Origin of the sequence: uncultured Microbacterium sp., from assembly GCF_937927635.1 — a bacterium.
Classification (GTDB): Bacteria; Actinomycetota; Actinomycetes; order Actinomycetales; family Microbacteriaceae; genus Microbacterium.
The window spans coordinates 54,023-107,599 of record NZ_CALBRW010000024.1; the positions used below are offsets into that span (position 1 = coordinate 54,023).

58 protein-coding genes and 1 tRNA gene (1 of these 59 running past the window's edge) are annotated in these 53,577 nt (G+C 68.3%); 49 read left to right on the forward strand and 10 right to left on the reverse strand.

Annotated features, from left to right (window positions below; translation table 11 throughout):
* From Q0568_RS11875 to Q0568_RS11930, 12 genes are all read left to right on the forward strand, one after another.
* Nucleotides 1-324: the 3' portion of a CpaF family protein gene (locus Q0568_RS11875; RefSeq protein ID WP_298866753.1), read on the forward strand. Its footprint begins 1,272 nt before the window's first position; only the last 324 of its 1,596 coding nucleotides appear in the window; its start codon lies beyond the left edge, outside the window; the stop codon is at nt 322-324.
* Entirely contained in the window at nt 321-1,199 is an 879-nt protein-coding gene (locus tag Q0568_RS11880; RefSeq protein ID WP_298866755.1) for a type II secretion system F family protein, read from the forward strand. The genes Q0568_RS11875 and Q0568_RS11880 overlap by 4 nt, the downstream gene beginning before the upstream one ends.
* On the forward strand, nt 1,196-2,080 hold the full coding sequence (locus Q0568_RS11885) for a type II secretion system F family protein (RefSeq protein ID WP_298866756.1): 885 nt from the start codon (nt 1,196-1,198) through the stop codon (nt 2,078-2,080). Before Q0568_RS11880 ends, Q0568_RS11885 begins: the two co-directional genes overlap by 4 nt.
* A gap of 60 nt (nt 2,081-2,140) precedes the next feature.
* A complete protein-coding gene (locus tag Q0568_RS11890) occupies nt 2,141-2,332 on the forward strand; it encodes a hypothetical protein (RefSeq protein WP_270367069.1) in 192 nt (63 codons plus the stop codon).
* 77 nt (nt 2,333-2,409) lie between these two features.
* Entirely contained in the window at nt 2,410-2,748 is a 339-nt protein-coding gene (locus Q0568_RS11895) for a TadE/TadG family type IV pilus assembly protein (RefSeq protein ID WP_298866762.1), read from the forward strand.
* A complete protein-coding gene (locus Q0568_RS11900) occupies nt 2,745-3,203 on the forward strand; it encodes a TadE family protein (protein ID WP_298866764.1) in 459 nt (152 codons plus the stop codon). Before Q0568_RS11895 ends, Q0568_RS11900 begins: the two co-directional genes overlap by 4 nt.
* Nucleotides 3,200-3,628: a pilus assembly protein TadG-related protein gene (locus Q0568_RS11905; RefSeq protein ID WP_298866766.1), complete on the forward strand. Its 429-nt coding sequence runs from the start codon at nt 3,200-3,202 to the stop codon at nt 3,626-3,628. Before Q0568_RS11900 ends, Q0568_RS11905 begins: the two co-directional genes overlap by 4 nt.
* A 9-nt stretch (nt 3,629-3,637) precedes the next feature.
* Entirely contained in the window at nt 3,638-4,258 is a 621-nt protein-coding gene (locus tag Q0568_RS11910) for a hypothetical protein (protein ID WP_298866768.1), read from the forward strand.
* Nucleotides 4,252-5,283: a hypothetical protein gene (locus Q0568_RS11915; RefSeq protein WP_298866770.1), complete on the forward strand. Its 1,032-nt coding sequence runs from the start codon at nt 4,252-4,254 to the stop codon at nt 5,281-5,283. The genes Q0568_RS11910 and Q0568_RS11915 overlap by 7 nt, the downstream gene beginning before the upstream one ends.
* A gap of 11 nt (nt 5,284-5,294) precedes the next feature.
* Nucleotides 5,295-8,597: a LysM peptidoglycan-binding domain-containing protein gene (locus Q0568_RS11920; RefSeq protein ID WP_298866772.1), complete on the forward strand. Its 3,303-nt coding sequence runs from the start codon at nt 5,295-5,297 to the stop codon at nt 8,595-8,597.
* A 17-nt stretch (nt 8,598-8,614) separates the two neighbouring features.
* The gene (locus tag Q0568_RS11925; protein ID WP_298866774.1) at nt 8,615-8,884 is read left to right on the forward strand and encodes a hypothetical protein; all 270 of its coding nucleotides are present in this window, start codon (nt 8,615-8,617) and stop codon (nt 8,882-8,884) included.
* Complete coding sequence (locus Q0568_RS11930; RefSeq protein ID WP_298866776.1) at nt 8,884-9,480, forward strand: A24 family peptidase; 597 nt, start codon at nt 8,884-8,886, stop codon at nt 9,478-9,480. Before Q0568_RS11925 ends, Q0568_RS11930 begins: the two co-directional genes overlap by 1 nt.
* A gap of 113 nt (nt 9,481-9,593) precedes the next feature.
* On the opposite strand, the gene Q0568_RS11935 is transcribed toward Q0568_RS11930, so the two are convergent.
* Nucleotides 9,594-10,199 carry a TetR/AcrR family transcriptional regulator gene (locus Q0568_RS11935; RefSeq protein ID WP_298866779.1) on the reverse strand — a complete coding sequence of 202 codons (606 nt, stop codon included), beginning with the start codon at nt 10,197-10,199 and terminating at the stop codon, nt 9,594-9,596.
* Between the two features lie 211 nt (nt 10,200-10,410).
* Here Q0568_RS11935 and Q0568_RS11940 point away from each other — a divergent pair, with 211 nt between their 5' ends.
* The 16 genes from Q0568_RS11940 (at nt 10,411) to Q0568_RS12015 (ending at nt 25,331) form a co-directional block, all read left to right on the forward strand.
* Nucleotides 10,411-11,172, forward strand: a complete 762-nt coding sequence (locus Q0568_RS11940; protein ID WP_298866781.1) for a hypothetical protein — start codon at nt 10,411-10,413, stop codon at nt 11,170-11,172.
* Between the two features lie 165 nt (nt 11,173-11,337).
* The gene (locus tag Q0568_RS11945) at nt 11,338-11,547 is read left to right on the forward strand and encodes a heavy-metal-associated domain-containing protein (RefSeq protein ID WP_298866783.1); all 210 of its coding nucleotides are present in this window, start codon (nt 11,338-11,340) and stop codon (nt 11,545-11,547) included.
* Nucleotides 11,547-12,509: a heavy-metal-associated domain-containing protein gene (locus tag Q0568_RS11950; RefSeq protein WP_298866785.1), complete on the forward strand. Its 963-nt coding sequence runs from the start codon at nt 11,547-11,549 to the stop codon at nt 12,507-12,509. The genes Q0568_RS11945 and Q0568_RS11950 overlap by 1 nt, the downstream gene beginning before the upstream one ends.
* 35 nt (nt 12,510-12,544) lie before the next feature.
* The gene (locus Q0568_RS11955; protein WP_298866787.1) at nt 12,545-14,821 is read left to right on the forward strand and encodes a cation-translocating P-type ATPase; all 2,277 of its coding nucleotides are present in this window, start codon (nt 12,545-12,547) and stop codon (nt 14,819-14,821) included.
* Between the two features lie 52 nt (nt 14,822-14,873).
* Nucleotides 14,874-15,116, forward strand: a complete 243-nt coding sequence (locus Q0568_RS11960; RefSeq protein ID WP_298866789.1) for a YHS domain-containing protein — start codon at nt 14,874-14,876, stop codon at nt 15,114-15,116.
* A 55-nt stretch (nt 15,117-15,171) separates the two neighbouring features.
* Entirely contained in the window at nt 15,172-15,462 is a 291-nt protein-coding gene (locus Q0568_RS11965; RefSeq protein ID WP_298866791.1) for a metal-sensitive transcriptional regulator, read from the forward strand.
* A 59-nt stretch (nt 15,463-15,521) separates the two neighbouring features.
* Nucleotides 15,522-16,667: an NAD(P)/FAD-dependent oxidoreductase gene (locus tag Q0568_RS11970; protein ID WP_298866793.1), complete on the forward strand. Its 1,146-nt coding sequence runs from the start codon at nt 15,522-15,524 to the stop codon at nt 16,665-16,667.
* A complete protein-coding gene (locus Q0568_RS11975) occupies nt 16,664-17,911 on the forward strand; it encodes an MFS transporter (RefSeq protein WP_298866795.1) in 1,248 nt (415 codons plus the stop codon). Before Q0568_RS11970 ends, Q0568_RS11975 begins: the two co-directional genes overlap by 4 nt.
* Nucleotides 17,908-19,428 (forward strand): multicopper oxidase family protein, encoded by a 1,521-nt coding sequence (locus Q0568_RS11980; RefSeq protein ID WP_298866797.1) that lies wholly within the window; start codon nt 17,908-17,910, stop codon nt 19,426-19,428. Before Q0568_RS11975 ends, Q0568_RS11980 begins: the two co-directional genes overlap by 4 nt.
* A gap of 141 nt (nt 19,429-19,569) precedes the next feature.
* Nucleotides 19,570-19,782 carry a YHS domain-containing protein gene (locus Q0568_RS11985; RefSeq protein ID WP_298866799.1) on the forward strand — a complete coding sequence of 71 codons (213 nt, stop codon included), beginning with the start codon at nt 19,570-19,572 and terminating at the stop codon, nt 19,780-19,782.
* 68 nt (nt 19,783-19,850) lie between these two features.
* Nucleotides 19,851-21,059 (forward strand): NAD(P)/FAD-dependent oxidoreductase, encoded by a 1,209-nt coding sequence (locus Q0568_RS11990; protein WP_298866801.1) that lies wholly within the window; start codon nt 19,851-19,853, stop codon nt 21,057-21,059.
* Nucleotides 21,060-21,062: 3 nt separating this feature from the next.
* The gene (locus tag Q0568_RS11995) at nt 21,063-21,458 is read left to right on the forward strand and encodes an XRE family transcriptional regulator (RefSeq protein ID WP_298866803.1); all 396 of its coding nucleotides are present in this window, start codon (nt 21,063-21,065) and stop codon (nt 21,456-21,458) included.
* A gap of 281 nt (nt 21,459-21,739) precedes the next feature.
* Nucleotides 21,740-23,755, forward strand: coding sequence for a heavy metal translocating P-type ATPase (locus Q0568_RS12000; RefSeq protein ID WP_298866805.1), 2,016 nt, complete (start codon nt 21,740-21,742; stop codon nt 23,753-23,755).
* Between the two features lie 15 nt (nt 23,756-23,770).
* The gene (locus Q0568_RS12005) at nt 23,771-24,085 is read left to right on the forward strand and encodes a metal-sensitive transcriptional regulator (protein ID WP_061018364.1); all 315 of its coding nucleotides are present in this window, start codon (nt 23,771-23,773) and stop codon (nt 24,083-24,085) included.
* 56 nt (nt 24,086-24,141) lie between these two features.
* Nucleotides 24,142-24,212 (forward strand) — tRNA-Cys (locus Q0568_RS12010).
* Between the two features lie 168 nt (nt 24,213-24,380).
* Nucleotides 24,381-25,331 carry a type II glyceraldehyde-3-phosphate dehydrogenase gene (locus Q0568_RS12015; protein WP_298866808.1) on the forward strand — a complete coding sequence of 317 codons (951 nt, stop codon included), beginning with the start codon at nt 24,381-24,383 and terminating at the stop codon, nt 25,329-25,331.
* 12 nt (nt 25,332-25,343) lie between these two features.
* On the opposite strand, the gene Q0568_RS12020 is transcribed toward Q0568_RS12015, so the two are convergent.
* From Q0568_RS12020 to Q0568_RS12050, 7 genes are all read right to left on the reverse strand, one after another.
* Nucleotides 25,344-26,198, reverse strand: coding sequence for a F510_1955 family glycosylhydrolase (locus Q0568_RS12020; RefSeq protein ID WP_298866810.1), 855 nt, complete (start codon nt 26,196-26,198; stop codon nt 25,344-25,346).
* Nucleotides 26,199-26,260: 62 nt separating this feature from the next.
* The gene (locus Q0568_RS12025) at nt 26,261-26,881 is read right to left on the reverse strand and encodes a DUF305 domain-containing protein (RefSeq protein ID WP_366941409.1); all 621 of its coding nucleotides are present in this window, start codon (nt 26,879-26,881) and stop codon (nt 26,261-26,263) included.
* An 85-nt stretch (nt 26,882-26,966) separates the two neighbouring features.
* Nucleotides 26,967-27,416, reverse strand: coding sequence for a DUF6153 family protein (locus Q0568_RS12030; RefSeq protein ID WP_298866812.1), 450 nt, complete (start codon nt 27,414-27,416; stop codon nt 26,967-26,969).
* Between the two features lie 24 nt (nt 27,417-27,440).
* Nucleotides 27,441-29,108, reverse strand: a complete 1,668-nt coding sequence (gene lnt / locus Q0568_RS12035) for an apolipoprotein N-acyltransferase (RefSeq protein WP_298866814.1) — start codon at nt 29,106-29,108, stop codon at nt 27,441-27,443.
* A gap of 56 nt (nt 29,109-29,164) precedes the next feature.
* Nucleotides 29,165-30,040 carry a prolipoprotein diacylglyceryl transferase gene (lgt, locus tag Q0568_RS12040; protein WP_298866816.1) on the reverse strand — a complete coding sequence of 292 codons (876 nt, stop codon included), beginning with the start codon at nt 30,038-30,040 and terminating at the stop codon, nt 29,165-29,167.
* 63 nt (nt 30,041-30,103) lie between these two features.
* The gene (locus tag Q0568_RS12045; RefSeq protein WP_298866818.1) at nt 30,104-31,132 is read right to left on the reverse strand and encodes an NAD(P)/FAD-dependent oxidoreductase; all 1,029 of its coding nucleotides are present in this window, start codon (nt 31,130-31,132) and stop codon (nt 30,104-30,106) included.
* A gap of 192 nt (nt 31,133-31,324) precedes the next feature.
* The gene (locus Q0568_RS12050; protein WP_298866820.1) at nt 31,325-31,759 is read right to left on the reverse strand and encodes a hypothetical protein; all 435 of its coding nucleotides are present in this window, start codon (nt 31,757-31,759) and stop codon (nt 31,325-31,327) included.
* Between the two features lie 200 nt (nt 31,760-31,959).
* On the opposite strand from Q0568_RS12050, the gene Q0568_RS12055 reads away from it, so the two are divergent.
* The 9 genes from Q0568_RS12055 (at nt 31,960) to Q0568_RS12095 (ending at nt 40,440) form a co-directional block, all read left to right on the forward strand.
* On the forward strand, nt 31,960-32,358 hold the full coding sequence (locus Q0568_RS12055) for a hypothetical protein (RefSeq protein ID WP_298866822.1): 399 nt from the start codon (nt 31,960-31,962) through the stop codon (nt 32,356-32,358).
* Between the two features lie 158 nt (nt 32,359-32,516).
* Nucleotides 32,517-33,116 carry a TlpA disulfide reductase family protein gene (locus tag Q0568_RS12060; protein ID WP_298866824.1) on the forward strand — a complete coding sequence of 200 codons (600 nt, stop codon included), beginning with the start codon at nt 32,517-32,519 and terminating at the stop codon, nt 33,114-33,116.
* Nucleotides 33,117-33,132: 16 nt separating this feature from the next.
* A complete protein-coding gene (locus Q0568_RS12065) occupies nt 33,133-34,740 on the forward strand; it encodes a cytochrome c biogenesis protein ResB (protein WP_298866826.1) in 1,608 nt (535 codons plus the stop codon).
* A complete protein-coding gene (gene ccsB, locus Q0568_RS12070; protein ID WP_298866828.1) occupies nt 34,737-35,684 on the forward strand; it encodes a c-type cytochrome biogenesis protein CcsB in 948 nt (315 codons plus the stop codon). Before Q0568_RS12065 ends, ccsB begins: the two co-directional genes overlap by 4 nt.
* A 38-nt stretch (nt 35,685-35,722) precedes the next feature.
* Nucleotides 35,723-36,007 carry a hypothetical protein gene (locus Q0568_RS12075; RefSeq protein ID WP_298866830.1) on the forward strand — a complete coding sequence of 95 codons (285 nt, stop codon included), beginning with the start codon at nt 35,723-35,725 and terminating at the stop codon, nt 36,005-36,007.
* Nucleotides 36,004-36,726 carry a cytochrome c biogenesis protein CcdA gene (locus Q0568_RS12080; protein ID WP_298866831.1) on the forward strand — a complete coding sequence of 241 codons (723 nt, stop codon included), beginning with the start codon at nt 36,004-36,006 and terminating at the stop codon, nt 36,724-36,726. The genes Q0568_RS12075 and Q0568_RS12080 overlap by 4 nt, the downstream gene beginning before the upstream one ends.
* Nucleotides 36,727-37,289: 563 nt before the next feature.
* Nucleotides 37,290-39,188, forward strand: a complete 1,899-nt coding sequence (locus Q0568_RS12085; RefSeq protein WP_298866833.1) for a DUF4396 domain-containing protein — start codon at nt 37,290-37,292, stop codon at nt 39,186-39,188.
* A 7-nt stretch (nt 39,189-39,195) separates the two neighbouring features.
* Nucleotides 39,196-39,528 carry a ferredoxin gene (gene fdxA, locus Q0568_RS12090; RefSeq protein ID WP_298866835.1) on the forward strand — a complete coding sequence of 111 codons (333 nt, stop codon included), beginning with the start codon at nt 39,196-39,198 and terminating at the stop codon, nt 39,526-39,528.
* Between the two features lie 30 nt (nt 39,529-39,558).
* On the forward strand, nt 39,559-40,440 hold the full coding sequence (locus tag Q0568_RS12095; RefSeq protein WP_298866837.1) for an NAD-dependent epimerase/dehydratase family protein: 882 nt from the start codon (nt 39,559-39,561) through the stop codon (nt 40,438-40,440).
* Nucleotides 40,441-40,464: 24 nt separating this feature from the next.
* On the opposite strand, the gene Q0568_RS12100 is transcribed toward Q0568_RS12095, so the two are convergent.
* Complete coding sequence (locus Q0568_RS12100) at nt 40,465-41,505, reverse strand: putative sulfate exporter family transporter (protein WP_298866839.1); 1,041 nt, start codon at nt 41,503-41,505, stop codon at nt 40,465-40,467.
* 70 nt (nt 41,506-41,575) lie between these two features.
* Between Q0568_RS12100 and Q0568_RS12105 the strand changes: the two genes are divergently transcribed.
* Nucleotides 41,576-42,490: a LysR family transcriptional regulator gene (locus Q0568_RS12105; protein ID WP_298866841.1), complete on the forward strand. Its 915-nt coding sequence runs from the start codon at nt 41,576-41,578 to the stop codon at nt 42,488-42,490.
* 24 nt (nt 42,491-42,514) lie between these two features.
* On the opposite strand, the gene Q0568_RS12110 is transcribed toward Q0568_RS12105, so the two are convergent.
* Complete coding sequence (locus Q0568_RS12110) at nt 42,515-43,456, reverse strand: cation diffusion facilitator family transporter (RefSeq protein WP_298866842.1); 942 nt, start codon at nt 43,454-43,456, stop codon at nt 42,515-42,517.
* 93 nt (nt 43,457-43,549) lie between these two features.
* Between Q0568_RS12110 and Q0568_RS12115 the strand changes: the two genes are divergently transcribed.
* The 11 genes from Q0568_RS12115 (at nt 43,550) to Q0568_RS12165 (ending at nt 53,180) form a co-directional block, all read left to right on the forward strand.
* Complete coding sequence (locus tag Q0568_RS12115; protein ID WP_298866844.1) at nt 43,550-44,155, forward strand: TetR/AcrR family transcriptional regulator C-terminal domain-containing protein; 606 nt, start codon at nt 43,550-43,552, stop codon at nt 44,153-44,155.
* A gap of 49 nt (nt 44,156-44,204) precedes the next feature.
* Complete coding sequence (locus Q0568_RS12120; RefSeq protein ID WP_298866846.1) at nt 44,205-44,585, forward strand: metalloregulator ArsR/SmtB family transcription factor; 381 nt, start codon at nt 44,205-44,207, stop codon at nt 44,583-44,585.
* Nucleotides 44,582-45,844: an MFS transporter gene (locus tag Q0568_RS12125; RefSeq protein ID WP_298866848.1), complete on the forward strand. Its 1,263-nt coding sequence runs from the start codon at nt 44,582-44,584 to the stop codon at nt 45,842-45,844. The genes Q0568_RS12120 and Q0568_RS12125 overlap by 4 nt, the downstream gene beginning before the upstream one ends.
* Nucleotides 45,845-45,854: 10 nt before the next feature.
* The gene (locus Q0568_RS12130; RefSeq protein WP_298866850.1) at nt 45,855-46,292 is read left to right on the forward strand and encodes a hypothetical protein; all 438 of its coding nucleotides are present in this window, start codon (nt 45,855-45,857) and stop codon (nt 46,290-46,292) included.
* Between the two features lie 44 nt (nt 46,293-46,336).
* Nucleotides 46,337-47,380, forward strand: a complete 1,044-nt coding sequence (locus tag Q0568_RS12135; RefSeq protein ID WP_298866852.1) for a PDDEXK nuclease domain-containing protein — start codon at nt 46,337-46,339, stop codon at nt 47,378-47,380.
* An 8-nt stretch (nt 47,381-47,388) separates the two neighbouring features.
* Nucleotides 47,389-48,216: a hypothetical protein gene (locus Q0568_RS12140; RefSeq protein WP_298866853.1), complete on the forward strand. Its 828-nt coding sequence runs from the start codon at nt 47,389-47,391 to the stop codon at nt 48,214-48,216.
* Nucleotides 48,217-48,249: 33 nt separating this feature from the next.
* Nucleotides 48,250-48,510, forward strand: coding sequence for an SOS response-associated peptidase family protein (locus tag Q0568_RS12145; RefSeq protein WP_298866854.1), 261 nt, complete (start codon nt 48,250-48,252; stop codon nt 48,508-48,510).
* A 39-nt stretch (nt 48,511-48,549) separates the two neighbouring features.
* Nucleotides 48,550-49,677, forward strand: a complete 1,128-nt coding sequence (locus Q0568_RS12150; protein ID WP_298866855.1) for a tyrosine-type recombinase/integrase — start codon at nt 48,550-48,552, stop codon at nt 49,675-49,677.
* Nucleotides 49,671-51,944 (forward strand): site-specific integrase, encoded by a 2,274-nt coding sequence (locus Q0568_RS12155; protein WP_298866857.1) that lies wholly within the window; start codon nt 49,671-49,673, stop codon nt 51,942-51,944. The genes Q0568_RS12150 and Q0568_RS12155 overlap by 7 nt, the downstream gene beginning before the upstream one ends.
* A gap of 223 nt (nt 51,945-52,167) precedes the next feature.
* Nucleotides 52,168-52,527 (forward strand): metalloregulator ArsR/SmtB family transcription factor, encoded by a 360-nt coding sequence (locus Q0568_RS12160; protein ID WP_298866859.1) that lies wholly within the window; start codon nt 52,168-52,170, stop codon nt 52,525-52,527.
* Nucleotides 52,524-53,180, forward strand: coding sequence for a cation transporter (locus Q0568_RS12165; RefSeq protein WP_298866861.1), 657 nt, complete (start codon nt 52,524-52,526; stop codon nt 53,178-53,180). The genes Q0568_RS12160 and Q0568_RS12165 overlap by 4 nt, the downstream gene beginning before the upstream one ends.
* Nucleotides 53,181-53,577: the final 397 nt, after the last annotated feature.

Consider the following 53,577-nt stretch of genomic DNA (forward strand, 5'->3'; position numbering starts at 1 on the left):
AAGAACCTGGGCACCACCGACACCTACGCCTACCGGCAGATCGCCCGCCACATCGACCTGATCGTGATGATCAAGCGCGTCGTCTACAAGGACCCCGAGACCAGTGCCCGCCGCATCCGCCGCGTGGTCACCGACATCAGCGAGGTACAGCCCGGCGAGGCCGTTGACGGTGCTCGGCCGATCGCCGCCCCGATCTTCCAGGCGCACCCGCGCACCTTCGAGCTCGGCCGCGGCGACGGACGCCCCACCCCGGAGCTGCTTGAGGACCTCAAGCACGCCGGCTTCGATCCGCGGATCCTGCTGAGGGAGGACGACGCAGCATGAACGGCGCACTCGCAGCACTCGCCACCACGATCGGCATCCTCGGCCTGCTCGTCATCGTGCTCGGGTTCCTCCCCGCCCCCGTGCCGCAGGGCCCGAAACCGCCGAGCCGGCTGCAGATCGCGTTCCTCGAGGCGCGTGGCCGCTTCGGCAAGCAGCGCATGATGATCGCCGGCGCCGGCTTCATCGGCGGCATCATCCTGTGGCTGGTCACCGGCTGGATCGTGTGGATCGCGATTGTGCCGCTCGCCGCGGTGGGCGTGCCTTGGCTGCTCGGCAACGGGGGAGAGCAGCGCAAGCTCGATCGCCTTGAGGGGCTCGAGACGTGGACCCGTGGCCTGGCCGGCCTCACGGTCGCCGGATCCAGTCTCGAGCAGACGATCATCGCGTCCGTGAACAGCTCGCCCGACTCCATCCGTGACGAGGTCGCCCTCCTCGCCGCTCGACTCAACGCGCGCTGGCCGACTCGCTCCGCGCTGCGGAAGTTCGCCGACGATCTGGCCGATCCCACAGGAGACCTCATCGTCGCGCACCTGCTCCTCGCCGAGCGGGTCCGAGGCGCTGGCCTCGCCAACGCGCTCGAGGACCTCGCGCAGAGCATCGCCGAAGAGGTCGGCGTGCGCCGCAAGATCGAGGCCGACCGCGCCAAGCCCCGTCAGGCGATCCGGATCACCACGATCGCCACAGTCGTCCTCATCGGCATGATGCCCTTCGTCAGCCAGTTCATGGCTCCCTACAAGACGCCCCTCGGGCAGCTAATCCTGGCGGTCCTGATCACACTGGACGTCGTCATGCTGCTCTGGCTGAAGAAGATAACAGCGGGCAAGCCGACTCCGCGGATCCTCGCGGATCTCTCCGACTCAAAGGGGGCATTGTGAACCCGCTTCTGTTCCTCATCCCCGGCGTGATCGTCGGCATTGGCCTCGCCATGGCGATCGCCGGGATCATGCCGCAGCGCCCCGCGCTGAGCGCGGCTCTCGCTCGGCTCGGCAACACCACTCCCGTCGAGCAGACCACCGGTCAATCGCTCGAGGTGCGCGTCGGCACGTGGGTGCACCGGCAGCTCCCCACCGACGTCCGGTTCCTCACGATTCCGACGACAGACCTCGCACTGATCGGCATGCCGGTCACGAAGTACCTCTACGACAAGGTCCTCCTCGCCTGCGTCGGGCTCGTCGCTCCGCTCCTCTTCGGCCTCGTGATGCAGGCCGCCGGTATCCTCCCGGTCTGGCTGTCCGGGATCCTCGGCATCCCCCTCGCGATCGCCCTCTGGTTCGCACCTGACCAGGAGATCAGGAGCAAGGCACGCGACGCACGCGAGGAGTTCTCCCGTTCGATCGCCGTCTACCTCGAGCTCGTCGCAGCCGAGCGTCGACGAGGCGCCCCAGCCGGCCGCGCGCTGACCAGCGCTGCCGAGGTCGGTAGCACCTGGGTGTTCACCCGACTCCGTCAGGAACTCAACCGCGCCAACTACGCAGGCGTCGCACCCTGGGATGCGCTCACCACGTTCAGCGCCGAGATCGGCGTACCCGAGCTCGCTGACGTCGGCAAGATCGTGAAACTCGCAGGAGAGGAGGGTGCTAGCACATATGAGACACTGAGGGCGCGGGGGAAGTCACTCCGCGTGCAGCTGCTCAACAACGAACACACGAAAGCAAATGAGGCATCAGAGCGCATGGTTCTCCCCGTGGTGGGATCGGCAGGCGTCTTCGTGCTGATCATCCTCACCCCGCTTCTGATGAATCTCTTCACCGCCTGATGTCCGATTTCCGATGGTTCTCGTACCTATGGTCAACAGCACACACAGATTGGAGCTCCCATGAGCACTCTCAGCCGTCAATTCCTCTCCGGCATCCGCGACCGGTACACCGCACTGAAGGCGACCGATGATCGGGGGCTTCAGACGATCGAGTGGATCGGCCTCGTCGTCCTCGTCCTCGGTCTCGTCGCCCTTGTCGCGGTCGCGGTGACCGCATACGTCAACTCCCAGATCGCCCAGATCCCCGGCTGATCATGTCCGGCCGCACCCTGCTCCGCTTTCACCGTACGTCACCGACGTGCGGTGAAAGCGAGCGCGGATCGGCCTCAGTGGAGGCGATCGTAGCCATCCCCGTGGTGCTCCTGATCATCTTCGGAATCATCCAAGGCGTCGTCGTGCTGCAGGCAAACAACCTCGCGCAGGTCGCGGCATCCAGCGCCTACGAGACCGCTCGCCTCTACGACGCAACGACCGAGGACGGGATCGCACAGGGCAACGCGACCCTGTCCCAGGCAGGGACCACACTGAGCGGAACGGAAGTGACCGTGCAGCGCACAGCGGAAACAGTGACCGTCACCGTCACCGGCATCGCACCCTCCCTGCTCCCCGGAGTCCCGATCCCGATCTCCCGCACCATCATTGGCCCAACCGAGAAGTGGGTCGGATGATGACCAAGGTCCGTGTCGCCCTCCGACGACTTCTCCGCACCCGCGACGACGGCAGCATGAGCATTGAGCTCGTCGCGCTCGCGCCCGTATTTGTGCTGCTCATCCTGTTCCTCATCGCCGTCGGCCGCATCGCGCTCGCCGGTGACGCAGCTCAGGCCGCGGCAAACGCTGCAGCGCGGGAGGCTTCGCTCTCGCGGACCACGGCAGAAGCCCAGCAGGATGCGAACGCAGCCGCTCAGGCGTCGATGGCCCAGAGCGGCTACTCATGCAACACGCTGACCGTGAACATCGACGACAGCGGACTCAACGTCCCCCTGGGACAGGTGGGCACCGTCTCGAGCACCATCACCTGCACTCTCAATCTCTCCGACATCGCCCTTCCCGGTCTCCCCGGCTCCTGGACGATGGAGAGGGATGCATCTTCCCCCGTCGACGCATACCGGGAGCGGCCATGAGCATCACCAAACTCCACCGGACCATCGCCCGACTGCACAGTGACGAACGAGGCTCGATCTCGGTCATCGTGATCGGCTGCGTCGTGTTCCTCGTCCTGATCGTGGGCCTCGTTGTCGACAGCTCAGGCAAGTATCAGGCGAGTCAAGACGCGCAGATGACCGCTGCGTCGGCTGCCCGAGCCGGCACCAACGCCCTCGCAGGCCAGGCCGTCGTCGACGGGACGCTGCAGCTCAACGGCAGCGCAGCCCAGGTCGCGGCGCAGAACTACCTCACCGCAGCCGGACTCGAAGGCACGGTTTCTGTCGTCGGCGACACCATCACAGTTAGCGTCGAAGACACGTACACCACCCGATTTCTCTCAATCATCGGGATCAACAGCCTTCCGGTCGGCGCGACGAGCTCGGCCCGGATCATCACACAGTAGGAGCTCCCCATGACCAGCAAGCGCATCATCACCGCACTCACGGCCGTCGCCCTCACTGGCCTGCTCCTCACCGGATGCACCTCGACCACCGGCCCGACCCCGAACCCGTCGACGGCCTCGCCGACGCCCACTGCCACCGCGCCGACTTCAATCACCGGCGAAGCGCCCAAGGACGAGGACGAGGCGATCGACAAGGCAAAGGCCACGATCACACTGTTGCTCGACGTGTGGGAGCAGGTCGATGCTACGGGTGGAAACAGCCCCGAGCTGTTCGACGTTGTCGCCACCGGCCGCATGCTGAGTCGGGTTCAGGAGGACGCTTCAAGGACTGCAAACGGTCCGATCCTGAACGAGGACGGCGAGAGCATCGAAGGTCAGGCGACCGTCCAAGGTCGGATCGACTTCGAGCCGACGACTGCGTACGGCCAGGAGTACGAAGGCATTGCCAACGGCCTCGTCATCGTTCCCGGCTGCCAGGATGCCTCCGGGCGCATCACCACAACAGCCGACGGCAAGCCCGCGATGCAGAACCCGAACCCGCGCAACGAAGTTGAGTTCCACGTCATCTACGACGCCGAGACCAAGACCTGGCTCGTCAACGATCGAATCGACTTGGGGACCACATGCTGAGACGAGGAATCGCAGCTCTCGCCGCCGTCATCGCCCTCATCGCGGCCTCTCTCGTCGCCGCTGTACCCGCACAGGGTGCCAACGGCGTCTACTGCGATGCGGACAACAGGTGCTACCTCACGATCTCGATGCCTTCGGATCCTGCCCCGAACCCTGACAGCAATGGGTGGACTGCCGGCGCACCAACTTGCTACTACGAGAACTCGCAGTCCGGTCTCCTGCAGCTGGGCTGGACGGACGACCAGATCCGCGTCTTCGACGGCGGCAACTACCAGCGCTTCTACGCGATCATCGACTGCGGCGGTTCGACGAGCTACTGGTCGAACGTGCGCCAGTGCTACGTCTTCATGAAGGACGGGGTCTGGCCGGCACGCCCACCTGGATACTCGCCCGAGGCCGGCTACTACGGCTGCATCATGTTTAACCCGACACCCGGCGGCTCTCCGGGCCTGGGTCAGGAAAGCCAGTTTTGGAGCGAGACGGTGCCCCCGGGACTGCAGGTGCTCACTCCGGGTCGCGCTGCTGCGCAGCTCATCGCAACCTTCCAGCTTCGCGGCGTCGACATCGGCATGGCCCCGCAGGTGAATCCCGCCTGGGGCCACCGCCGCAGCTATGTCGGCATCCCCGTCTGGCTGTGGGTCGATAACCCCCAGCCGTTGACCTGGGGCCCCTACACCGAGACCGCGACGCTGGGCGGGCAGACGATCACCGCGACCGCGCAGGTGACCGGCATCCGCTGGAACATGGGCGATGGCCGCGAGGTCGTCTGCGGCAACACCGGCACCGCCTACTCGATCGGCTACGGACTCACCGACAGCCCGACCTGCTCACACCGCTATGACCGGACCTCGCAGAACCAGCCCGGCGATCGGTACACCGTGACCGCGACGAGCCAGTGGTCGGTCACATGGACGTCGCTCTCCGGAGCCAACGGCACCGTCAACCTCACGACCTCGAGCTCGACCCAGCTGGAAATCAACGAGATCCAGTCGGTGAACGTCAAACCCACCACGCCGAACGGCTGAGGAGAAACACCATGAAGCGCGTACTCGGAGGCCTTGCCTCTCTGGTCGTCCTGATCGGGCTGCTGGTGGGGATCCCCGCCGCGCTCGTGTTCCTCGCCGGGAACCCGTTCCCCACCGGGGACGAGATCTCGCGCGTCCTGTCCGGGCCTGATGTGGGCGGGGTGTTCCTCGTCGGGACGGTGCTCCCGCTGATCGGCTGGCTCGCGTGGCTGTCGATGGCGATCGCGATCCTCGTCGAGATCCCCGCGCAGATCCGGCGGATGCCGGCACCGAAGCTCCCGGGCCTGGGTCTGCAGCAGAAGGGAGCTTCCGTCCTGGTCGGCGCGATCGTGGCAATGGTCACGATCGGCGGTGGCGCCACCGCGGCGACCGCGGCCGAGAGCCCCGCAGCTCCGGCCACGGTCATGTCGCAGTCGTTCGTGCAGACGTCGACGGCCTCGGCCGACGCAAGCTCGCACGTCGACGAGGCGGCACCCGCGCCGGCCGTGCAGCAGCAGACCGGTCCGACGTACACCGTGCAGGACGGCGACTCGCTGTGGCAGATCGCCGAGACGCACCTCGGGCAGGGTGAGCGGTGGCAGGAGATCGCCGATCTCAACTACGGGGTCGAGCAGGCGGACGGGTGGGCGTTGGACGGCCAGCACTGGCTGAACGCCGGATGGGTGCTGAAGCTGCCCGCGGATGCCGCAGCGGCCGCCGCCGACACGGCTCCTGCAGCGACGGCGGAGCAGCGCACCGTGGTGGCGGGCGACACGCTCTGGGACATCGCTGAGGATGCCACCGGGAGCGGGGAGAACTACCACGCGATCTTCGAAGCGTCCAAGGACACCGTCCAGACCACAGGCCACAAGATCACCGACCCGAACCTGATCTACCCGGGCGACGTCGTCACCATTCCGGGTGCCACCGCCGCGCCCACCGCGGCACCCGCGCCGGTGGAGGAGTCGGCGCCGGCCGCACCGCCGGTCGAGGCGCCCGTCGAGGAGGCTGCACCGTCCGCTGAGGGCGTTCCTGCAGCTGACGCGCCGGCGGCGGATGCCGCGGCGCCGGAGAGCGAGCAGGCGGCGGTCCCGGACCTGTCGGGTCTGGGCCTGGGCACGCCCTCGACCGAGACGCAGACACCGGAGCAGGAAAAGCCGGCGGCTGCGGCCGAGCAGGCATCCGTCGACGAGGGCGATGACTGGATCGACGAGCTGTTCAACGTGCGCACGATCGGCGGGCTCGGCGCGATCGCCGCGGCGGGCTTGCTCACGTTGCTCGGCATCCGCCGGATGAAGCAGCGCCGTCGGCGTCGTCCCGGCCAGCGCATCGCGATGCCGCAGGGCGAGGCCGGGACGATGGAGCTCGAGCTGCGCGCCGTGGAGAACCCGATGGGCATGGAGCACGTCGACCACGCGCTGCGCCACCTGGCCATCTGGGCGCAGGACACCAACAACCAGCTGCCGCAGCTATACGCGCTGCGCCTGTCGGATGCGGAGATCGCCCTCTACCTCGAGGAGCCGTGCGATCTGCCGGCGCCGTTCGCTCCGGTCACCGACGACAAGACCGCGTGGACGGTCGACCCGCAGCAGCTGCCCGAGCTCGAGCGCATCCCCAGCTCGCCGTGGCCGGCGCTGGTCACCATCGGCCAGGACCAGGGCGACGCGCACCTCATGGTCGACCTCGAGCACATCGGAGCCCTGAACCTCACCGGCAGCCCGTCGACGATCTGCGGCGCCCTCACGGGCCTGGCCGTCGAGCTCGCGACGAGCCAATGGGCGGACGACCTGTCGGTCACGCTCGTCGGGATCGCCCCGGGCCTGCCGGCCGCGCTCGACACCGGCCGGATCCGGCACATCGACGACGTCGACGAGCTGATGCGCGTGCTGCGCGCGCAGGCCGCGTCGACGAAGGCCACGCTCGACGAGCTCGGCGTGAACTCGATCGAGGAAGCCCGCTCACTCGGGATGTTCGCCGAGGCATGGACGCCCGAGATCGTCATCCTCGGCGAGATGCCCGACGAGGCCACGAAGGCGGAGATCGCTGACCTGGTCACGCGGGTCCCGCGCGTCGGCGTCGCGGCTATCGCCACCGGTGAGCTCGCAGGGGAGTGGACGCTGCACCTCGCCGACGACAAGACCGCGAACCTGAACATCCCCGCCGCCGGTGCGAGCCTCCCGCTGACCCCGCAGATCGTGAACGAGGACGAGCTGCGCCGGATCATGGAGCTGTTCGCCACCACGGAGGAGGCGCCCACGCAGGCCTCCGCGTACAGCGAGGCGGAGATCTCGCTCGAAGAGATCCCCGCGGCCGCGGCTGTCGAGGAGACCCCGGCCGCGCCGACGGACTGGCGGGCCTCGCTCGGACTCGATGCGATCCCGGCGCCGACCGGCCTGGTCGACGTCGACGAGCACGCCGAGGAGGCTGAGGAGGCCGAGGAGACGCCCGCCGCCGAGGCCGAGCACGCCGAGCCCGCCGAGGCCGTCGTCGACGTGGTCGAAGATCTCGTCGACGAGGAGCCTGCCGCTCCCACCGTCGACGAGATCTTCCCGGCCAACGTCCCGTGGCTGCAGATCCTCGGCCCGGTGACGCTGCACGACGCGCAGGGCCCCGAGCCGCGCACTCCGCAGACCTCGGAGATCAACCGCTCCGCCGTCGTCCGCTCGACCGAGCTGCTCGCCTTCCTCGCGCTCAACCCGGGCGCCTCGGCCATAAGCGTCCACGACGCCCTCTGGCCGGGCAAGCTCGCCACCGGCAAGCAGGCCCAGCAGAACCGCAACGGACTGGCCTCCAAGGCACGCAAGTGGATCGGCGTCTCGGCCGACGAGGAGGAGTGGTTCCCGAAAGTCGGCACCCAGGGCTACCGCCTCCACGAGCTCGTCCGCACCGATTGGGACGTCTGGAAGGAGCTGATCGGCGAGGACCTCTCCAAGACGTCGACGGAGAACCTGATCGCCGCGCTGCGCCTGGTGCAGGGACAGCCGTTCAGCGGCGTCCGCGAGAAGTACTACCGCTGGGCCGAGGTACTCCGCACCGAGATCATCCAGGCGATCGGCGACGCCGCACACGAGCTCGTCACCCGCTCGCTGCGCACCGGCCGCATCGCGGATGCCCGCCTCGCCGCCACCGTCGGCCGCCAGATCGACCCGATCAACGAGACTCTGTGGCGCGACGCGATGCGCGCCGAGTCCTTGGCCGGCGACAAGGATGCCTTCGAGCGCATCGTCAGCCAGCACGAAGACGAGCTCGACAGCTTCGAAGACGGCTACGAGCCCGAGCCCGAGACCGTCGAGCTCATCGACCAGATCCGCGGCCGCCTCACCCTGAGCAACTGACACCGGGAGAACAGATCATGCGAGCCAAGTACCTGACGTCTCGGAGCTATCCGAAGCTCGACATGAAGGTGCCCAGCGCTGCAGACATGTTCTATATGTTCGCCGCGACCGGGGCAGGGGGGACGACCTTCTTCCTCATCCTGATGCCGTTGCTCCCCACACCCGCACTGCAGATCGTGGCGATCGCCGCAGGCGTTGGGTTGGCCTACTTCGTCCGCTACTCGCCGCGGATCGCCCGCCGCACCCGCATCGCACGGGCGTACCGGCGGATCATCAACCACCGCTGATGAGTGCGACCAGCCCTGCCGACGTGTCTCAGACCCGGAACCCGAACCCGGCCATCTGGGCACTCACCGGAGCCGCCGGCGGGGTAACCGCTCTCATCGCCACCGCGATCACCACGATCGCCGACGACCCCCTCCCGATCTTCGAGTGGCTGCTCATCGCCGCAGTGGCCACCATTGGCGCCTGGCTGGCCGTGTACGACTTCCGAGAGCGTCGCCTGCCCAACCGGCTCGTCTGGCCCCTCTACGCCGTGACAGGCGTCCTGGTCGCCTCCTGCGGGCTGGTCACCGGCGACCTCGGCCGCGTGGGCTTCGCTCTCCTCGCCGGCGTGACGCTGTGGGCGATCTACTTCGTCCTCGGACTCCTCGGAGCCGTCGCCTTCGGTGACGTCAAGCTCGCCGGGGCCCTCGCGCTCACCCTCGGCTGGTGGGGCATCGTCCCCGCCCTCCTCGGCGCCGCAGCCGCCTACATCCTGGCTCTCCCGCACGCAGTGATCCACGCCACCGGCCGCCGCGGCCGCCAGATCCCCTTTGGGCCCTACATGGTCGCCGGCACCGTCGCCGTTGCCCTCTGGCAGATCCTCGCCACACCTCGCTGAAACGGAGCGTGATCCAGATGAGCTATCTCCCCGACGTGACAATCTCCCACGAGCACTACCGGCTGGTTTCCGAGTTCAATAAGTCCTCACGCGGCGCTCGGTTTGCTGGTCGGCTAGGAGGGTGAACCCACGCGCCGGTGTGGCGGATCCGCTACACCGGCGGCTACCACCGGACGGATACCGTCGAGCTGGTGTTGACAGCGTCGTTGGAAGTCGTGGTGCTCCGGTAGAGGGCCCTGTCGAAGCAAGACGGCGATGCTCCACAGCAGGTGGTAGAGGTCGGCGGGAGTGAGGTCGGCTCGCACGGATCCTTGCGACTGCGCTTCGTCCAACAGCTGGCATGCGAGTTCGGCGGCGCGGCGGCACAGGGCCTGCACCTTTGCCGAGTCGGGGCAGACCTTGGCCAGCACGTCGCAGACCATGGGGTCCTCATACTCGAGTTGCCACATCCCGGTGAGGTAGGCGTTCAGGCGCCGGCCTGGGTCCTGGATCGCCGTGACGGCATCGAACACACCTTGGAAGCGGTGTTCGATCTCCGCCTCGACCACGGCGTCGACGAGGCCCGCCCGGCTCGCGAAGCGGTGATAGATCGTCCCCTTGCTCACACCTGCCTGCGTGGCAATCTCGTCGAGAGACGTGCTCATTCCGTTTCGGCGGAACACAACGGTCGCGGCATCACGGATCCGCTCCCGGTTGCGCAGCGCATCTGCTCTCACCATGCCCGCAATCCTATTTGACGGATACGTCAAGTTCCGTCTACCGTTCAACTTGACTCTTTAGACAAGTTATCCAGGAGGCACCATGAACTCGTCCGTCCACGGCCCGGTCCCCGAGCCTGACACGTCGCACGCCACTCCCGCCGCGGCGATCTTCTTCCGGCGGTTCTTCGAGGCGAAGTCGCAGGTCGGCGGCGGTGGCCACGAGGCGTGGATGGAGTTGTTCGACCCTGAGCGGGCTCGCTTCCGTGACGCTGTTCTGGGCTTCGGGATGGGCAACCCCGGGATGTCCGGCGCGGAACAGGATTTCGCCTCCAGCTTCGGCCCGAACTCGCGCGCGGACCTGTTGCGGGTCCTCGGGGACGAGCACAGCGCGGTGGTGTTCTCCTACGACACGCATGACATGTTCGGGGCGGAGATCTGGGCGGCCTCCGCCATCGATGTCAGTGGGGGACGTGTCCTCCGGAACGTGGACTACTGGGACGGCCGTCTGCATCCGGTCAGTGCGATGCGCGCGCCGGAGTCTCATTTCGATACCCAGCTGGCGGAGGACGCGGTGGTGGACTCGAGCGACTCAACGATCACGCGCGTCGCCCGCGGACTGGGGGACGCTCTCGCTGCCGGCGACGCGGCCACGGCCGCAGATCTCCTTTCACCCGTGGCCATCTGGGAGGACCAGACGCTTCGCACCCGTGTCGAGGGCCGTCGAGCGATCGAACGCTACCTCCAGCGCTCGATCGCCTCACTTCCCTACGGTGCCGGTTCGTCGGTGCGTCACGTGCTCGGCTTCTCCCGTGGAGGCGGGTACGAGTGGCGCGCCGGCTCGTCGTCCGTGCCCCAGGGCATCACCGGTCTGGAACTCAACGCGGACGGTCTCGTCACCCGTCTGACGGCGCTGTGGGATGGTGCGCGGATGGAGACACCTTCGCTCCAGCGGCTCGCGCTGCTCGCGCTGGAGAGCGAGCCGATTTCCTGAGGCTCTGCACAACGCGAGATCCAGCGCGAGCTTCAGGCCCCCTCGAGTCGATCGACGGGGCCGAGGAGAATTCGTCGGTCATGGGGAATACCCTAGGGGGGTAGGGGTGTTAGTGTGAGTCGATGCCCAATCAGGGCGCTCCACACTGACGGAAGGAAACCCATCATGGCCACCAGCGAGTACCAGGTCACCGGCATGACGTGCGGACACTGTGAGATGTCCATCCGCGAAGAGGTCTCCCAGATCCCCGGGGTCGACGAGATCCAGGTGAGCGCTCAGACCGGCAAGCTCGTCGTCTCTTCCACCAGCGATCTCGATGACGCCGCTGTGCTGGCCGCTGTCGACGAGGCCGGCTACTCGGCGGTGCGCGCCTGATGAACGCTGCGGGACGACTCAGCCTGTACGGCGCCGGCGTCGTCGTGGCCTTCGGCGCAGCGTTCGGCATCGCGGCAGCTGTCGTCCCGGACAGCGCCGTCGCCAACTGGACGGCCGCCGCCAGCGACAGCTCGATGGCCGACCACGCCGGCATGACCGACACGGACACCACCGCGACCGCGACCATCCCCGGCGTCTCCCTCTCCGGCTACGGATACGAACTCAGCCCGATCACCGCGCCAACCGGCGCGGGCGAGACCGGCGAGTTCAGCTTCCAGATCCTGGACGCGGACGGGACGCCGCTGACCGCCTACGAGACCACGCACGAGAAGGACCTGCATCTGATCGCGGTGCGCACCGACGGAACCCAGTTCCGGCACGTGCACCCCACGTTCGATGAGGCCACCGGCACCTGGTCGACATCGTGGGAGTGGGCCGAGGCCGGCACCTACCGGATCTACGCGGACTTCGTGCCGGACGTGACCGACGGCCCCGACAAAGTCACCCTGACCCGGACGGTCGACGTCGCGGGGGAGTTCACCCCGGACCCGGCGACTGCCACCTCCACGACCAGCGAGGTCGATGGGTACACGGTCACCCTTGACGGGGACCTGACCGCGGGGGAGAGCTCCGAGCTGACCCTGTCGGTCGCCCGCGAAGGGCAGCCGGTCACCACCCTGCAGCCGTACCTGGGCGCCTTCGGGCACCTGGTCGCGCTGCGCGACGGCGACCTGGCCTACCTGCACGTGCACGCCGAAGGCGACGAACCGCAGGACGGCGACACCGCCGGACCCGACATCCGGTTCGCGGCCGAGGCCCCCACCGCCGGCCGGTACCTGCTCTACCTCGACTTCCAGGTCGACGGGCAGGTCCACACCGCCGAGTTCGTCGTCGACGCCGGTCACAGCACCGGCGGCACGGACACGGACGACACACACAGCGACACGGGCGACGGTCACTGACCGCCCCGCGGTGATCTGAGAGAAGAAGGAACACCATGAGCACCACAGCCCCCGCAGGCTCGACCGCGGACTCCGCGGTCGAACTCCAGATCGGCGGGATGACCTGCGCGTCCTGCGCGATGCGGATCGAGAAGAAGCTGAACAAGCTCGACGGCGTCGCCGCGACGGTGAACTACGCCACCGAGAAGGCGAAGGTCACCGTGCCCGCCGGGTACGACCCGGCGCTGCTGATCGCCGAGGTCGAGAAGACCGGCTACAGCGCCGCGCTCCCGGCCCCCAAGAAGGCCAAGAACGACACTAGCCAGGGTGGGGACGCGGACGACGCCGACCCGGAGCTCACGTCGCTGCGCAACCGGCTGATCGTCTCGATCATTCTCAGCGTCCCGGTCATCGCCATGGCGATGGTCCCTGCGCTGCAGTTCACCTACTGGCAGTGGGCGTCTCTCGCGCTGGCCGCGCCGGTGATCGTGTGGGCGGCGTTCCCGTTCCACAAGGCCGCCTGGGCGAACCTGCGCCACGGTGCGGCGACGATGGACACGCTCATCTCGATGGGCACCACCGCCGCGTTCCTGTGGTCGCTGTACGCCCTGTTCTTCGGCACCGCCGGCGTCCCCGGCATGACGCACCCGTTCGAGCTGACCCTCGCCCCCTCCGACGGGGCGGCGAACATCTACCTCGAGGTCGCCGCCGGGGTGACGATGTTCATCCTCGCCGGCCGATACTTCGAGAAGCGGTCCAAGCGGCAGGCAGGAGCGGCGCTGCGCGCGCTGCTCGAGCTCGGCGCGAAGGAGGTCGCAGTCCTGCGCGATGGGGTGGAGACGAAGATCTCCGTCGACGAGCTGCAGGTCGGGGACGAGTTCGTCGTCCGCCCGGGCGAGAAGATCGCCACCGACGGGGTCGTCGTCTCCGGCACCTCCGCCGTCGACGCGTCCATGCTCACCGGCGAATCCGTCCCGGTCGAGGTCGGCGAGGGTGACCCGGTCACCGGCGCCACCGTGAACGCGGGCGGCCGCCTGGTCATCCGCGCCACCCGGGTCGGCTCCGACACGCAGCTGGCCCAGATGGCCAAGCTCGTCGAGGACGCCCAGACCGGCAAGGCCGAGGTGCAGCGCCTGGCCGACAAGATCTCCGGCGTGTTCGTGCCGATCGCGATCCTCATCGCAGTGATCGCGCTCGGTGCCTGGTGGGGGGCGGGCTTCCCGATCTCCGCCGCATTCACCGCCGCCGTCGCCGTCCTCGTGATCGCCTGCCCCTGCGCCCTGGGTCTGGCGACCCCGACCGCGCTGCTGGTCGGCACCGGCCGCGGCGCGCAGATGGGCATCCTGATCAAGGGCCCGGAGGTGCTGGAGTCCACCCGCAAGGTCGACACCGTGGTGCTGGACAAGACCGGCACCGTCACCACCGGCAAGATGACCCTGGTCGACGTGGTCACCGAGCCCGGTGTGGACCGGGACGAACTGCTCCGCCTCGCCGGTGCGCTCGAAGACGCCTCCGAGCACCCCATCGCGCAGGCGATCGCCAAGGGCGCCACCCAGGAAACCGGCAGCACCCTGCCGGCCGTGGAGGGGTTCACCAACCTCGAAGGCAAGGGCGTCCAGGGCGTCGTCGACGGGCACGCGCTGCTCGTGGGCCGGGAGTCTCTGCTGGCCGAGTGGTCGCTGCGCCTGAGCGCCGAGGTCGCCGCCGCGAAGGCGCAGGCCGAGAGCGAGGGCAAGACCGTCGTCGCCGTCGGATGGGACGGTGCCGCCCGCGGCATCCTCGTCGTCGCCGACACCGTCAAGCCGACCAGCAAGGAAGCCATCGCCCAGCTCAAGGCGCTGGGCCTGACCCCGGTGCTGCTCACCGGCGACAACGAGGCGGTCGCCCGCCAGATCGCCGCCGAGGTCGGCATCGACCAGGTCATCGCCGAGGTCATGCCCAAGGACAAGGTCGACGTCGTCACCCGCCTGCAGGGCGAGGGCAAGGTCGTCGCGATGGTCGGAGACGGCGTCAACGACGCCCCCGCGCTCGCGCAGGCCGACCTGGGACTTGCGATGGGCACCGGCACCGATGTCGCGATCGAAGCATCCGACATCACCCTGGTCCGCGGCGACCTGCGCAGCGCAGCCGACGCGATCCGCCTGTCCCGCAAGACCCTGGGCACGATCAAGACCAACCTGTTCTGGGCCTTCGCCTACAACACGGCTGCGATCCCGGTCGCCGCTCTCGGCCTCCTCAACCCGATGCTCGCCGGGGCCGCCATGGCCCTGTCCAGCGTGTTCGTCGTCGGCAACAGCCTGCGCCTGCGCGGATTCAAGAGCATCGCGCGCTGACCGGGCCCACCCGCCAGCGCACCCATCACCCACATCGGAAGGAACACCACCCATGTCCAGCTGTTGCAGCACCAGCGCCCCCGCCCCCGGCGGACGCGAGAACCTCCTCGACGGCACCACCGGCGCTGACATGACGACTTGCCCGGTCATGACCGGCACCCCCGTCAATAAGGCCACCGCCGAGGCCGCCGGCCTGTTCCGCGACTACGAGGGCGAGCGGTACTACTTCTGCTGCGCCGGCTGCGGTCCCGCGTTCGACGCGGACCCGGCCAAGTACGCCGCCGCCATGGCCTGATCCTCACTCCCGGGCCCACACCCACCGTGTGGGCCCGGGACACGGACACCCCACCATGACCATCCCCACACCCGCCGCGGACGGCTACATCACCGACCCGCGCACCTACCGCAACCGGCTCCGCCGCCTCGAGGGACAGCTCCGCGGAATCACCCGCATGATCGAGCAAGAACGCCCCTGCATCGACACCCTCACCCAGATCTCCGCCAGCAAACGCGCACTGGAAGGCGTGGCACTGAGCCTCCTCGACGACCACCTCCGCCACGCGAACGCCACAGGCACCCTCGATGACGAGCTGACGATCACGGCGATGTCCGCGGCTATCGGCCGGCTGATCCAGCCCTGACCCCCTCTCGTTCGCAGCGCTGCGGCCCCGACCCCTCACAGCGGAAGCGAGCTGTACCCATGACCGTTCACCACGTCGTCATCCTCGGTGCCGGGGCCGCAGGTGTCGCCGCCGCACGGGTTCTCTCGCGCCGCGACGGTGTTGCCGTCACCCTCGTCGCCCGCACCGATGAGACCCCCTACATCCGCATGCACATCACAGGCATCGCTTTCGGCCCGACCCTCGCGGAGAGCATCCAGGCGCACCTGCCCGAGATCACTGTCGTCCGCGACACCGTCACCAGTGTCGACCGGTTCACCCGGACGGTTCGGCTGAGCACGGAAGCTCCGCTGTCGTTCGACTCACTCATCGTGGCCACCGGCAGCCACCCCCGCCCGCTGGATCCCGCCCTCCCCGGTGTCGATGATCCCGCCGTCACCCCGAGAACTCTCACCCTGCACACCCTCGACGACGCCGACAGGATCCGGAGCATCCTTACGCACCGGCCCGGCCCGAAACGGGTTGCCGTCTACGGGGGCGGATTCACTGGGGCGGAGACCGTCTCTGCCCTCCGCGAGGCGGGACACCACGCTGCCCTGATCAGCCGTGCCCGCATTCCCGGACAGGCCGCATTCGGCACGCTCCTCGCCGCCCGCATAGCGGACACGCACCGCGGGCGCGTCACGACCTTCCTCGGCCGCACGATCACCGAGCTCCATGACCGCGGCCCCCTGTTGGGAATCACGTTGGACGACACGACCACCCTCTCGGCGGACCTGCTCATCATCGCGCTGGGGAGCTTCCCGACCGGACCCCACCCGTTCATCCGCGGAGTCGACGTCGACGACCACCTGCGCTCGGGTACACCAGGCATCTACGGCGCCGGCGGCGCCGCGACGCATCATGACGACCACCTCGGCACCTGGCGCATCGACCACTGGGCCGACGCGGCCGCGCAGGGCGCCCACGCGGCGGCCGCCCTGCTGCACGACCACCTCGACGGTGACGACCCCGGCCCGTACCGACCGCGCAGCCCGTACGGCGCGCTGATCCACGGCACGGCGATCTCCGGCATCGGCTACACCACCACCACGAACGAGCACATCTTCCCCGACGACACTCTTGTCATGCACATGGCGGGCGACACGATCGTCGGCGTCACCGGAGTCGACCAAGTCACCGCGGTGCATCAGAATGCGGCACGGCTGCACGAGGCGGCGGTATGAGCGCACCCACCCGGATCAGCCGCGCACGCGGCGGCTTCTGTCTCAGCGTCACCGGCACCGTGCTGCTGATGGCCGCGGCATCCGCACCCTCTCCCTTCTACCCTCAGCTCATCCAAGACCTGCAGCTGCCGCCGGTCGCCGCCACCGTCATCTTCGCCATCTACGCCATCCCCCTCCTGATCGCACTCCTCGTGCTCGGATCCGCGTCCGACCGGTTCGGGCGCCGCCGCGTCCTGGTCTTCGGAGCTCTCCTACTCGCTGCCAGCCTGCTGCTGTTCTGGGCAGCCGACTCCTTCACCGCACTGCTCGCCGCCCGCGCGCTGCAGGGGCTGGCGGCAGGACTGCTCATCCCCGCCATGAACGCAATGATGGTGGATTTCGAACCTGCCGGCCGGCCGGGGGCCGCCGCACTGGCCAACACCGCCGCCCCGATGGCCGGGCTCGGCATCGGGGCGATCTCCGCGGCAGGACTACTCGATCTGCATGGCATCGACGCCGGCACCGTCTTCCTGGTCCTGGCCGCCCTGTTCGTCCTGATTGCCGGAACCGCCGGGATCATCCCGGAACCGCACCACGCGCAGTTGCGTGATGAGCGCCGCACCCCGCGAAGGCGGGAGCGGATCTCCGCCCCGACCAGACGCGTCCTCTTCTCCGTCGTCCCGGCCGTGATCGCTGGATGGGTCACCAACGGGATGTTTCTCGCGCTGGGCACGGTGATCATCGCCACTCAGTTCGCGGCTCATACCCACGTCGAGGAAGCCCTGTCGATCCTCGTGCTGGCCGCGGCCGGAGTCGCCGCGGCGCTCCTGCTGCACCGCTCCCGCCCGCGACGCATCAGCCTGTTCGGCAGCGTCTCCCTAGGTCTGGGCACACTGTTCAGCGTGCTCGCCCTGTCCGTGCACAGCTTCCCCGGCTACCTCGCCAGCGTCGCGATCGTCGGGGCGGGCTTCGGCACCGCCTTCATGGGCGCGATGCGTACTCTGCTGCCGCACGTGGATCCCGAGCAGCGAGCGAGAGTCATGGCGGTCATCTACACGATCTCCTACCTCGCCATGTCCGTCCCCACCGTGCTGGCCGGACTCCTCGTGCCCCTGCTCACCCTCCCCGGTGCCGCGATCGCGCTCGGTGCGGTGGTCGTGCTGCTGAGCGGCACCGCCACCGTCGCCCGGCTACGGCTGACCGACCGTGCCGGTGCCGATTCAACATCTGTGTCTCCTCATCAGAAAGGAACCGTGAGATCATGACAGCTCCCACCTCCCGCCCACCGCTGCTGGTGACCAGGCGAGGCTTCCTCTCCCTCGGAGTGGGTGCCGTTGCCATCGCCGCTCTCGCCTCCTGCACGCCCGCCCCCGCCTGGGTGCCGCCCACTGGGGGCGCCGTTGACCGCACGGAGAAGGACCGGCGCAGCACCGGCCGCGTCGTCACCGCGAGCCTGACCGCTGCGGCCGCGACCCTGGACCTGGCTGGGAAGCCAGCCTCCACGTTCTCCTACGGCAGCATCCCCGGCCCCGTGATCCGCGTTCGCGCCGGCGACACCCTTCAGGCCACCGTCCGCAACGACCTTCCCTTCGACACGTCCGTGCACTGGCACGGGCTCGCGCTGCGCAACGACATGGACGGCGTCCCCCCGCTCACCCAGCAGCCCATCGCCGCCGACGACTCCTTCCGGTACGAGTTCATCGCTCCCGATCCGGGCACGCACTGGTTCCACCCGCACGTCGGCGCACAGCTGGACAGCGGCCTGTACGGCGTCGTGGTCGTCGAGGACCCGAACGAACCGCTCCGCTACGACGACGAGTGGGTCATCGTCCTCGACGATTGGCTCGACGGGGTCACCGCCACCCCCGACGAGGTGCTCGAGCAGCTGCGCAAGGGGATGGGGGACATGGGCGGGATGGAGGACATGTTCATGCGAATGGGCAACATGCTGATGGGCGCGAACTCCGACCTGCTCGGCGGTGACGCCGGCGACGTCTACTACCCGCACTACCTGATCAACGGCAAACCCGCCGCCGACCCCGCCCAGTTCACCGGCACCCCCGGGTCCCGGGTCCGGATCCGCCTGATCAACGCCGGCGGAGACACCGCCTTCCGGGTCGCGCTCGGCGGGCACCGCCTCACCGTCACCCACACCGACGGGTACCCCGTCGACCCGGTCGAGGTCGACAGCGTCCTGCTGGGGATGGGCGAACGCTACGACGTGCTCGTCACCCTCGGCGACGGGGTGTTCCCGTTCATCGCCGACGCCGAAGGCAAACGCGAACGCGGCTTCGCGCTCGTCCGCACCGGCGGCGGGCAGGCTCCGGCCGCGGACGTGCAGATCACCGAGCTGGGGGAGGGCTCCCAGGTGGCGACCGCCGAGCTGCTGGCCGCGGCCTCCGCGGTCACCCTCGGACGGCGTGACGTCGACCGCACGATCGCGCTGACCCTCACCGGCAGCATGGCCGCCTACGACTGGGGCTTCAACGGCCGCCAGTTCGACATGCACGACCCACTCCGCGACGCGCACCCGCTCACCGCGGGCGAACGGGTGCGGCTGACCGTCACCAACGACACCGACATGTGGCACCCGTTCCACCTGCACGGGCACACCTACCAGCACACCGGCGGCGGCCCCCGCAAAGACACCTCCATCGTGCTTCCCAAGCAAACGCTCGAGCTGGAGTTCGACGCCGACAATCCCGGACGGTGGATGGCCCACTGCCACAACATCTACCACGGCGAGGCCGGCATGATGACCGTCCTCGCCTACCGCCAATGAGGTAGCCCCGGACGGGAATAGCAGGCGGCACCCGCCTGTTGTGATACCCATACGGGGTATACGCTAGGGGAGTCCCAGGCGCACACCGTGCCGGACCGACGGCCATCCCGCCGTCGACCACCGACAGAAAGAACACCCGCCATGAGCCACGACCACGACCACCACCACGAGGCCCCCGCCGACGCGGACGATGTCGTCGTCTGTCCCGTGATGCCCGGCAGCACCGTCAGCAAGAGCGTCGCCGAAGCCCAGGGCCTGTACCGGGACTACGAAGGCGAGCGGTACTGGTTCTGCTGCGCCGCGTGCGGTCCGCTCTTCGACGCCGACCCCGAAAAGTACGTCAAGGCCGCCTGACGGCCAGCCCTTCGGGGCCCGAGAGCCGCCGTGTCCTCGGGCCCCACCATCAGCCATCAAGGAGCGAAATGTCCCCCCAGAAGGTTCTCGTCCTGGGTGCCGGCGCCGCCGGCACGTCCGCTGCCCGCGTTCTCGCGGGCTCGGATGCGGTGACCGTCACCCTGATCGGCCGCACCGACGAAACCCCCTACAACCGCACCCTCGTGAACAAGGGAGTCGCGATCGGCTTGCTGACTCCCGAACAGGCCGTCATCCCCGGCGTCGAAGCGCTCGGTGACACCGTCCTCGAGGTAGACACGGACACGAAGACGGTGCGGTTCGCGTCCGGCCGTGTCGAGGACTACGACGCACTCATTCTCGCCACCGGCAGTGTGCCACGCCTCCCCGGAGACAGCGTTCGCGGGGCCTCATCGGACCGAATCACCACGCTGCACTCTCTGGATGACGCCATCGCGGTCCGGAATCTTCTCACCGGCCTCGGACGGCCCGCGCAGGTGGTCATCTCCGGTGCCGGGCTTGTCGCCGCGGAGACCGCAACACTGCTGCGCGAACGTGGGCATCAGATCACCCTCCTCGCCCGCACACAGACCCCCGGTGCCACCGTGTTCGGCGACGAGCTCGCGCAGCGGCTGGCCACCGCGCACCAGCAGCACCTGGACACCGCATTCGGTCGCACGCTGACCGCGGTCCGTGAAACCGGCGACCGCCTCGAGCTGACATTCGATGACGGCACCGAGCTGCCCGCCGACCTGCTGATCGTGGCGCACGGCACCACCCCCACCGCACCGTCCCCCTGGGACGGGCCTGTGGCGGTCGACGACAGCCTGCGCGCCGCGGCCGCGCACGTCTACGCCGCCGGCGGTGTCGCCGTGCACGATGACCCCACCCTGGGCGTGTGGCGGATCGATCACTGGTCCGACGCGGCCGCGCAGGGCGAGCACGCCGCCCGCACCCTCCTCGCCGATCTCGGCGCGGGGGAGCAGCCCGGCAGCTACCAGCCCCGCGCCCCGTTCACCGCCACCGTCCACGGCGCGATGATCGCCGGGGCCGGACTGACCAGTGACCACACCAGCAGCCGCACGGAGAGCACCGACCCACTGGTGATCATTCAGCAGCGCGACGGTCTCCCGGTGGGTGTGCTCGGCTTGGACGCCGCCCCCGCCGTCTTCGGCTGGATGCCCAAGCTCTACACCCCCGCCGCTCCTGACGCGGAAGCCCTCGCCTCCACCGGGACCGGCACGGCAGACTCGAACAACCACACGGCACAGGGAACTTGACTGATGATCGACCCGCAGGCACGTTCAGAGGACCACCGCGACCTCCAGGCGATCGAGCACGCCCGTCGTGCGCTGGCCGAGGGAGCGAGTCAGCAGGTCTTCAACGGCGACCTGGCCCGTGCCGCTCGCATCCTGGTGCAGGTAAGCGCTCAATACGTCGCACAGGAAGCGGAGGTCACCAGGGATGAGCTGCGTGACTTCGAGAAGGGGGGAGACCGGATGTCTAGCGAGCAGCAAAGCCGGCTCCGCGCCGCGCTCGAGTCCCTAGGCGCCGAGTTTCTCCCTGACGACGGACCTGACGGCGGGTATGGCGTGCGGCTGAAGTTCGGCCGCTCCAAGATCTATTCGCTCGACCGCTGGGAAGGCGAAGGCGGCACGACAGCTCAGAACAGGGTGTGAGATCACACTCGTTCCCTTTGGACGATGAGGAGCAGACCATGACAGATCCCAACGCACACGACCACTCGCGCCACCAGAGCGCGGGGGGCGAAGCCCTCGCTGATGGGCATGAGGGGCACGGTGCCGCCACAACACAGACCCACGACGCGATGAGCTCAGCCCGCACCTCGAGCGCCGAGCACGCTGGGCACGCGGCCGGGATGGATCACGCTGGCCACAGCGCCCAGGGCGGACACACCGGCCACGGCGCTGAGATGGATCACGCTGGGCATGCGGGCGGGATGGACCACTCCGGGGGAGGCCATGGCGGTCACGCCGGGCACGGCGACCACGTCGGGCAGTTCCGGCGGCTGTTCTGGATCAACCTGATCATCGCCGTCCCCGTGGTGGCGTTCTCCCCGATGTTCGCGATGATCCTCGGCTACGAGGTCCCCGGCTGGGCACGGTTCATCGCCCCGGTGCTCGGCACCGTCATGTACGGGTGGGGCGGGTGGCCGTTCCTGACCGGCGCGGTCAGCGAGCTGCGCTCCCGCAAGCCCGGCATGATGCTGCTGATCGGCCTGGCGATCACGGTCGCGTTCTTCGCGTCCTGGGGTGCCACCCTCGGGCTGCTGCACCACGAGCTCGAGTTCTGGTGGGAGCTGGCGCTGCTGATCGTGATCATGCTGCTCGGTCACTGGATCGAGATGCGCTCCCTCGCACAGACCAGCTCCGCGCTGGACACCCTGGCCGCGCTGCTGCCCGATGAGGCCGAGCGGGTCGAAGGGGACCAGATCGTCAAGGTCTCACCCGCCGACCTGGCCGTCGGCGATGTCGTCGTGGTCCGCCCCGGCGGCAGCGTCCCCGCCGACGGCAAGATCGTCGACGGCCGCGCCGACATGGACGAGTCCATGGTCACCGGCGAGTCCCGCCCGGTCGCCCGCGGCACCGGCGACCCGGTCACCGCCGGCACCGTCGCCACCGACTCCGGCCTGCGGGTGGAGGTCACCGCCACCGGCGATGAAACCACCCTCGCCGGCATCCAGCGGCTGGTCACCGATGCGCAGAACTCCTCCTCCCGCGCGCAGCGGATCGCGGACCGTGCCGCGGCCCTGCTGTTCTGGTTCGCGCTGATCGCCGCCGCCATCACCGCGGTGGTGTGGACCCTCGTCGGCAACCCCGACGAAGCCGTCGTCCGCACCATCACCGTCCTGGTCATCGCCTGCCCCCACGCGCTGGGCCTCGCGATCCCCCTGGTGGTCTCCATCGCCACCGAGCGCGCCGCCCGCGGCGGGGTGCTGGTGAAGGACCGGCTCGCGCTGGAGAGCATGCGCACCGTCGACACCGTCCTGTTCGACAAGACCGGCACCCTCACCAAGGGTGAGCCCACCGTCTCCGCCGTGGAACCGGTCGGTGACCTGGACGCTGACCAGGTGCTCGCGATCGCCGCCGCCGCCGAAGCCGACAGTGAGCACCCGCTCGCCAAGGCCATCGTCCGCGCCGCGCAGGAGAAGAACCTCACCCTACCCAAGGCAACCGGGTTCACCTCCTCACCCGCGGTCGGCGTCACCGCCACCGTCGACGGTGCGGAGATCCGCGTCGGCGGACCCCGCCTGCTCGAAGAGGTCGGCGCCCGTGAGGTCGACCAGGCTGACAACTGGCGTGGCGAGGGCGCGATCATCCTGCACGTCACCCGCGACGGGAAAGTCATCGGCGGGCTCAAGCTCGCCGACGAGATCCGTCCCGAGTCCCGCGAAGCCGTCGAGGCGCTGCACAAGCTGGGCGTGCAGGTGGTCATGATCACCGGCGACGCCGAAGCCGTCGCGAACGCCGTCGGCACCGAGCTGGGCATCGACCGGGTGTTCGCGCACGTGCGCCCCGAGGACAAGTCCAGCAAGGTCGCCGAGCTGCAGAAGGAAGGCCGCAAGGTCGCCATGGTCGGAGACGGCGTCAACGACGCCCCCGCCCTCGCACAGGCCGACGTCGGCATCGCGATTGGCGCCGGCACGGACGTCGCGATCGCCTCCGCCGGAGTGATCCTCGCCAGCTCCGACCCCCGGTCGGTGCTGTCGGTGATCCAGCTCTCCCGCGCGGCGTACGGGAAGATGAAGCAGAATCTGTGGTGGGCTGCAGGCTACAACCTGATCTCCGTGCCGCTCGCCGCCGGCGTGCTCGCCCCGATCGGGTTCGTCCTTCCCATGTCGGTCGGCGCGATCCTGATGTCACTGTCCACCGTCGTGGTCGCCCTGAACGCGCAGCTACTGCGCCGAATCGACCTCACACCCGAAGCGAGCACCCGCGCGGTCCTCGACCGCTGACCGAAGGAACCGGCCATGTCCACACCCACCGTCGACACGACGCACACCACTCACGGGTACATCACCGACAAAGACAAGTACCTGAACCGGCTCAAGCGCATCGAGGGTCAGGCGCGCGGGATCTCGAAGATGGTCGATGACGAGAAGTACTGCATCGACATCCTCACCCAGATCAGCGCCCTCACCAGCGCCCTGCAGGCCGTCGCGATCGGGCTGCTCGACGATCACCTCAAGCACTGTGTGATCGACGCAGCCCGGATGGACGGCGACCAGGCCGAGCAGAAGATCAAGGAAGCCAGCGACGCGATCGCCCGTCTGGTCAGGTCCTAACCCGGACCAGACGGACGACCGTCCGGCCTCCCCCGCCCCGCGTCGGGCGGGAACCTGGTGCCTTGGCCGAGCGGCGAGGCAGCGGCCTGCAAAGCCGCCCAGACGGGTTCGACTCCCGTAGGCACCTCGAGGCGACCGACATGCTACCCGCGACGGAAGTGGGATGTCGGTCGAGGAGCAGGGTCCAGAGAGAGGAGCGCCATCGTGAGCGCAACCCGGGTCGTCAACGTCGCCATCAACGGGTACGGCGTCATCGGCAAACGCATCGCCGAGGCGGTCAGCCGCCCAGGACGACATGCTCCTGGTCGGCGTCGCCGACCTCACCACAGACTGGCGGGTCTGGCCGCTCGAACAGCTCGGCGTCCCGCTCTACGCAGCAGACCCCTCCCGCATCAACGCGATGCGCGACGCCGGGCTCCCCCCCGCCGGCACGCTCGAGGACCTGCTCGGCGGCACCGATGTTGTCATCGACTGCACTCCGAAGGGCATCCCGGAGCGCAACATCCCGCGCTACCGTGCGCACGGCGTGAAGTTCATCGTGCAGGGCGGCGAGCAGCACCAGCTCACCGGCCACTCGTTCGTCGCTGACACCTCGTTCGACACCGCCATCGGCCGGGAGTCCACTCGCGTCGTCTCCTGCAACACCACCTCGATCGTGCGCACCCTCGGCGCCCTGCGACGGGCTGGTCTGCTGGCCAAGGCTCGCGGCACCCTGCTGCGCCGCGCGACCGACCCGTGGGAGAGCGACCGCGGCGGCATCATGAACACCCTCGTGCCGGAGGCGACGATCCCGAGCCATCAAGGGCCCGATGCCCAGGACGTCGACCCGGGCATCGACGTCGTGACGATGGCCGTCAAGGTCCCCGAGACTATCGCCCACCTGCACTACTGGTCGGTGCAGCTCACCCGCCCCGCCGAGAAACCGGAGATCCTCGGCGCCTTCGGCGCCTCCTCGAGGATCGCGCTGCTGCGCACAGCCGACGGGCTCGGCGCGCTCAACACCGTCAAGGAGCTCATGGCCGATCTCGGCCGACCGCACGAGAGCCTCTACGAGGTCGGGCTCTGGGAGGACATGCTCACCGTCACCGGCGACGAGCTGTACTACGCCTACATGGTCGACAACCAGGCGATCGTCATCCCGGAGAACATCGACGCGATCCGCGCGCTGACCGGCCTGAGCGACCACGCCGGCGACTCCATCGCGCGCACCGACGACACGCTCGGCATCCGAACCCGGCTCCGCTGAACGGGTGGGGGACTAGGGCGCGCCTGCCGCGCCCGGAGGCAGCATGACGATGCTGTCCTCATCGACAACGACGATCATGCCGTCGGCCGCGATCCCGACCGCCTGCACCTGACCCTCGACCATGCCGGACTCCCGCCACTGGTCCTCGTCGGCGGTCAGCAGCCAGACGCGCCCGTCCGTGGCTACACCGACCAGCGTCTCCCGATCCGGAGACGCGCCCACGGTGTAGAGCAGCGGAGCGTCCGGCCAGGCCGCGAACGACACGGCCCGGTCGGTGCTGAGCTGCAGCCCCGCGGGCGTGGCGGCGACCACCCTCCCGGTGGTGTCTACCGCGATCCCGGCGGTGTCCTCAAGGCGGGCGCCGGTGGGCGCCCAGCTGGTGCCGCCGTCGTCGCTGCGCAGCACGTCGCTGCCGTCGGTGGCGATGCCGTAGACGGTGTCGTCCGCGCCGGCGGCAAGGGCGTGGAAGTCCTTCTCGCCGGTGAATGCCACCGGCTCCCAGCTCAGGCCGCCGTCACTGCTGCGGATGATCCCAAGGTTAGGGCCGGGCAGGTTCGACGGAGTTTGCGGGCCGGGGTGCCCGGATGCGATCAGGGCCTGCGACGTGGCGGTGAGCCCCATCGCGTCGAAGCCTGTGTCGCCGATCTGGTCGCCGAGCTCGCCGGTCGATGACACGGGGTAGACGCCCTCGTGCGTGCCCAACAGGAGCTGGTCCGACGCCGGGGCGACCACGACGGCGTGCACATGCGCGGGCAGCCCGCTGGGCTGCTCCGTCGGGGTGTCGGGCGTCGCCGCGCAGCCGACGAGCGTCACGGCGGTCGCGAGAGCGCCGGCGGCGCCCAGGACGATGCGATTGCGGAAGTGCACCACGCACTCCTTCCACGAGTCAGGGTGGGGGCGCCGCGGGGGCGGCCCCCACCGGGGACGGGTCAGAGCTGCGTGAGCAGTTCCTGCATGGTGGTGATCTCCGCGGACTGGGTATCCACGACCGCCTGAGCGAGCTTCTTCGCGTCGGCGTTCTTCCCGTCCTGCAGCTCGGTCTCGGCCATCTGGATCGCGCCCTTGTGGTGCTCGATCATCTGCTCGAGGAACATCTTGGCGGCGGCCGGTCCGGTCGCGGCCTTGAGGGCGGCCATCTCGTCCTCCGACATCATCCCGTCTTCGCCCATGTCCATACCGCTCATGTCCATGCTGTCGCTGGAGACACCCCAGTCGTCGAGCCAGCCCTGCATCGTGTCGATCTCGGGCTGCTGGGCGTCCTTGATCTGCTGCGCCAGGTCCAGTACCTGCTGGTCGACGTCGCTCTTGGCGAGGATCATGTCGCTCATCTCGACCGCCTGCTGGTGGTGCGGGATCATCATCATCGCGAACATCGAATCGGCCATGTTGAAGTCCGCCTCTGCGGACTCCGACGGCGACGCGGACGAACCGCCATCACCCATGCCGGGCATGCCCGGCATGGAGCCGCCGTTGTCGGCGCAGCCCGCGAGGAGCAGCGCGCCGGCCAGGGGAACGGCGACCAGCGCCGTCGTACGAATCTTCTTCATCATCAGTCAGTCCTTCTTCGTGGGTGTACGTGAGTGCCCGTCTGCGGGCAGGATGGCGTATCCCGGCGGGCTGCCGGGTTTCGTCCGCTCACGTACGACTGATCGACAACTCCACGAGTGAGGGCGGCTTGCTGGGTTGTGGCACGTGCGGCCGCAACCCGCGAAGGCGAAGATCCGGGACGCGTACCCGCCATGACGTAGACAGCGGCACCAGGATCAGCAGCAGCGACCCCAGCAGAGCCAGCACGCACACCATCATCGCGGCGTCGTGGCCTTCGCCGCCGCCGCACCCCACGCAGGGGTTCGACTGCTCATGCCCGCCCCCTACGCCGCTCGCCGGGGAGACAGCCACGCCGGATTCGGGCGAGCCGTGCTCGGTCATCGCCGTCATCCCGGCCGTCGGCATCGGGTCGCTGTGCCCCACGGACAGCGTGTGCATCCCCATCAGACCGAGGATCACCATCGCGGCCAGACATGCCACGATCAGCCACCGCACCGGTTGCGGCCGCCGGATCCAGATCTGGGAAGGGGCGAGCATCATCCCCAGGATACCCGCCGCGGCTTACCGTACCCCCGGATGGTACGCCTCCTCGGGATGCGGCCTACGCTGCGCACGCCGCTGGCTGCGCGCCATGAGCAGACCGCTGAGGCCGAGGGAGATCAGCCCTCCCCACAACAGCACGCCGGACACGGTTGCCCCGAGGAGCACACCGGGTGTGCTGCCGGTGCGCAATGGCACGTCCGCGGTCATCGTCCCCGAGTCGCCGGCGGGCAGTGAGGCGACCGTGGTGCCGTCGGGGCGGATGATCTGGCTGGTCCCGACGGTGGAGACGTTCACCACGCTGCGGCCGGTCTCGATCGCCCGCATCCGCGCGAAGGCGAGTTGCTGCAGGTTCTCGTCGGTGCCACGGAAGTCGGCGTTGTTGGTCTGAAACACCAGCACCTGCGCCCCGGCGGTCACGCTCTCCGTGATCACCTCGTCGTAGATGACGTCGAAGCAGATCGCCAGCCCGACGGGAATCTCGTCGACGAACGCCATCGGGATGTCGGTGCCGCGCGTGTATTCCCGTTGGATCAGGCCGACCAGGTCGGGGGCCAGAGCGTTGTAGAACGCCCTGTCCGGCACGTACTCCCCGAACGGGACCGGGTGCCGTTTCGCATGCGTCTGCACCTGATCCCGGCTGGGGGCGGGGGAGATCCTCGGATCCCACAGGAACGAGGTGTTGTAGAGCCGGTCGTCGACGCCGGTCGCGGCGTTGGCGAGCAGCGGGGCGCCCGCACGCTGACTGATCGTGGTGAGCACGCCAGCGAGGGAGGCGCTGCGGAACGGGTCGGCGTCCAGACCTTCCGGCCACACCAGCAGGTCAAGATTCTCATCGAACAGGTCCTCGGTGGCCGCCGCCTGCGCGTCGGCGATCGCCCCAGGCCGGCGGTCGTCGAAGTATCCGGACGGACCGTTGCCCTGGACCGCGCCGATCCGCATCGACCCCGCGGAGGTGGTGGGGAAGGCCGGCACCAGCAGCAGGATGCCGATGATGGTGACCGGCAGCATCGCCGACCATGGTCTGCGCCAGCTGTGGGTGCGGACCCCTTCGACGGCGATCGCGACGGTGAGCACCATCAGGAAGCTCAGCCCGCTGACACCGACCCAGGACGACAGCTCCACGGTGGGACTCTCGGACTGGGTCATCCCCAGGCGCGCCCACGGCAACCCGCCGTACGGCCAGGCCCCGAGGGCTACCTCACGGCCGGTCCACAGCGCGGCGATCAGCCCGGGAAGCAGGACCAGCCGACCGACCGGGCCGGGTGCGATGCGCGGCAGCCACCGGTACGCCAGGGTGAGCGTGATCATCCCGACCGCCGTCAGAGAGCCCTCCACCACGGTCAGCGCCAGCCAGGGGATCGGGCCGAGGTAACGGGAGGTCCACAGCACCAGCAGCGAGAAGAACACCAGGCCGAACACCAGCCCGACCGTGAGGGCCCCGGACACGCTGCGGCCGATCAAGGTCAGCAGCATGAGCCCGGTGGCGAGGAACGCCGCCGGCCAGAACCCGACATCGGGGTAGGCGAGATCCATCACGATCCCTGCCACTGCCGCGGCCGGCAGCGCAGCCCACAGCGGCAACAGCGGCCGCACGCGCGGCGCAGGGCTGCGGGATCCGAGACCGGGGGAGCGGTGCACCTCCGGCTGCGCCCCTCCCGACGGCGGGGTCTGCGGTGCCCTGATCATGTGACCCAGCGGCGGGCGTGTGCGAGCGGGGCCGGTTCCTGTGGCACGTGTCGGTGTCATTTCTGCGGCGATGGGGAGGGGGTCTCGGCGGGCGCGCGGTCCGGCAGGTAGGGGGAGAGCTCGGGCTCGGGGTGACGTCGGCTCTGGATGAGGAACAGGGCCAGGCCGCCGGCGGCGACCAGCATGGCGGCGAGCATGTTGATCTTCAGCCCGGCCACCTCGAACTCGGTCGGGTCAAGCCGGAACGACTCGAACCAAGCCCGACCAGTCCCGTAGATGATGAGATACATGCCCAGGGCCTTGCCCCATCGCAGCGGGGTCTTCCGTTCGATCAGCAAGATGGCTGCGGCACCGGCGAGGTTCCACAGCATCTCGTACAGGAACAGCGGGTGAAAGAGCGTGTCAGGTGGCAGGCCTGGCGGAAACGCCGGACTGGACGGGTCGATCTGCAACCCCCAGGGTAGGTCCGTCGGGGTGCCGAACAGCTCCTGGTTGAAGTAGTTCCCGAACCGGCCGATCGCCTGCGCGATCAGCAGCCCCGGGACGAGCGCGTCGGCGAACGACAGAAACCGCAAGCCGGCACGGCGACAGGCGATGAAGGCGCCGACGCTACCGAACATGATGGCGCCGAAGATCGCGAGCCCGCCCTCCCACACGTAGAACACCCGCCACAGATCGGCGCCCGGGTAGAAGTAGTCTCCCGGGTGGGTGACGACGTGATAGAGCCGGCCGCCGATGATCCCCACGGGCACGGCCCAAAGCGCGACGTCGATGACGATGCCTCGTTCCGCCCCCCGCTGGCGGAGCCTCCTCGAGGTGAGCCATGTGGCGACGATGATGCCGGCGATGATGAACAGCGCATAGAACCGGATCGTGAACGGGCCCAGTGAGAACCCGGTGATGCCCGGGCTGGGAATCGACGACAGGATCACGGTCGTAACTCCGTGATACGAGCCGGGTCGAGGCAGAGGGCGGGGTCGGTCATGGGGTGCTCCTCACGGGCGGTTGATGATGTGTCTGGCGATGGCTGCGGCATCCCGCCACACCCCGGCCAACGTGTTCGTGTTGCGGCGGGAACTGTAGGCAGGGAATCCTGCGACGAACAGGCCCGGCAAAGCAGTCAGGGCACGGCGTGACCGCTCGGTGCGTACATCTTCCGGCAGCCAGTCATCCCCCGGCTCGTACCCGGTCGCGAGGATCACGGACCCGACACGGGCGGGCCCGGCGGCGCCAGCGAAAGTCACGGTGGCACCGTCCGTCCCGGTCACGGCGGGTGCCAGCGTGATCCCGGATCGTCGGAGATCCTGATAGCTATCCCCGAAGACCGGTTCCGGGGGCTGCTCTCGCGTGGCCCCTGCGAACAGCCCGGGGGGTCCCGAGGGATACCTGGCCACGGGGCGGTGTCGTCTGGGGGTCCGGGTGGCCAGCGTCACCGTGTGGGAGCCGGCGAGCTCACGGGCGAGTTCGCAGCCGCTATTCCCGCCGCCGACGATCAGCACGTCGCCGGCAGGAACCTGTCGGGGGAAGTGGTAGTCGCTGCTGTGGATCACCAGGCCCGGCGGCTTGAGCTTCGCCGCCCATTCCGGAAGGCGAGGACGGGCAGCGGCCCCGGTGGCGCAGACGATGTTGCGGGTCTGGATTTCGCCCTCCGTGGTGGCGAGAATCAACGCGGTGCCCGAGCCGCGATAGCGCACGTCGAGTGCGCGCACGCCCCACACGGGTTTCACTCCGAGCCCGGCCTGCACGCCTTCCAGATAGTCGAGGATCTCATCGGCCCGCGGATGCCGCCGCCGATCTCCCGGGACGGGCTGAACCGGCAACCCGCTACGCCGCGCGTCGCTGAGCAGCACCATCGAGTGCCACCGGCTGGCCCAGCTGCGGTGCCCCTCGGGGGCGGCGTCGATCACCACGAAATCCTGCTGCGGCCGTAGCCCCTCCGCGATGAGCGCCGCCGCGACGGCCAGCCCGGCCTGCCCGGCACCGACGATGATCGCCCGGCGATGCGAGAGACCGGCCCCCGTCATCGCACACCCCGACGGGACTGCTCGAGCACCATCACCCGCATGCGGCGTGCAGGTGGGCCTGCGGTCACGGCGGCGACGGGAACCGCCCTCAAAGGGACATTCATGGAACACTCCAAACCTGAAACGGCACATCACTGACACCGCCGGTGACGGCGGGTGAAGGGCGCTGCCCTGCGGGCAGCGGGCCGGGAATCAGGTTCGGGAGATCGACAGCTGGGTGAGAGAAGGAGGCGAGGACAGGCTCGGGGGGAGCGCCCACCGGGGCAACGATGCACGGATGGGCCGAGAGGTGAGCAGACAGGCCCGCCGGGCGCGGAAGACGACCACCCGCACGAGAACGAACACCAGGAAGGTGCAGAGCACCCCGATCATGCAGGACGCCGCCCCGAGCATCCCGTCATCGTTGATCGCCGCTGCGGCACCCGAGCCGATGTCGGGGCCATGCTCCGCGGCCCCGGTGGTGGTGCTCACCGTGTCCGCGGTGCCGGGAATCTCCCCCTCGGCGTGAGCTGTCGACCAGCCGCCGACCAGGAGAGCAAGCGCCAGCCCGAGCGTCGCGATGATCTTGATCATCAAGCGCTGCTCGCCACGGCGGAGAGTTTCCCGCGGGTGCAGCGTCGGCGTCATAATGGCGCCCACTTTAGCAATGCAGGTTAGGGGCTGACTGTGCGGAGAAAGGGGGCTGCCCTCCGCATGCCGCGAATGCTCGCAGCATGGCGGCTGAGCCGATCCCGGAGACGCATCAGGTGGTCTGTTACCCTCTGCACAAGATCAGTTCTTCCAGGTGATGAGGTTCATCCTCCACCGATCGAGGCAGCAAGATGCGCGTGACAGCGAGGACGACCCGGCCGCATACCGGTGTCCTGCTGTGCCTCATCGTCGCCGCCGTCGCGATCCTCCTCGCACACATCCTGCCCGGTGCCGTGTCGACGATCGGCGCGGATGCGGCGGCCCCGGCGACGGTGTCGGTCGCCGTCTCGTCGCCGGCAGGGCCGACGATCTCCGGGACGGATACCGGCTCGGATGCCTGCATGCTCCCCTGCGATGTGTCGGTGACGGACTCGACCTGCCCGTCCGCGCTCGCCTCCGATGCGGGGCCGGTGGCGGTGCCTGCTGCGGCATTCGTCCCGGCCGAGATGCTGGACGTCCTGGCCCCCCAGGTGGGGGAGCCGTCCACCCGCGGCCCGGGGATAACCCTGCAGTCTCTCTGCATCAGCCGGACGTGAGCCTGAGCGGTTCGCGCGGCGCTTCTTCCTAGCAACCCGCGAACCATCCCGACGTCGCCCCCTCTATGGGGTTGTGTTTCCGCGCGCCTGGCGCCCCTGCGACACGGGACGTCGCGGCTGCCCTGTCGCATCTTCCGCTCAGAAGTCACGGAGATCTCATGTCTTTGCCGTTCGCCCGTCAGGCGGCGTTCCTCGCCGCCCCCGTTCTCGCCGCGATCCTGCTGTCCGGGTGCGCGGCACAGCCCTCGGGGCTGGAAGGGCTCGCGTCACAACGCCAACCCACCTCCGCGTTGGACGACCGGATCGCCGAGTTGCCGCCGAAGGCCCGTGAGGAGGCGATCGACTTCGGGGGGCCGCTCGACACCGGTGGCGACTACACGTCGTCGACGTCGACCGGCCGGGTCGTGGTGGTCAACTTCTGGTACGCGGCCTGCCCGCCCTGCCGAGTGGAGGCGCCCCTGCTGTCCGCGGCGGCCGCGAAGTACGCGGCCGAGCCCGTCGACTTCATCGGCGTCAACGTGCGTGATTCCGCGGACACGGCACGCAGCTTCGAGCGGGAGTTCGACATCCCGTACCCGTCGATTCTCGACCAGGGCAGCGGTGCGGTGCAGCTCGCTTTCCGGGGCAAGATCGCCCCGAACGCCGTGCCCACCACCCTCGTCCTCGACCGCACCGGGCGCGTGGCCGCGCGTGTGGTGGGGCAGCTGCCCGACCAGGCCATCCTGGATGCGCTGGTGGACCGGGTCGTCGCGGAGTGAGACGGGGCAGCTCACGATGACGACGAAGACCGGCGACACCGAGGCGACCTCCGTGAGAGGGGTCGCGTCACCGAAGCTGTCTCTGGGAGGGTGGGCTCGTTGGGCGTGGCGTCAGCTGACGTCGATGAACACCGCCCTGGTGCTTCTTCTGCTGCTTGCCGTTGCGGCCATCCCGGGGTCGCTGGTTCCGCAGCGCAGCGCGGACCCCAACGGCGTCGCTCAGTACTTCACCCGCGACCCGAACGGGGCGCGGGTACTGGACATGTTCTCCGCGTTCGATGTCTACACCTCGCCCTGGTTCTCCGCGATCTACCTGCTGCTGATGGTCTCGCTGATTGGATGCCTCGTCCCCCGCATCCGCTACCACGTGCGCGCGTTGACCGCGCCACCACCGCGCACCCCCACGAATATGGATCGCCTGCCCGTTCATGTGACAGCACGCTCCGACGCGGCCCTCACGGATCTGCACGCCACCGCATGGAGCACCCTGCGGAGCTTCCGATACCGGGTGCACGCCTACCCCGGCGACCACGGTCAGCTGTCGCTCGCCGCCGAGCGGGGCTACCTTCGCGAGACCGGCAACATCCTCTTCCATGTGGCGATCACCGTCGCGATCATCGCCCTCGCCGTGGGCAGCGGGCTCCGCCACACCGGCCAGCGGGTGCTCGTGGAGGGCCAGTCGTTCACCAACACCCGGCTCGCCTACGACACCTACACGGCGGGCCCCCTGGTCAGCGACGACAGTCTCACCCCGTTCGCGCTCACCCTCGACAAGCTCACCGTCACCTACGTCACCGACAACCCGGCCGCGTTCGGGATGCCTCGCGGGTACGACGCCCGGGTGTCGGTGACCCGGCCAGACGACACGGCCACACCGGGCACCGCCAACATTCGGGTCAACGAGCCGCTCGACATCAACGGCACCAACATCTACCTGCTGGGAAACGGCTACGCGCCCCGCATCATCGTGAAGGACCCTCGGGGCAACGTCGTCTTCGACGACATGATCCCGTTCCTGCCGCAGGACGCCAACCTGACCAGCCTCGGCGTCGTGAAGGTTCCCGACGGTCTTCGCGAGCAGATCGGGATGACCGGATTCCTCTACCCGACACCGGTGACGACCCGAAGCGGGGCCGCCGCGTCCGCCCTGCCGATCCTGACCGATCCGGTCGTCACACTGAACGTCTACAGCGGAGACCTGGGACTGGACAACACCACGGCCTCCAACGCGTACCGGTTGGACACCTCGAAGATGACCCAGCTGGCAGGACCGGGGGCGCCCGCCGCCGCCCTCACGCTCACCCCGGGCGTCTCGCAGCAGCTCCCCGACGGCCTGGGCAGCATCGAGATCTCCGAGATCCGCCGGTTCGCCTCGTTCGAGCTCACCTCCGACCCGATCCAGGGTGTCGTTCTCGCCGCCGCCCTGACCGCCCTGGCGGGCGTGCTGGCGGCACTGTTCGTGCCGCGCAGACGGATCTGGGTGCGATTCACCCCCACCGCCGGCACCACCCGGATCGACGTGGCAGGCCTGGCCCGCGGGCACGACCCGGGCCTGGAAGCCGCTGTCCGCGACCTCACCGCCAGGATCATCCCCCCACCGCCCCCGCAGGAGAAGGACACATGAACACCTACCTCGACTCTCTCTCTCAGGTTGCCCTGTACTCCGCGATCGCCCTCTACGTCGCCGCGCTGATCAGCTACCTCCTGGCGGCCACGGCACGCCTATCCCGCCCGGCCCCACGCGCTCACGTCGACGCCGCGCAGGCCAGCAGTGTCGGGTCCGTCACGACGCTGACCCGCCCCGCCGTGGCACGGGCACGCTCCGTGCCGCAACGCGCCGGGTATGCGCTGACCGTGATCGGGGTCGTGTTCCACCTGGCCGCTCTCGGGTTGCGGGCGGCCGCGGCGGGACGGATCCCGTGGGCGAACATGTACGAGTTCTCCGTCACCGGTGTGCTGTTCCTGATCCTGTTGTTCCTCGTCGTGGCTCGGCGGGTGCGGTACGTCACCGTGCTCGGGGTCGCGGTCCTCGGTGGCGCGACCCTGCTGATGGGGGCGGCGGCCGCCCTGTTCTATGTCCCCGCGATCCCGCTGCCCCCGGCGTTGCAGTCGGCGTGGCTGATCATCCATGTGCTCGTGGCACTGCTCGCCACCGCATTCTTCAGCCTGTCCTGCCTGGCCAGCATCGCGCAGTTGTGGAGCGCGCGGACTGTCCCGAACACACCCACGACGGGTCGGCTGCGGCGGCTGCTGCCCCCGCCTGAGGACCTCGAGCGGTTCACTTACCGGCTCATCATCATCGGCTTCATCCTGTGGACGTTCACCCTGATCGCCGGGGCGATCTGGGCGCAACGCGCATGGGGCCGGTTCTGGGGGTGGGACGTCAAAGAGGTGTGGACCTTCATCATCTGGGTGATCTACGCGGCATACATCCACGCGAAGGCCACCCGCGGATGGTCCGGACGAGCCGCGGCCTGGCTGGCGATCATCGGCTACACCGCGGTGATCTTCAACTTCGGCATCGTCAACGTCTTCTTCAAGGGCCTGCACTCCTACTCCGGGCTGTGACCTGCCGGAACGAACCACGACACCCATCAAGGAGCGACATGAGCAAGAAGACCACCCCATCCCGCGAAGGCACCCCCGATCCGTCGGAAACCCAACGGCTCTGGAGACGCCACCGCCGCCTAGTGCATGCAGGCCAGGCGCTGCTGGGCCTGGGCGCCCTGGTGGTGATCTCCCACTGGCTGGCGCATCTGGACGTGCTGGGGATCGGACAGCCACCAGGATGGCTCGACCTGGCCGCCGGCTATCCGATGGGAGCGCTGCTTCTGATGGCCGGCGCGATCATGGCCGGCCGCCGCCGCCCCGGTTCCGGAACCCGCACATGACCGACCCGATCGGCACCGGCGCGCTGTGGATCGCGTTACCGTTGGCGGCAGCCGCCGGTGCCCTCTCCTTCGCGTCGCCCTGCGTCCTGCCCCTCGTGCCGGGCTACCTCGGACTCATCACCGGGAACACCGTGCACAGATCACGCTGGGCACCCGTGGTCGGGGCAGTGCTGTTCGTCCTGGGGTTCGCCGGACTCTTCGTCCTGTACGGCGCCGCGTTCGGATCCGCCGGGGCCTGGCTGATCCAATGGCAGTCGATCGTGACCCGTGTCCTCGGGCTGGTCGTGCTGGGCATGGGCTTGACCTTCATCGGCGTCTTCCGTCCGCTGCAACGCACCCTGAAGTGGTCCCCGCCGGCACGGCCCGGTCTGGCGACCGCCCCTCTGGTCGGTGTGGCCTTCGGGCTGGGGTGGACGCCGTGTCTGGGGCCCACCCTCGCGTCGATCTCGGCGTTGAGCATGACCACCGCCTCCGCAGCGCGCGGGGCCATCCTCACCGCAAGCTACGCCATCGGGCTCGGGCTCCCGTTCATCCTCCTCGCGGCGGGATTCAGTTGGGCCGCGGCCGCGGTGACGATCCTGCGGGCACACATCCGTGTCATCAACATCACCGGCGGGGTGGCCCTGGTGCTGGTCGGGATCCTCATGGCCAGCGGGATCTGGGAGACCTTGATCTCCGCCCTGCAGACCCTCATCGGCGGGGTCACGCTGCCCCTGTGACCCGTGCCGATGGTCTTGCGGGATACCAGTGACTATTCGACGGTCGACCAGGCGACGTCGACGAGGCAGAGTCCGTCGTCCGTCTCCTGGTAGAACACGTCGCCCGGGAACTCCACCCCGGAGGCGACCCGGTCGGGAGGAAGCGACAGGGTTGATGCTCCATTCTGGGGTGAGCGGGGCCTGATCGGGCCGGTACTCGGCGACAAAGCGTTCCGGTTCCTCAGCGGACAGGCCCGCCCAGTCTTCCGGCTCCCGCAACTCAGGGTCATGGTCCGCACACGCGAACGACTCACCCTCTCCGACCGCAGCTGCCGCGATAAGTTCCTCCGTCGTCGCGATCACCTCAGCGCCGGCCGCGCCCCAGATCACCGTGTCTATAAGCACCCCGACAGCGTGGTCGCGGGCACCATGACACAACCCGCGACGGCGAAGAACCGGCGCGTTCGTCTCCCCATCGCCCCAGCCTAACTACCTGGCCTCGATATACCCTGCGGGGGTACGCTATGAGGAGGGATATTCGGGTTCGAGCCGCTCCGCGCTCGGCGCGCAGCGGAGGGAACATCATGCTGATCCAACCCATCGACTACTTCCTGGTCGGCTGGTTCGTCCTGGTGGCGATCAGCACCGTCTGGGTCGGCGTCGACCAGTTCCGCAACAACCCCGAGCCCACCGTGATGAAGTGGGGCTTCATCCTCGTCACCCTCTACCTCGGGCCCGTCGGTGCGCTGCTGTACGTCCTGGCGGACAAGGAGCCACGGCCGGGGGAGCACGAGGAGTTCACCAAGCCGCTGTGGAAGCAGGGCATCGGATCGACCATCCACTGCGTGGCCGGAGACGCGACGGGCATCATCGCCGCCGCGGTGATCGTCTCCACCTTGGGCCTGCCGATGTGGCTGGATCTGATCATCGAGTACATCGCCGGCTTCGCGTTCGGGCTGTTCATCTTCCAGGCCCTGTTCATGAAGAACATGATGGGCGGCACCTACTGGCAGAACGTGCGCCGCTCGTTCCTGCCGGAGTTCATCAGCATGAACTTCATGATGGCCGGGATGGCGCCGGTGATGTCGCTGCTGATGATGGGCCGCGACATGCGGGCCATGGTCCCCACCGAACTGATCTTCTGGGGTGTGATGTCCGTCGGCGTCGCCGCCGGCTTCGCGCTGGCCTACCCCTCCAACGTGTGGATGGTGAAGAAGGGCATCAAGCACGGGCTGATGACCCAACGCAAGGAGCCGGCCACCGATCCGCAGACCGAACACGCCGGGCACGCGGCGATGGCCGCCGGATCCGGGGCGGGGCGTGACGAGGCGCAGCCGCCGTCCGAGCATGAGCAGCATCAGCCCCGCGGGACGAGTAAGGTCACCGTCCCGCAGCTGACCGTCGTCGCCTCGTTCGCGACGATCGCACTGATCGTGGGCATGGTCGCCCCCGCCAACGCGGTCAACATGACCCTCAGCGCCGAAGACGTCGGCGGTCTGATCATGCCGCCGGGCATGGTCATGACCCGCGACACTCCCGCCGAGGCAATGGAGGACATGGCCGCGGTCGACCCGCGGGACGTCACCAGCTCCTACGACGTGGACACCCGCGGGGACGAGGTCCTCGAGCCTTCCCGGATCGAGGACGGCGTGAAGATCTACGAGCTCACCGTCTCCCTGATCCGATGGGAGATCCTCCCCGGTGTCGCCGTCGACGCATATGCGTACAACGGACAGGTGCCTGGGCCCCGGCTGAACTTCACCCAAGGCGACCGGATCCGCATCGACGTCACCAACAAGCTCGACGAGACCACCACCGTGCACTGGCACGGCCTGGACGTCCCCAACGAGATGGACGGCCCCGCCGGCATCACCCAGGACCCGATCCAGCCCGGTGCCACGTACAGCTACGAGTACACCGTCAAGCAATGGGGCACCTTCTTCTACCACTCCCACGACCACGCCGACCGGCAGCAGGCGCTCGGCCTGTACGGGGCACTCATCATCGACCCGGCCGACCCGTCCCAGCAGCCCGCGGCGGATCACGACTACACGATCCAGCTGCAGGAATGGCTCAACAGAGAAGGCCTGACCTACCCGGCGATGCCGATGGAAGGAGGAATGCCGAACTACTTCACCATCAACGGGAAGGCGTACCCGGCCACCGAAACCATCGACATGAAAATCGGCGAGACCCTCAAGGTCCGCTTCATCGGCTCCAACACCGTCGGCATCCACCCGATGCACATCCACGGCGGCCCGTTCACCGTCGTCGCCCGCGACGGCGAAGCCCTCGCCGAAGACCAACAATTCAAAGCCGACACCATCAACATCGGGCCCGGTCAACGCTACGACGTGATCTGGAACGCGCTCGAGCCCGGCAAATGGCTCATCCACTGCCACATCAACCACCACACCACCAACAACAACGTCGAGACCGACGGCGCCGGCGGGCTCACCATGATCATCAACGTCACCGAGTAGACCCCCGATGACCTATGTGATCGCACTGCCCTGCGTGGACGTCACCGACCGCGCCTGCTTAGACGAGTGCCCGGTGGACTGCATCTACGAGGGCGACCGGATGCTCTACATCCACCCCGACGAATGCGTCGACTGTGGCGCCTGCGAACCCGTCTGCCCAGTCGAGGCGATCTACTACGAAGACGACCTCCCCGACGAGTGGGCGGACTACTACACCGTCAACGTCGAGTTCTTCACCGAGCTCGGCTCACCCGGCGGTGCCGCCAAGACCGGCGTCCTCGGCGTCGACCACCCCACCGTCGCTGCCCTCCCGCTGCAACATCCCCGAGGACTCGGATGATCGGGTCCCCGATCGCTGGAAAGGATCATCATGCACGTGCTTCTCACCGGCTCGACCGGGTTCATCGGCTCGGCCGTCCTCGCCGCAGCGCGAGGGAACGGGCACGAGGTCACCGCGCTCGTCCGCAGTGAGGACGGTGCCGCCCGAGCCCGCGCGGTGGGCGCTCGCCCGGTCCTCGGGGATATGCGCGATCACGGCCTGATCGCACGGCTCGCGGGCGATGCTGAGGCGGTGGTCCACACGGCCAGCCCGGGCGATGCGACCAGCCGGGACGCCGAGGTCGAGTTCGCTGACGCAGTGCTGGCGGGGTTCGGCGATCGCGAGGCCGTGTTCGTCCGCACCGGCGGCATCTGGATCCACGGTCCCGGCGCGAACCTCACCGAGGACACCCCGCACAACCCACCCTCGCTGGTGGCCTGGCGGTCGGAGATCGACGAACGCATCCTCGCCACCCCCGGCATCCGCGCGATCCTCGTAGAGCCGGCGATCGTGTACGGACACGGCGACGGCATCCCCAACACCGTCACCCGCGCCGATGACACCGGAACCCCGCCCGGCGTGCAGCTCGTCGGCGACGGCTCCCAGCATTGGGGCACCGTGCACGTCGACGACCTCGCGGACCTCTACGTGCTCGCGCTCGAGCAGGCCCCGCACGGCTCGGTCTACCTCGCCGCGAGCGGCCAGAACCCCACCGTGCGCGAGCTCGGGGAAGCCGCGAGCCGCACCCGCGGGCTCGACGGCCAGGTCACGCCCGAGTCCGCCGAGGCGACCATCGCGCGCCTCGGCGCCTTCGGGGAGGCGCTGCTGCTGGACCAGCAGGCCAGCGGAGCGCGCGCCCGCAGCAGGCTCGGATGGTCCCCCACCCGTCCGAGCCTGCTGGCAGAGATCGAGGACGGTCGCTACACCGACTGACACGCCCGTCCGCGGCCGTGACGATCAGGTGCTGCCGGTGACGGCCTGCAACCCCAGGCTGGTCACGCTCACCACGACCCACAGCGAGCCGCCGAGCAGCAGCGGCCGCCAGCCGGCGCGGCGCATCGCCGCGAGATCCACCGACAGCCCGATCGCGGAGAGGGCGACCGCGATCAGATATCCCGCTGCCGCCGACAGCGGCGGGTGCGCCGCAGCGGGCACCAGGCCGAGCGAGTTAAGCACGGCCATCAGCACGAACCCGACGAGGAACCACGGGACCAGCCGCACCACGTCCCAGAGCCCCCGCGCCGCCGGGCGCGGCACGCCGGGCGATCGGTCGCGGCGTCGCGTCACCGCGGCAAGCACCAGGGTGATTGGGATGATCGCCAGCGTCCGCACGAGCTTGACCACGATCGCGTGGTCCGTGGCGACCGGCCCGTAAGCCGCCGCGGCGGCGACAACCGAAGAGGTGTCATTGACCGCCGTGCCGGCGAACAGTCCGAAGCCGGCCTGGCTCATCCCCAGCAGATGCCCGACCAGCGGGAAGATGAGCACCGCGGCGATGTTGAACGCGAAAATCGTGCTGACCGAGTACGCGACATCGGCTGCCGCAGCTCCGATCACCGGCGCGGTCGCGGCGATCGCCGACGCCCCGCACACCCCGGTCCCCACACCGATCAGCACCGTCGTGTCCCCGCCGACACGCAGGGCGCGACCGAGAGCCCAGGCGGCGGCGAGACCGACCGCGAGGGTCCCCACCGTCACCGGTAGCCCGGCGACGCCGACGCGGGCGACGTCGAGAACCGACAACTGCGTACCCAGCAGCACGACAGAGGTCTGCAGCACCCGTTTCGCGGCGAAGTCGATCCCCGGCCGCACCCGTGCCCCAGGCCGGCGCACCGCGCCGATCGCCGCGCCGATCAGCAGCCCGGGAACCGCTGCCCCCACCAGCGGGACGAGCGATCCGATCACCGTCGCGGCTGCGGCGATCGCCGCAGCCAGCCCCAATCCCGGCGCCAGGCGCCGGACGGCCGCAAGGAAACGGAGAAGAGGAGAACCGGTCACGGCATCGACTCTGGCCGCTCACCGTCACCGGGGAAACGAACCGGAGCCGGGGTGGGTACAAGATGGACTTGTGGCATCGAATCCGACAGCACCCAGCGCCGAGCTGCTGCGCACGCTCGTCGAGGTCGGCCACACCGGCAGCATCGCCGGTGCGGCCCGCGTGCTCGGCCTCACCCAGCAGGCCGTATCCGGCCGAATCCGCTCGCTGGAAGACGCGATCGGCGTATCCGTACTCCACCGCGGCATCAGCGGTTCCACGCTCACCGACGCCGGCGCCCTGATCACGAGCTGGGCCGGGGACGTACTCGCTGCACATGACCGCCTCGCAGCCGGACTACTGACTCTCACCGCGACCCACCCGGCGCGGCTGCGCGTCGCGGCGAGCCAGACCATCGCTGAAGTCCTGCTTCCGGGCTGGCTGGTCCGGCTCCGCGACGCGGAGCAGAGCGCGGGACGCCCGCCCACGGCGGTCGACCTGCTCACGGAGAACAGCGCGGGCGTCATCGACAAGGTCCGGCGCGGCGAGGTGGAGTTGGGCTTCATCGAGACCCCCGTGCTCCCGACCGGCCTGCAGTTGGATGACCTCGGCGTCGACGAGCTCGCCGTCCTCGTCGCCCCCACTCACCCCTGGGCGCAATGGGAGAGGCCGGTCCGACTGGACGAGCTCGCCGCTGCGCGACTCGTCACCCGCGAACCGGGCAGCGGCACTCGGGACGCGCTCGAGCACATCATCCACGAACGCCTCGACCGAGATCCCGCACCGGCCCAGCTCGAGCTGGCCACCCCGGCGGCCGTGCGCTCGGCGATCCGTGCCGGCACTGCGCCAGGCGTGCTCAGCCGTCAGGTCGTTCGCGACGACCTCGTGCTCGGCCGGCTCGTCCTCGTTCCGACGGACGGCGAGCCGCTGACCCGCCCCCTGACCGCGGTGCGCCGCCACCGGATTCCCGGCAGCGTCGCTGAGCAGCTCGTAGCGATCGCCTCGTGAATGATGCTGCCTCCGGAGACGGCGTTACTCGTGCCGGACGAGGGCCGATTCGTCCTCGGTGAGGTGGGCGGTCTCGACCTGGAACGTGGAGTGCTGGATCGACACCGGGAAGTGCCCGGCCACGCATTCGCGGACCTCGTGCAACACCTCCGCGGCGTGCCCATCGGTGAAGCACTCATCCTCGACCACGATGTGGGCGGTCAGGGTGGGCAGACCCGTCGCGACCGTCGACGCGTGCAGGTCGTGGACATCGGTGACGTGCTCGAGCTCGAGGATGTGGCGGCGCACCTCGTCCAGGTCCAGACCGGCAGGGGTGAACTCCATCAGCACCCGGGTGGTGTCGCGCATCAGGATGATCGCGCGCGGCACGATCAGCGCCGCGATCAAGAGGCCCGCCACCGCGTCGGCCTGCTGGAAACCGGTCGTGGCGATCACGATCGCGGCCACGATCACTCCGAGGGAGCCGAGTGCATCGTTGATCACCTCCAGGAACGCGGCGCGCATGTTGAAGTTCGCGCCGCGGCTCGACGACAGGATCACGATCGCGACGACATTCGCGGCAAGGCCCACGATGCCGAACACGAGCATCTCGCCGGCGGCAACCTCCGGCGGCTCGAACAGACGCCGGACGCCCTCGATGGCGGCGTAGGTGCCGACCACCAGCAGCAGCGCGGCCTGCCCGAGCGCGGCGATCACCTCGATCCGCCGGAACCCCCAGGTCCGCTTCGGGTTGGCCGGCCGCAGCATCAGGGTCGCCGCGATCAGCGCAACCAGCAGTCCGGATGCGTCGGTGATCGCGTGGGCGGTGTCCGTCAGCAGCGCCAGGCTGCCGGTGACGACGGACCCGATCGCCTGCGCGACCACGATCGTCGCCGTCAGACCAAACGCGACCCACAGACGTGCCCGGTGATCCCCGGGCGCTCCCGCTTCGGTCGCTGGCGCACCGTGATTGTGACCCGCACCCATGCCTACTCCTCGACTTGGTCAGTGACCAACACTCTTGGTCGGTGACCAAGCTACTACAATGTTGGTCAGTGACCAACTCCGGAGGAGAAACCTGTGGCCGACCGACTGTCCCGCCGCGACGTCATCCACGCCGCCCTGCTCCTGCTCGATCGCGACGGAGCGGACGCCATCACCCTCCGCGGGATCGCCCGACACCTTGACGTCCACCTCAACTCGGTGTCGCTGCAGGTGGGGAGCAAGGCGCGCCTGCTCGACCTGATGGCCGACGCTATCCTCGGGGAGCTCTCCTTCGACGACCTCCCGCACCCGCCGATCGACCGGGTCAAGGAGATCTTCCGCCGCTACCGTCAGGTCCTGTTGAATCACCGCGACGGCGCGCACCTCGTCTCGGGCACGCGGGTCTCCGAGACCAACACCCTGCGCCTGGGGGAGGCGGTGATCGCCGCTCTGCTCGATGCCGGCGTCGACCCCGACCTCGCCGTCACCACCTTCTGGAGCCTCAACTACCTCGTGGTCGGCCTCGTCCACGAGGAACAGACCACCCCGGAGGACGGCGCCCACCGCTTCGAGCAGGAACTTGCCTCGCATTCGTTCCCCGCCCTCACCAGCATCCGCGCACTCTTCCTCGGCGACAACGTCACCGCACATCTCGAATTCGGCATGGACGCCCTCCTGCACCGCGCCCGACACCTCGACTGAGCATCACCGGCAGCTGCCGGCCGCGGTCTCCGTATGAAATAATCTGCGTATGGATGCAGATAACAAGACATGCGGTCGGGACCCCGACAGTCTCTACGTCGAGCTCGCTGTCGAGGTCTTCACGATGCTCGCCGACGCCACCCGCGTGCGGATCATCCTTGCGCTGGAGGGGGCGGGGGAGCTGTCCGTGAACCACATCGCCGACATCGTCGACAAGTCGCCGGCTGCCGTCTCCCAGCACCTGGCCAAGCTGCGGCTGGCTCGCATGGTCACGACCCGGCAAGACGGCACCCGCGTGTTCTACGCCCTCGCCGACGAACACGCCCGCCAGCTCGTCACGGACGCGATCTTCCAAGCAGAGCACTCCCTCGGCGGCACCGTTCCGCATCACCACACCGAAGCCGACACCACCCGACCCGAGTCGTCATGATCACCGTCCTGCGCAACGGGACGTACCGGGCGCTGTTCTTCGCTCAGGTCATCGCCCTGGTCGGCACCGGGCTGCTCACCGTGGCGCTCGGGCTGCTGGCGTTCGAGATCGCCGGTGACGCTGCCGGATCGGTGCTCGGCACCGCGCTGACGATCAAGATGATCGCCTACGTCGGCGTCGCACCCCTGGTCGCAGCGCTCGTAGACCGGCTCCCCAAGAAGGCCGTTCTGGTCGGCGCCGACGCGGTCCGACTCGCGATCGCGCTCACCCTGCCCTTCGTCCAGGACACCTGGCAGATCTACCTGCTCGTGTTCGTGCTGCAATCCGCGTCCGCGACGTTCACCCCCGCGTTCCAATCGCTCATCCCGAGCGTGCTGCCCGACCCCCAGCAGTACACCCGTGCGCTCGCGCTCTCCCGCCTCGCCTACGACCTGGACTCGATCCTCAGCCCCGTCATCGCTGCAGCCCTGCTCACCGTGATCAGCTACAACAACCTGTTCATCGGCACCGCGCTCGGCTTCGCCGCCTCCGCCACCCTCGTCCTCATCGCCCGCCTCCCCGCCCACACCCCGGACGCGACCACCAGCACCTTCTGGGAACGGCTGCCCACCGGCCTACGCGTCTTCGCCCGCACCCCCACCCTCCGCTTCCTGATGGCCGCCAACATCGTCGTCGCAGCCGGCACCGCGATCGTCCTGGTCAACTCCGTCGTCTACGCCAAGGGCGTGTTCGACCTCGACGACGCCGCGCTCGCCCTCGCACTCGGCGCGTACGGTGTCGGATCGCTCATCGTCGCGCTGAACGTTCCCTGGATCGTGGACAGAATCGGGGTGCTCCGCACCATGAGCATCGGTGCATGGCTCCTCGTCGCCGCCATGGTCGCCGCGGTCACCGTGACGGTCGTCGCCGTATCGACGGGGGAGGGATGGTGGGCACTGCTCGCCACCTGGGCGCTCCTCGGAGCCAGCACCTCACTGATCAACACCCCCTCATCGCGGCTCCTCGCCGCCGCATCCACCCCCGCCAACCGCAACCTGGTCTACACCGCCCAATTCGCCCTCTCCCACGGCTGCTTCCTGATCAGCTACCCGATCGCCGGATGGCTCGGCGCCATCGGCCTGCCTATCGCCGCCATCGCGCTCCTCGGACTCGCGATCCTCGGCGCGATCGCAGTCACAGTCCTGCGCCGGCCCGCCCTGGCCTTCGCGAACGGAGTCGAGACAGCCGCGCAGGGGAGGAGTGTCGGACCCTCGTCGTAGGGTTCCGATCATGGACCTGCTCAACGCGCTCATCGTCACAGCGGGGGTGTGCGTCACCGGGTTGGTCGCATGGAGCTACACCCGCACTACCCGTGCACGATACCGCGCCAGAGAGGCCCAAATAGCCACTCAACTGCTATCCGCACGGGGCAAGGAACAGCACCCCGTCACCCCAGAGATCAGACAGGCGCGGCAACGCCTCGAGCACACCGCGCGCCGCGCCACCACAGAGTTCACTCGCCTCGTACTCGATGATGGGCCACCCTGGTGGCCTCTCGTCCCCGTTGGCGCCTACGGCGCGATGCTCGTCGGCGCAGTCCCGTTCGCCTCGAGTGCCGGAGCGGAGGCCGTGTACATCGTCGGGGCTGCGACCTGCACGATCTACACGGCCTCGGCGCTCTGGATCAAGCACCGACGCACTCAACGCCTCAAGTCCGCGGCCTCGTAGACAGGGAGCCGTTCCTAACGTGGCTCCCTGTCTACGGTGGAACCATGACAGACCTGGTGCCCGATGACTACGCTGCCACGCTCGAGGCGCTCAAGCAGCAGGTGCACGCCGCGCGCTACCAGGCGCAGCGGCGAGTGAACACCGAGCTGATGCGGCTGTACTGGCGCATCGGCAGCACGATCGTCGACCGCCAGCTGCAGGAGGCGTGGGGAGCCAAGGTGATCGACCGGCTCGCCGCGGATCTGCGCGCGGAGTTCCCGTCGATGAAGGGGTTCTCGCGAGCGAATCTCTTCTACATGCGACGGGTCGCAGAGGCATGGCCGGAGGAAGAGCTATTCGTCCAGCAGGCTGCTGGACAATTGCCGTGGACGCACCTCACCCTGATCCTCGACAAGGTCGACGACCACGGGCTGCGGGACTGGTACGCCGCGAAAGCCGCTCATCACGGGTGGACTCGCGCGGTGCTCACGCACCAGCTGGCGACCAGGCTCCACGAGCGTGAGGCAGCTGCGCCGACCAACTTCGCCGGCGCGCTCGAGCGCGTCGACTCCGAGCTCGCTCAGGAGATCACGAAGGACCCCTACGCGCTCGAGTTCCTTGCCGTCGACGGCGACGCCTCCGAGCGTGAGCTCGAGCAGCGCATGGTCGATCGGATCCTCGACACCATGCGCGAGCTCGGCCCCGGTCTCGCGTTCGTCGGCCGCCAGGTGCACTTCGACATCGGCGGCGATGACTTCTACGTCGACCTGCTGTTCTTCCACGTGGAGCAGCTGCGCTACGTGGTCGTCGAGCTCAAGGTCACGAAGTTCGATCCGCGCGACGCCGGGCAGCTCGGCTTCTACGTCGCCGTCGTCGACGACCGCATCCGGATCCGCGACAAGCACCAGCCGACCATCGGCATCCTGCTCGTCGCGGACAAGAGCGACACCGTCGTCCGCTACGCCCTCGCCGGATCCAACCAGCCGATGGCCGTGAGCCGCTACCAGCTCACCCCGGAGGCTCAGAAGGCGCTGCCCGATGAGCAGGCGATCACGCGGGCCTTCGCCGACGAGCTCGCGCGGGAAGCCGATCGCGACGTCGACGAGTAGGGGAGACGTTGGACGCCGCGCTGGACTCTGAGGGGAACCCGGTCACGATCGACCAGGTCCGCGGTCTCGCCGTGCTCCCGGATCTCTGGTGCCCGGGTGAACTGCGCGACGGCTCGGAGTGCGGCGCCAAGGTGTGGGCGACGTCGCTGCAGAGCACGAAACGTGCCGCGGCGTTCGCCGCTCACCATGGCGAAGGGTGCGACGAGGGATCGGAACGCTCGAGGGACCGCCCGGGCGACGCCGGCCACGAGCACCCACAGGGCACCAGGCCTGTCCGGTGGCGGATGCGCCTCGGCATCGCAGAGTCTTCCACCGGCCCGGACGGGCGTCGACGTCCAGACTCGAAGCGGCCCGGCCAGCTGACCCGCCGATACCGCACTGAGCCGAGCCAGCAGGAGGCGGACAGCGCCGACCAGCGCTCGTTCTCGACGATGCTGGTCAACCTGATCGCCGACACGATGCCGGCCGGCCTCGAGCTCGTCCTCGGCACCCAGGATCCGGTGCCGGCCGATCAGGTCATCGTGCACGCACACGACGCGGCGATCGCCACACGGCTCGACACGGATCTCATCATCTGGGGGAGGGTCGCCGGCTACACGCGCACGCAGTGGGACGGGCTCATGCTGCGCCTCGTCGACGCGGCCAACCAGGTAGCGATCCTCGTCGACAAGAAGAACCTCGCACGCCTGCAGATCACGGACGCAGGCACGCTCGTCGGCCGGCACGTGATCGCCTACGGCCGCTACACCCTCCCGGAGGGCTCCCGACGGCCGCACGTGCGCGCCGCGCACGCCTCGGTGGCGTTCAACCCGCGGGTGATGCGTCGACGCCGCTGAGCGAGCGTCTGTGGCCGGTGAGAGGATCAGGGCATGTGCGGGCGCTTCGCGATGGACAAGAAGACCGACGAGCTGATCCGGGAGTTCGTCGCCGATGGCGGCCGCGCCGAGGACTGGGCAGGCAGCTACTCGATCGCGCCCACACAGGCGGCGCCGATCGTCCGCGAGCGACTCGTCGACGATGTCGTCGAGCGTGAGCTCGAGCTCGCCCGGTGGGACTGGGACAGGCCTGCCAGCCGGCCGAAGGTGCCGATCATCAACGCCCGGATGGAGAAGGTGTGTATACCGAACTAAGCCGCTCTCCTGTCGGTCCTCGGTGCGATGCTCGATCAGATGGAGAAGCGAACTCGCGTCGGCGCCGTGCTGGCCCTCGATGACCCTCCCTTCTGGGCTGTCATCGATGGTGATGGCGAGGTCATCGCGGCAGTCTCGGACTTCATGCTCGACTTCTGGGCACGTGGGAACGCTGAATCGAGCTGCCGGTCGTACGCGTACGGGCTGTTGAGATGGTTTCGTCATCTCGCACTTGAGCGCGAGAACTGGGAACGTGCAGCACGTGAAACAGTGCGCGACTTCGTGCTCGCCTGTCGCCAACCTTCGGCTCTGAGCGCTCGGCCGCTCTCGCCTCGGACGCTGAATCACAACCTCGCCGTGATCTCGGCCTTCTACGACTATCAGCTTGCGCAACAGCGCGGTCCGATCATCAATCCCGTACCTGCGCGCCGTGCCCAGAGCGGCCAGCGGCTGAACGCTCACCACAACCCTGAACTGGCGTTCCGACGTGACCGTCGGGCCGACTTTCGTCAGAAGGTCCCGAAGACGGCGCCTCGACTGATCGTGGAGTCGCGCGTCGCCGAGATCCTTCAAACCATCAACAATGCGCGGGATCGCGCGCTCGTCGAGTTCTACCTCTCCAGCGCCGCCCGCCCTTCAGAGCTGCTCGGCATGACTCTCGAAGACGTCGACCCGGGGTCCCAGCGCATCACTGTTGAGCGGAAGGGCTCTCGCGCAAAGCAGGCGCTGCCAGCCTCGTCCAACGCGTTCCTGTGGCTGCGGCTGTACCAAGAGTCGCTGCCGCCCGATTTACTCGCGAAGGGCAACCCGGTGTGGTGGACGAATCGACGCCCGTATCGGCCGTTCGGGTATGACGCTGCCAGAGCGATGTTCAACAGGGTCGGCCTCGAGATAGATGCGAAGTTGCGCCTTCACGGCCTTCGGCACACTGCAGCGGTGCGGATGTCCAACGACCCCGCTCTGACACTCAGCGACATCCAACGCATTCTCGGCCACCTGCATCTGTCCACGACCCAGGAGTACCTCCAACAGCATGACGACGACGTCATCGAGCGCGTCGCTCAGCACCTTCTGGCGCGGTCAGAGCCTAAGCCCACGCCGGAGGCTCCGGGGTTGACCTACGACAGCTCCGATCTTGACGAACTTCTGGGGGACGCATCATGGTGAAAGACCTCATCGAGACGGAAGACCCGATCGAAGCGCCGCTTACAGCGCCGCAACTCCGTCGACATCGACAGCCGTCCCGAGGACGATCACGCCCCGGCGTGTTCCTCAACGCCGCGATTCCTCACACGCCGTACGACGATGGAATCCGGAGCGACTATCGCCCGATCGTTCAGATCTTCATCGATACGCTGATGACCTTCCCCGGCGAGACTTGGCAACGGCGCTGGGACGCCAGCGGGGTCGAGAACTTGCCGAGCTTGACCTGGTACGACGCCTTCCCCGGCCTCAACGACGTCGCTCGCGAGCTCCGCACGAGTCCAGGCGTAGCGGTGTCGATCTTCATTCGCCTCGACGCACTTCGACCGAGTGCAGAGTTCCTGAACCGGGTAGGTCGCATCCGCCTCAACGGCTTCTCGCCATGGTCGCTCGAAGGTTTCCCCACGGATGCTGCACGAGACACGTTGCGAGCGGTCCTCATCCTCCAGGCGGCGACGGGCAAACATCTGAGAGAGATCACGGCGGACGACGTCGTGGCTTTCGCCGCGGTTGCCCGCAAACCCATCCGCCGCGGGCTCGCAGACGCACTCGAGATCCTGAAACAGCTCGGCATTGTTCCGCTGGCCCTGCCGCCTCTTCGGCAGCTCGCGAAGCCGCCGAGGCCGGACGCCGCGGCGATGGTCGCGAGGAACAAGATCGAGCCGCCCGCCGTCGCAGAGATGTTCGCACGTTACCTCAAGTCTCGAGCACCAAGCGTGGACTACCCCACTCTGCAGGCGATGTCGACCGAGCTGCTCCGGAACTTCTGGATGGAGATCCGCTCGCGCAATCCCGAGCAAGCCGACCTGCGCATCGCGCCAGACATCGCAGAGTGGTGGAAAACCGAATCGGTCGGACGCCTGAAAAACCGCTACCGCACCCTGTTCGCAGTGCGCGCGATGTACCTCGACATCGCGGTGTGGGCTACCCATGACGCCTACTGGGCGACCTGGTCGACCGCGAGCATCGTGACTCAGATCGACACCGCAGGCCACCAGAAGCATAGACGGCGAGTGATCGCAGCTCACCACCAGCGCGTCCGCAAGATCGCCCCTAGCGTCCCGAAGCTCCTGGCTGCCATCGACGCAGACCTCGAGCATCAGGAGTCACTTCTGCTCGCGGCGACCGCGGCCCCTCTCGGAGAGCGATTCGAATGGGCTGGACGAGCGTACCTTCGTGAAACGGGTGCGGGTCCCGGGGTGTCCATGACGGCAGTTCCGATTCTGGATCTCGCGACCGACACCCGCATCCTCCAGGCACGGATCGCGGAGCGAGCATTCTGGTCCTGGGCGATCGTCCATGTCATGCACGAGACCGGCATGCGGCAGGAAGAAGTCTCGGAGCTCACGGCAACCGCCTTGTTCACCTACGAAGCATCGACAGGTGAGAAGATGCTCTTGCTACAGGTTGTCCCGTCGAAATCCGATCGAGAACGCGTGCTCCTCGTTTCACCCGAACTCGCACACGTTCTCGCTCGCCTCAGGCAAAGAGCGCGCGGCGATGAACGTCAGGTCCCGCTCGTGATCCGCTACGACTCGCTCGAGCGAGAGTTCTCCCCACCGTTGCCATTTCTGTTTCAGTGGAAAGACGGCGATATACGGCGGGTGTTCTCCCCTGCGGCATTCAAGAACTTCGTCGCATACGCCGTGCGAGCGGCGGGCCTCGACAGCCCTGAGACTCGTCTGACTGCGCACGATTTCAGGCGACTGTTTGCGACGGACGCGCTGCGATCCGGGCTCCCCGTGCACATCCTCGCCAAGGTGATGGGGCACTTGAACATCTCCACCACCCAGGGCTACGCGGCGGTCTTCGACGAAGACGTTGCCCGGCATTTCCGGCAGTTCGTCGATCGCCGCCGGTCGCTGAGGCCAGCGGAGGACTACCGCGACCCATCGCCGACTGAGCTCGAGGAGTTCCACGCGCACTTCTCCAAGCGCAAGGTCGAACTCGGATCCTGCTCACGCGGCTACGGAACCCCCTGTATTCATGAGCACGCGTGCATCCGCTGCCCGATGCTCCGCCCCGACCCGGCGCAACGTCACCGCCTCGAGACCATCCTCGCGAATCTGCACGAGCGACGCGCGGAGGCCAAGCGCATGGGGTGGCTCGGCGAACTCGAGGGAATCGAGATCAGCATCCGGGCAGCGGAGGAGAAGCTGGGACAGATGAGTCAGATAGTCCGGCTGACCCTCGAACGACGTCGTCCGGACGGTGAAAACCCCACGCCTTGACCCCACGCGGTTCATGGACAGATCTTCAGCCGCAAACGGTACACCACCCGTTTCGGTGCGTTTGGGTTTCGGCAGGGGGTTACGGCGCGTCGAGCCTCGGCGTGTCGCATTTGCGGTAGGCAACTTCCATCAGCCCACCGAAATCGATCGTTTTCGGCGCGGTCTAGCTCGCAGAGCCGCCCCAAGGTTACATGATGGTCATCATTCGCTGTATAGTCACTACATGCTGACTATTGCCTCGCGTCTTGATGTGATGAACAGGCTCGGCCGCGCCATGGCCGATCCCACCCGTTCTCGCATCCTCATGTCTCTGCTCGACGGTCCGAGCTATCCGGCGGTGCTGTCGCGATCGCTGGAATTGTCACGGTCGAACGTGTCGAACCATCTCACTTGTCTTCGGGACTGTGGAATCGTCGTCGCAGAACCGGAAGGCCGCCAGACCCGTTACAAGATTTCCGACCCGCACCTGGCCGTCGCGCTCGTCGCGCTCGTCGACGCGACTCTGGCCGTCGACGAGCAGGCACCGTGCCTGGATGCCTCCTGCACGGTGCCCGGGTGCTGCGAGACGGGAGCCGCCGTATGAGCGCTCAACTGACTGACGCCCGGCGATCGAAGCTTCATCGCCGTGTCCGCTTCATCGTCGGGTTCACGATCTCTTACAACGTCATCGAAGCGATTGTGGCTATCTGGGCTGGCTCACTCGCGTCATCGGCCGCGCTGATCGGGTTTGGTCTGGATTCGGTCGTCGAAGTCCTATCCGCGGCGGCGATTGCCTGGCAGTTCACCCGAAAGGATCCCGAGCGCTGGGAGAAGGTCACTGTTCGCGCGATCGGCATTGCGTTTTTCGCTCTCGCGGCCTATGTCACAGTCGACGCGGTAATGGCTTTGATCAGCCAGGAAGGACCCGATCACAGCCCGCTCGGACTCGGGATCACTGCACTGAGCCTGATCATCATGCCGCTCCTCGCGTGGTTCGAAGTCCGCACCGGCAAGGAGCTCGACTCGAAAAGCGTGATGGCTGACGCCAAGCAGCTCATCCTGTGTATCTATCTCTCCGGCGCTGTGTTTATCGGCCTCGTCTTGAACTCACTGTTCGGCTGGTGGTGGGCTGATTCCGTCGCCGCGCTCGTCGTCGCATTCCTCGCAATCCGTGAGGGGATCGAAGCATGGCGCGGAGACGTTGAGTCCCCGTTCGAGGTGCTCGAAGACCTTGATGGTGACAATGATGACGACTGATCCCGGCAAGCGGTGAGGGTGTCCAACCGGTACACGTTTCCGGCGGCAAGCTAGGTCGACCGCGCCGCGGCTGCCGAAAACGATCGATTTCGGTGCCTCGTCGTGTATTAGAGGATTCCAACAGTTGGGTCTGCTGCACGGATAGGTGACAGGTTGTAGTCACGCAGCCAGTGCGGCTGGCGTGTTCTGTTCCGAGCTGTCAGAGGGTGTTGCAGATAGCGCACCTATGCGTGCATCTTCATCGTGCGAGGTATACGGGCTCTTCGCAGTTGAGGGTGTAGTCGAGGGCCAGCGGGTGGTTCGCGGATAGACGTCGAGGTCTTCCAGGATGGAAGTTCTCACACTGCCCGTCCGCCGGAAGACCTCGACTTGCACCACCCTACGTTCGCGACCCCTG

Bases quoted from the DNA above. Each gene is read 5' to 3' on its own strand.
- Q0568_RS11880 (WP_298866755.1), top strand. From the start codon at position 321: ATGAACGGCGCACTCGCAGCACTCGCCACCACGATCGGCATCCTCGGC.
- Q0568_RS11890 (WP_270367069.1), top strand. From the start codon at position 2,141: ATGAGCACTCTCAGCCGTCAATTCCTCTCCGGCATCCGCGACCGGTAC.
- Q0568_RS11900 (WP_298866764.1), top strand. From the start codon at position 2,745: ATGATGACCAAGGTCCGTGTCGCCCTCCGACGACTTCTCCGCACCCGC.
- Q0568_RS11905 (WP_298866766.1), top strand. From the start codon at position 3,200: ATGAGCATCACCAAACTCCACCGGACCATCGCCCGACTGCACAGTGAC.
- Q0568_RS11910 (WP_298866768.1), top strand. From the start codon at position 3,638: ATGACCAGCAAGCGCATCATCACCGCACTCACGGCCGTCGCCCTCACT.
- Q0568_RS11915 (WP_298866770.1), top strand. From the start codon at position 4,252: ATGCTGAGACGAGGAATCGCAGCTCTCGCCGCCGTCATCGCCCTCATC.
- Q0568_RS11920 (WP_298866772.1), top strand. From the start codon at position 5,295: ATGAAGCGCGTACTCGGAGGCCTTGCCTCTCTGGTCGTCCTGATCGGG.
- Q0568_RS11925 (WP_298866774.1), top strand. From the start codon at position 8,615: ATGCGAGCCAAGTACCTGACGTCTCGGAGCTATCCGAAGCTCGACATG.
- Q0568_RS11930 (WP_298866776.1), top strand. From the start codon at position 8,884: ATGAGTGCGACCAGCCCTGCCGACGTGTCTCAGACCCGGAACCCGAAC.
- Q0568_RS11935 (WP_298866779.1), bottom strand. From the start codon at position 10,199: ATGGTGAGAGCAGATGCGCTGCGCAACCGGGAGCGGATCCGTGATGCC.
- Q0568_RS11940 (WP_298866781.1), top strand. From the start codon at position 10,411: ATGGAGTTGTTCGACCCTGAGCGGGCTCGCTTCCGTGACGCTGTTCTG.
- Q0568_RS11945 (WP_298866783.1), top strand. From the start codon at position 11,338: ATGGCCACCAGCGAGTACCAGGTCACCGGCATGACGTGCGGACACTGT.
- Q0568_RS11950 (WP_298866785.1), top strand. From the start codon at position 11,547: ATGAACGCTGCGGGACGACTCAGCCTGTACGGCGCCGGCGTCGTCGTG.
- Q0568_RS11955 (WP_298866787.1), top strand. From the start codon at position 12,545: ATGAGCACCACAGCCCCCGCAGGCTCGACCGCGGACTCCGCGGTCGAA.
- Q0568_RS11960 (WP_298866789.1), top strand. From the start codon at position 14,874: ATGTCCAGCTGTTGCAGCACCAGCGCCCCCGCCCCCGGCGGACGCGAG.
- Q0568_RS11965 (WP_298866791.1), top strand. From the start codon at position 15,172: ATGACCATCCCCACACCCGCCGCGGACGGCTACATCACCGACCCGCGC.
- Q0568_RS11970 (WP_298866793.1), top strand. From the start codon at position 15,522: ATGACCGTTCACCACGTCGTCATCCTCGGTGCCGGGGCCGCAGGTGTC.
- Q0568_RS11975 (WP_298866795.1), top strand. From the start codon at position 16,664: ATGAGCGCACCCACCCGGATCAGCCGCGCACGCGGCGGCTTCTGTCTC.
- Q0568_RS11980 (WP_298866797.1), top strand. From the start codon at position 17,908: ATGACAGCTCCCACCTCCCGCCCACCGCTGCTGGTGACCAGGCGAGGC.
- Q0568_RS11985 (WP_298866799.1), top strand. From the start codon at position 19,570: ATGAGCCACGACCACGACCACCACCACGAGGCCCCCGCCGACGCGGAC.
- Q0568_RS11990 (WP_298866801.1), top strand. From the start codon at position 19,851: ATGTCCCCCCAGAAGGTTCTCGTCCTGGGTGCCGGCGCCGCCGGCACG.
- Q0568_RS11995 (WP_298866803.1), top strand. From the start codon at position 21,063: ATGATCGACCCGCAGGCACGTTCAGAGGACCACCGCGACCTCCAGGCG.
- Q0568_RS12000 (WP_298866805.1), top strand. From the start codon at position 21,740: ATGGACCACTCCGGGGGAGGCCATGGCGGTCACGCCGGGCACGGCGAC.
- Q0568_RS12005 (WP_061018364.1), top strand. From the start codon at position 23,771: ATGTCCACACCCACCGTCGACACGACGCACACCACTCACGGGTACATC.
- Q0568_RS12015 (WP_298866808.1), top strand. From the start codon at position 24,381: ATGCTCCTGGTCGGCGTCGCCGACCTCACCACAGACTGGCGGGTCTGG.
- Q0568_RS12025 (WP_366941409.1), bottom strand. From the start codon at position 26,881: ATGATGAAGAAGATTCGTACGACGGCGCTGGTCGCCGTTCCCCTGGCC.
- Q0568_RS12030 (WP_298866812.1), bottom strand. From the start codon at position 27,416: ATGCTCGCCCCTTCCCAGATCTGGATCCGGCGGCCGCAACCGGTGCGG.
- lnt (WP_298866814.1), bottom strand. From the start codon at position 29,108: ATGATCAGGGCACCGCAGACCCCGCCGTCGGGAGGGGCGCAGCCGGAG.
- Q0568_RS12045 (WP_298866818.1), bottom strand. From the start codon at position 31,132: ATGACGGGGGCCGGTCTCTCGCATCGCCGGGCGATCATCGTCGGTGCC.
- Q0568_RS12050 (WP_298866820.1), bottom strand. From the start codon at position 31,759: ATGACGCCGACGCTGCACCCGCGGGAAACTCTCCGCCGTGGCGAGCAG.
- Q0568_RS12060 (WP_298866824.1), top strand. From the start codon at position 32,517: ATGTCTTTGCCGTTCGCCCGTCAGGCGGCGTTCCTCGCCGCCCCCGTT.
- Q0568_RS12065 (WP_298866826.1), top strand. From the start codon at position 33,133: ATGACGACGAAGACCGGCGACACCGAGGCGACCTCCGTGAGAGGGGTC.
- ccsB (WP_298866828.1), top strand. From the start codon at position 34,737: ATGAACACCTACCTCGACTCTCTCTCTCAGGTTGCCCTGTACTCCGCG.
- Q0568_RS12075 (WP_298866830.1), top strand. From the start codon at position 35,723: ATGAGCAAGAAGACCACCCCATCCCGCGAAGGCACCCCCGATCCGTCG.
- Q0568_RS12080 (WP_298866831.1), top strand. From the start codon at position 36,004: ATGACCGACCCGATCGGCACCGGCGCGCTGTGGATCGCGTTACCGTTG.
- Q0568_RS12085 (WP_298866833.1), top strand. From the start codon at position 37,290: ATGCTGATCCAACCCATCGACTACTTCCTGGTCGGCTGGTTCGTCCTG.
- fdxA (WP_298866835.1), top strand. From the start codon at position 39,196: ATGACCTATGTGATCGCACTGCCCTGCGTGGACGTCACCGACCGCGCC.
- Q0568_RS12095 (WP_298866837.1), top strand. From the start codon at position 39,559: ATGCACGTGCTTCTCACCGGCTCGACCGGGTTCATCGGCTCGGCCGTC.
- Q0568_RS12110 (WP_298866842.1), bottom strand. From the start codon at position 43,456: ATGGGTGCGGGTCACAATCACGGTGCGCCAGCGACCGAAGCGGGAGCG.
- Q0568_RS12120 (WP_298866846.1), top strand. From the start codon at position 44,205: ATGGATGCAGATAACAAGACATGCGGTCGGGACCCCGACAGTCTCTAC.
- Q0568_RS12125 (WP_298866848.1), top strand. From the start codon at position 44,582: ATGATCACCGTCCTGCGCAACGGGACGTACCGGGCGCTGTTCTTCGCT.
- Q0568_RS12130 (WP_298866850.1), top strand. From the start codon at position 45,855: ATGGACCTGCTCAACGCGCTCATCGTCACAGCGGGGGTGTGCGTCACC.
- Q0568_RS12135 (WP_298866852.1), top strand. From the start codon at position 46,337: ATGACAGACCTGGTGCCCGATGACTACGCTGCCACGCTCGAGGCGCTC.
- Q0568_RS12145 (WP_298866854.1), top strand. From the start codon at position 48,250: ATGTGCGGGCGCTTCGCGATGGACAAGAAGACCGACGAGCTGATCCGG.
- Q0568_RS12150 (WP_298866855.1), top strand. From the start codon at position 48,550: ATGGAGAAGCGAACTCGCGTCGGCGCCGTGCTGGCCCTCGATGACCCT.
- Q0568_RS12155 (WP_298866857.1), top strand. From the start codon at position 49,671: ATGGTGAAAGACCTCATCGAGACGGAAGACCCGATCGAAGCGCCGCTT.
- Q0568_RS12160 (WP_298866859.1), top strand. From the start codon at position 52,168: ATGCTGACTATTGCCTCGCGTCTTGATGTGATGAACAGGCTCGGCCGC.
- Q0568_RS12165 (WP_298866861.1), top strand. From the start codon at position 52,524: ATGAGCGCTCAACTGACTGACGCCCGGCGATCGAAGCTTCATCGCCGT.